This is a genomic window from Colwellia sp. 6_MG-2023, assembly GCF_030547765.1.
In the GTDB taxonomy this organism is placed as follows: Bacteria; Pseudomonadota; Gammaproteobacteria; order Enterobacterales; family Alteromonadaceae; genus Colwellia.
Genome location: NZ_JAUOPP010000009.1, coordinates 1 through 57,671, shown reverse-complemented (window position 1 = coordinate 57,671; position 57,671 = coordinate 1). Strand labels below are relative to the sequence as shown.

The 57,671-nt window shown below is 36.3% G+C and carries 43 protein-coding genes and 4 pseudogenes (1 of these 47 running past the window's edge); 9 read left to right on the top strand and 38 right to left on the bottom strand.

Annotated features, from left to right (window positions below):
• The 4 genes from Q4503_RS07675 to Q4503_RS07660 all read right to left on the bottom strand — a co-directional run.
• Positions 1 to 782: the 5' portion of a TolC family protein gene (locus tag Q4503_RS07675; RefSeq protein ID WP_303601893.1), read on the bottom strand. It extends 634 nt beyond the left edge of the window; 782 of the gene's 1,416 nt are visible here — the first part of the coding sequence; its start codon is at positions 780 to 782; the stop codon falls past the left edge of the window.
• 127 nt (positions 783 to 909) lie between these two features.
• On the bottom strand, positions 910 to 1,593 hold the full coding sequence (locus Q4503_RS07670; RefSeq protein ID WP_303601892.1) for a lactate utilization protein: 684 nt from the start codon (positions 1,591 to 1,593) through the stop codon (positions 910 to 912).
• A 3-nt stretch (positions 1,594 to 1,596) separates the two neighbouring features.
• A complete protein-coding gene (locus Q4503_RS07665) occupies positions 1,597 to 3,021 on the bottom strand; it encodes a lactate utilization protein B (RefSeq protein WP_303601891.1) in 1,425 nt (474 codons plus the stop codon).
• The gene (locus Q4503_RS07660) at positions 3,011 to 3,835 is read right to left on the bottom strand and encodes a (Fe-S)-binding protein (RefSeq protein WP_303601890.1); all 825 of its coding nucleotides are present in this window, start codon (positions 3,833 to 3,835) and stop codon (positions 3,011 to 3,013) included. The genes Q4503_RS07665 and Q4503_RS07660 overlap by 11 nt, the downstream gene beginning before the upstream one ends.
• A 209-nt stretch (positions 3,836 to 4,044) precedes the next feature.
• On the opposite strand from Q4503_RS07660, the gene Q4503_RS07655 reads away from it, so the two are divergent.
• From Q4503_RS07655 to Q4503_RS07645, 3 genes are all read left to right on the top strand, one after another.
• Entirely contained in the window at positions 4,045 to 4,950 is a 906-nt protein-coding gene (locus Q4503_RS07655) for a LysR family transcriptional regulator (RefSeq protein ID WP_303601889.1), read from the top strand.
• Positions 4,951 to 5,171: 221 nt separating this feature from the next.
• Positions 5,172 to 5,363 carry a hypothetical protein gene (locus tag Q4503_RS07650; RefSeq protein ID WP_303601888.1) on the top strand — a complete coding sequence of 64 codons (192 nt, stop codon included), beginning with the start codon at positions 5,172 to 5,174 and terminating at the stop codon, positions 5,361 to 5,363.
• A 254-nt stretch (positions 5,364 to 5,617) separates the two neighbouring features.
• Entirely contained in the window at positions 5,618 to 6,076 is a 459-nt protein-coding gene (locus Q4503_RS07645; protein WP_303601887.1) for an FCD domain-containing protein, read from the top strand.
• 163 nt (positions 6,077 to 6,239) lie between these two features.
• Here the strand turns inward: Q4503_RS07645 and Q4503_RS07640 are convergent, their stop codons facing one another.
• The 14 genes and pseudogenes from Q4503_RS07640 to Q4503_RS07575 form a co-directional block, all read right to left on the bottom strand.
• On the bottom strand, positions 6,240 to 7,088 hold the full coding sequence (locus Q4503_RS07640) for a fumarylacetoacetate hydrolase family protein (RefSeq protein WP_303601886.1): 849 nt from the start codon (positions 7,086 to 7,088) through the stop codon (positions 6,240 to 6,242).
• A gap of 51 nt (positions 7,089 to 7,139) precedes the next feature.
• Positions 7,140 to 7,481 carry an L-rhamnose mutarotase gene (locus Q4503_RS07635; protein ID WP_303601885.1) on the bottom strand — a complete coding sequence of 114 codons (342 nt, stop codon included), beginning with the start codon at positions 7,479 to 7,481 and terminating at the stop codon, positions 7,140 to 7,142.
• Positions 7,482 to 7,492: 11 nt separating this feature from the next.
• Positions 7,493 to 8,875, bottom strand: coding sequence for an L-fucose:H+ symporter permease (fucP, locus tag Q4503_RS07630; RefSeq protein WP_303601884.1), 1,383 nt, complete (start codon positions 8,873 to 8,875; stop codon positions 7,493 to 7,495).
• Between the two features lie 51 nt (positions 8,876 to 8,926).
• Complete coding sequence (locus Q4503_RS07625) at positions 8,927 to 9,703, bottom strand: SDR family NAD(P)-dependent oxidoreductase (RefSeq protein WP_303601883.1); 777 nt, start codon at positions 9,701 to 9,703, stop codon at positions 8,927 to 8,929.
• 24 nt (positions 9,704 to 9,727) lie between these two features.
• The gene (locus tag Q4503_RS07620) at positions 9,728 to 10,555 is read right to left on the bottom strand and encodes an amidohydrolase (protein WP_303601882.1); all 828 of its coding nucleotides are present in this window, start codon (positions 10,553 to 10,555) and stop codon (positions 9,728 to 9,730) included.
• Positions 10,556 to 10,573: 18 nt separating this feature from the next.
• Positions 10,574 to 11,605, bottom strand: coding sequence for an aldo/keto reductase (locus tag Q4503_RS07615; protein ID WP_303601881.1), 1,032 nt, complete (start codon positions 11,603 to 11,605; stop codon positions 10,574 to 10,576).
• Between the two features lie 7 nt (positions 11,606 to 11,612).
• Complete coding sequence (locus Q4503_RS07610) at positions 11,613 to 12,806, bottom strand: UxaA family hydrolase (RefSeq protein ID WP_303601880.1); 1,194 nt, start codon at positions 12,804 to 12,806, stop codon at positions 11,613 to 11,615.
• A complete protein-coding gene (locus tag Q4503_RS07605) occupies positions 12,803 to 13,108 on the bottom strand; it encodes a UxaA family hydrolase (RefSeq protein ID WP_303601879.1) in 306 nt (101 codons plus the stop codon). The genes Q4503_RS07610 and Q4503_RS07605 overlap by 4 nt, the downstream gene beginning before the upstream one ends.
• A gap of 485 nt (positions 13,109 to 13,593) precedes the next feature.
• Positions 13,594 to 14,758 (bottom strand): IS3 family transposase gene (locus tag Q4503_RS07600; protein WP_303601878.1). Its coding sequence is split into 2 segments (ribosomal slippage): positions 13,594 to 14,472 and positions 14,474 to 14,758, totalling 1,164 coding nucleotides; the frame shifts between segments, so codons are not numbered across the junction.
• Between the two features lie 158 nt (positions 14,759 to 14,916).
• Positions 14,917 to 15,752 (bottom strand): annotated as a pseudogene (locus tag Q4503_RS07595) (helix-turn-helix domain-containing protein); the annotation flags it as partial.
• A 36-nt stretch (positions 15,753 to 15,788) separates the two neighbouring features.
• The gene (locus tag Q4503_RS07590; protein ID WP_303601877.1) at positions 15,789 to 18,050 is read right to left on the bottom strand and encodes a right-handed parallel beta-helix repeat-containing protein; all 2,262 of its coding nucleotides are present in this window, start codon (positions 18,048 to 18,050) and stop codon (positions 15,789 to 15,791) included.
• 27 nt (positions 18,051 to 18,077) lie between these two features.
• Positions 18,078 to 19,991: an alpha-L-fucosidase gene (locus Q4503_RS07585; protein WP_303601876.1), complete on the bottom strand. Its 1,914-nt coding sequence runs from the start codon at positions 19,989 to 19,991 to the stop codon at positions 18,078 to 18,080.
• A gap of 17 nt (positions 19,992 to 20,008) precedes the next feature.
• Positions 20,009 to 20,797, bottom strand: coding sequence for an SGNH/GDSL hydrolase family protein (locus Q4503_RS07580; protein ID WP_303601875.1), 789 nt, complete (start codon positions 20,795 to 20,797; stop codon positions 20,009 to 20,011).
• 88 nt (positions 20,798 to 20,885) lie between these two features.
• On the bottom strand, positions 20,886 to 22,364 hold the full coding sequence (locus Q4503_RS07575; protein WP_303601874.1) for a sulfatase-like hydrolase/transferase: 1,479 nt from the start codon (positions 22,362 to 22,364) through the stop codon (positions 20,886 to 20,888).
• A 646-nt stretch (positions 22,365 to 23,010) separates the two neighbouring features.
• Between Q4503_RS07575 and Q4503_RS07570 the strand changes: the two are divergent.
• A pseudogene (locus Q4503_RS07570) lies at positions 23,011 to 23,510 on the top strand (transposase); the annotation flags it as partial.
• A 75-nt stretch (positions 23,511 to 23,585) separates the two neighbouring features.
• Here Q4503_RS07570 and Q4503_RS07565 read toward each other — a convergent pair.
• From Q4503_RS07565 to Q4503_RS07530, 8 genes and pseudogenes are all read right to left on the bottom strand, one after another.
• A pseudogene (locus tag Q4503_RS07565) lies at positions 23,586 to 24,132 on the bottom strand (transposase); the annotation flags it as partial.
• Positions 24,133 to 24,236: 104 nt separating this feature from the next.
• Positions 24,237 to 26,606, bottom strand: coding sequence for a PDZ domain-containing protein (locus Q4503_RS07560; protein ID WP_303601873.1), 2,370 nt, complete (start codon positions 26,604 to 26,606; stop codon positions 24,237 to 24,239).
• A 79-nt stretch (positions 26,607 to 26,685) separates the two neighbouring features.
• Entirely contained in the window at positions 26,686 to 28,074 is a 1,389-nt protein-coding gene (locus Q4503_RS07555; protein WP_303601872.1) for a sulfatase, read from the bottom strand.
• A gap of 18 nt (positions 28,075 to 28,092) precedes the next feature.
• A complete protein-coding gene (locus Q4503_RS07550) occupies positions 28,093 to 29,643 on the bottom strand; it encodes an arylsulfatase (RefSeq protein ID WP_303601871.1) in 1,551 nt (516 codons plus the stop codon).
• 133 nt (positions 29,644 to 29,776) lie between these two features.
• A complete protein-coding gene (locus tag Q4503_RS07545) occupies positions 29,777 to 30,346 on the bottom strand; it encodes a PEP-CTERM sorting domain-containing protein (RefSeq protein WP_303601870.1) in 570 nt (189 codons plus the stop codon).
• 92 nt (positions 30,347 to 30,438) lie between these two features.
• A complete protein-coding gene (locus tag Q4503_RS07540; RefSeq protein ID WP_303601869.1) occupies positions 30,439 to 32,862 on the bottom strand; it encodes a putative Ig domain-containing protein in 2,424 nt (807 codons plus the stop codon).
• 498 nt (positions 32,863 to 33,360) lie between these two features.
• On the bottom strand, positions 33,361 to 34,131 hold the full coding sequence (locus tag Q4503_RS07535) for a ThuA domain-containing protein (RefSeq protein WP_303601868.1): 771 nt from the start codon (positions 34,129 to 34,131) through the stop codon (positions 33,361 to 33,363).
• Positions 34,132 to 34,273: 142 nt separating this feature from the next.
• Positions 34,274 to 37,177 carry a TonB-dependent receptor gene (locus Q4503_RS07530; RefSeq protein WP_303601867.1) on the bottom strand — a complete coding sequence of 968 codons (2,904 nt, stop codon included), beginning with the start codon at positions 37,175 to 37,177 and terminating at the stop codon, positions 34,274 to 34,276.
• A gap of 1,163 nt (positions 37,178 to 38,340) precedes the next feature.
• Between Q4503_RS07530 and Q4503_RS07525 the strand changes: the two genes are divergently transcribed.
• The 3 genes and pseudogenes from Q4503_RS07525 to Q4503_RS07515 all read left to right on the top strand — a co-directional run bounded on the left by Q4503_RS07525 (position 38,341) and on the right by Q4503_RS07515 (position 40,065).
• Positions 38,341 to 38,550 carry a hypothetical protein gene (locus tag Q4503_RS07525; RefSeq protein ID WP_303601866.1) on the top strand — a complete coding sequence of 70 codons (210 nt, stop codon included), beginning with the start codon at positions 38,341 to 38,343 and terminating at the stop codon, positions 38,548 to 38,550.
• 164 nt (positions 38,551 to 38,714) lie between these two features.
• Positions 38,715 to 39,528: pseudogene (locus Q4503_RS07520) on the top strand (IS982 family transposase).
• A 279-nt stretch (positions 39,529 to 39,807) separates the two neighbouring features.
• Positions 39,808 to 40,065: a hypothetical protein gene (locus Q4503_RS07515; protein ID WP_303601865.1), complete on the top strand. Its 258-nt coding sequence runs from the start codon at positions 39,808 to 39,810 to the stop codon at positions 40,063 to 40,065.
• 463 nt (positions 40,066 to 40,528) lie between these two features.
• Here Q4503_RS07515 and Q4503_RS07510 read toward each other — a convergent pair whose 3' ends face one another.
• From Q4503_RS07510 to Q4503_RS07480, 7 genes are all read right to left on the bottom strand, one after another.
• A complete protein-coding gene (locus Q4503_RS07510; protein ID WP_303601864.1) occupies positions 40,529 to 42,346 on the bottom strand; it encodes a sulfatase in 1,818 nt (605 codons plus the stop codon).
• A gap of 321 nt (positions 42,347 to 42,667) precedes the next feature.
• Entirely contained in the window at positions 42,668 to 42,799 is a 132-nt protein-coding gene (locus Q4503_RS07505) for a hypothetical protein (RefSeq protein ID WP_303601863.1), read from the bottom strand.
• The gene (locus Q4503_RS07500; protein WP_303601862.1) at positions 42,783 to 43,283 is read right to left on the bottom strand and encodes a DUF1552 domain-containing protein; all 501 of its coding nucleotides are present in this window, start codon (positions 43,281 to 43,283) and stop codon (positions 42,783 to 42,785) included. Before Q4503_RS07500 ends, Q4503_RS07505 begins: the two co-directional genes overlap by 17 nt.
• Positions 43,284 to 43,317: 34 nt before the next feature.
• Positions 43,318 to 43,536: a DUF1080 domain-containing protein gene (locus tag Q4503_RS07495; RefSeq protein WP_303601935.1), complete on the bottom strand. Its 219-nt coding sequence runs from the start codon at positions 43,534 to 43,536 to the stop codon at positions 43,318 to 43,320.
• A gap of 59 nt (positions 43,537 to 43,595) precedes the next feature.
• Positions 43,596 to 44,039 carry a DUF1080 domain-containing protein gene (locus tag Q4503_RS07490; protein WP_303601861.1) on the bottom strand — a complete coding sequence of 148 codons (444 nt, stop codon included), beginning with the start codon at positions 44,037 to 44,039 and terminating at the stop codon, positions 43,596 to 43,598.
• Positions 44,039 to 46,636 carry a discoidin domain-containing protein gene (locus tag Q4503_RS07485; protein ID WP_303601860.1) on the bottom strand — a complete coding sequence of 866 codons (2,598 nt, stop codon included), beginning with the start codon at positions 46,634 to 46,636 and terminating at the stop codon, positions 44,039 to 44,041. The genes Q4503_RS07490 and Q4503_RS07485 overlap by 1 nt, the downstream gene beginning before the upstream one ends.
• A 55-nt stretch (positions 46,637 to 46,691) precedes the next feature.
• Entirely contained in the window at positions 46,692 to 47,558 is an 867-nt protein-coding gene (locus Q4503_RS07480; RefSeq protein WP_303601859.1) for a DUF1080 domain-containing protein, read from the bottom strand.
• 441 nt (positions 47,559 to 47,999) lie between these two features.
• Here Q4503_RS07480 and Q4503_RS07475 point away from each other — a divergent pair, with 441 nt between their 5' ends.
• Both Q4503_RS07475 and Q4503_RS07470 read left to right on the top strand, forming a co-directional pair.
• On the top strand, positions 48,000 to 48,164 hold the full coding sequence (locus tag Q4503_RS07475; RefSeq protein WP_303601858.1) for a hypothetical protein: 165 nt from the start codon (positions 48,000 to 48,002) through the stop codon (positions 48,162 to 48,164).
• Between the two features lie 456 nt (positions 48,165 to 48,620).
• Positions 48,621 to 48,776 carry a hypothetical protein gene (locus tag Q4503_RS07470; RefSeq protein ID WP_303601857.1) on the top strand — a complete coding sequence of 52 codons (156 nt, stop codon included), beginning with the start codon at positions 48,621 to 48,623 and terminating at the stop codon, positions 48,774 to 48,776.
• Positions 48,777 to 49,080: 304 nt separating this feature from the next.
• On the opposite strand, the gene Q4503_RS07465 is transcribed toward Q4503_RS07470, so the two are convergent.
• From Q4503_RS07465 to Q4503_RS07445, 5 genes are all read right to left on the bottom strand, one after another.
• Complete coding sequence (locus Q4503_RS07465; RefSeq protein ID WP_303601856.1) at positions 49,081 to 49,281, bottom strand: hypothetical protein; 201 nt, start codon at positions 49,279 to 49,281, stop codon at positions 49,081 to 49,083.
• Positions 49,282 to 49,538: 257 nt separating this feature from the next.
• Positions 49,539 to 52,214, bottom strand: coding sequence for a glycoside hydrolase family 95 protein (locus tag Q4503_RS07460; protein ID WP_303601855.1), 2,676 nt, complete (start codon positions 52,212 to 52,214; stop codon positions 49,539 to 49,541).
• A 208-nt stretch (positions 52,215 to 52,422) separates the two neighbouring features.
• Complete coding sequence (locus Q4503_RS07455; RefSeq protein WP_303601854.1) at positions 52,423 to 53,823, bottom strand: efflux transporter outer membrane subunit; 1,401 nt, start codon at positions 53,821 to 53,823, stop codon at positions 52,423 to 52,425.
• Positions 53,824 to 53,898: 75 nt separating this feature from the next.
• Positions 53,899 to 55,887: a MacB family efflux pump subunit gene (locus Q4503_RS07450; RefSeq protein ID WP_303601853.1), complete on the bottom strand. Its 1,989-nt coding sequence runs from the start codon at positions 55,885 to 55,887 to the stop codon at positions 53,899 to 53,901.
• 17 nt (positions 55,888 to 55,904) lie between these two features.
• Positions 55,905 to 57,317 carry an efflux RND transporter periplasmic adaptor subunit gene (locus Q4503_RS07445; protein ID WP_303601852.1) on the bottom strand — a complete coding sequence of 471 codons (1,413 nt, stop codon included), beginning with the start codon at positions 57,315 to 57,317 and terminating at the stop codon, positions 55,905 to 55,907.
• Positions 57,318 to 57,671 lie beyond the last annotated feature (354 nt).

Below are 57,671 nucleotides of genomic sequence, written 5' to 3'. Positions count from 1 at the left end.
GGTAACCCCATCTGTGGGAGTGGCGGAAGTACAGATGAAACATTAATGTGGCTTTTAGTTAATTCATTAGTAGAAATACCTAACCATAGTGCGAGTGTTTGTTTATAAAGATAAATATTGGTTAGATTTGTTGATTGCTGTACTTCGATAGATTTAAGAAGACGCTGTTGCTGCCAAATATTAGTGACAGAATTTTTCCCCATAGCAAAACGTCGAGAAATAACGTTTAAAGCATCTTTAGTCCTACGATGCTGAATAGCCAAAACGAGTTTTTTTTCTTCTTCAGAAACCAGACCAAGCCATGCTGAAGCAATATTTCCAGCGACTAAATTAGCACGAGCTTTATAGAGAGATTCTTGACCTTTATAGTTCCAATAAAAACGGTTTTCGTTGGCTGATATACTTCCCCAAATATCAAGCTCCCAACTTGAAGTTAACCCTAACGATGCAGTATCAATATCAGGAAAGTTGTCAAAGTCAGATGAAGCATTTGCCGTTGAGTTTAAATCAGGATAGTGAGCTGCACCTGCAATTTTGCTACTTATCTCACTGCTTTTTAAACGTAATTTGTTTGCTTGTAGCGATAAATTTTTATCTAGTGCTTGGTTAATAAACTGAGTAAGTTCTTTATTTCCAAAACTATTCCACCAATGAATATCGAACTCACTGCTGCCCTGCTTTATAAATGATTCAGGTAAAGCTGCGCTATCAATATCTATAATATTGTTTTTATGCGCACAGCCGAGTAATAAACTGGTAAGAATAAGAATTATAATTTTCATCAATACTACTTTAGCAACATATTTAATAAGCCCACGGTGTGATAATTGTGATTCAAGAAACATTTAAAATATTCATTTAAGCATTATCACGTAAATCTAATAAATAACTACACTTACCTAAAAAGAGTTATTCATCCTCAACAATAATAATATGTAAAACTTCAGGCCCGTGAGCGCCTTTAACTAATACACCTTCAATATCTGTTGTGCCACTAACGCCTGATATTAAACACATATTTCGTGGCGTTTGTTTGTTCTTAGCCATTTCATTTGCGATAAGCGCGTAGTCATCCATGTAGTGAAGTATTTTTGACTTAGGTATAACGGCAATCAAATACAACGGGAGGAAGTTAAGTAAAATAGGCATTTCAGGACTCGAATGTGCAACAAACGAACCGGATTCAGCAACACCATATTCCGCCCAACATAAACCCACAGTGTTATCGTTTACAATATCGATATCTGTTGTTATACCCTGCCAGTTTAATTTATTTAATGGTTCAACACTCTGGACTTTAAGTTCAGATGGTAAAGCGTTTTTATTAAAAAACTGCTTTACCGAATGAGGTAACATATCAAGGGTCGAAATTTTCTCGCATGTTGTCCCTATAACTAAACCCGCATCAATTCTTAACATTAATGCTTCAGTTGCGTCTTCAGACATTAATTGAGGACGCGCATATTCACTCTCTTTTAAAAGATCAAGTGCTTCATCTTCAATAGTTTTAGCATCGGCAGTGATAGTTGGTTTTGCACTTTTAATAGCATTGAATATTTTTTCTCTGCTCATATCGCTTATGTGTTTATTCATTATTTACGCTCCATCACTTTTAGATTTTTTCATTTTTTTATATTGATGCATAAATGTTGTTGTTTCTGGCTCTATTAAATCACGATTTTTCGTCCATCCAGACGTAAAAGGCATAAACTTGATCCAGCCATTACGACTAAATATTTTCATAAATATAACGCCACATGACGAGAACAACTGAAACAATTGAGGTCTTTTAGCTAATTGGCCAAAAAACTTAACAACAAAACGATTGGTTAGTGGCTCATACTTTTTCTGCCACGATTGCGCGCGCAGCGAGCGTAATAGTTTAGGAAGAGGAATATTAACAGGGCAAACATCTTCACAACGCCCGTTCATGGTACAAGCATGAGTTTGTTTATTGGCGACTTCAAGGCTTTGTAAATGAGGCGTAAGTACCGATCCCATAGGTCCAGGATATACAGAGCCATAAGCATGTCCGCCAATATGTTTATATACCACACAATGATTCATACAAGCTCCACAACGAATACAGCGCAGCATTTCTTCCATGCCTTCAACGAGCATTTTTGTTCGACCGTTATCAACTAAAACAATGTGACATTCTTGGGGTCCATCAGCATCATTCTTTCTTTTGGGACCATTATGAAAAGTTATATATTGCGTGATATCTGCGCCAGTAGCAGAGCGTGTTAACAAACGTAATAAAGGGATTGCATGTGCCATTGATGGTACAAGCTTCTCAATACCTGCAGTAACTATGTGTACTTTAGGTGGAGTAATTGTGAGTTCAGCATTGCCTTCATTGGTTACTGTACAAGAAGAGCCACTGTCGGCAAGTAAGAAATTAGAGCCACTAATGCCAATATCAGATGTTAAAAACTTAGTGCGAAGATCCCTACGTGCACTTCTTACCAGATCAGTAATTTCTTCTGAATAAGTTGGATCGCTATGAAACTCCCTAAAAAGTTTAACAACGTCTTCCCTGCTTCTATGCATAGCAGGCCAAATGATATGCGATGGTGGATCACCCGCCAGTTGAATAATATGTTCGGCAAGATCGGTTTCAATGCGCTCCATATCTGAATTATCAAAAGCGTGTGTTAAGCCTATTTCTTCGCCCAACATAGATTTGCTACGAGTTACTTTTTTAGCTTTGTGTTCACGACAGATATCTAGCACAATTTTTGAAGCTTCTTCAGCAGTACTCGCCCAATGAACAATAGTACCTTGAGCTAAAGCATTTTTTTCAAATTCCGCCAAATAATGATCCATATGCTTAATGGTATGGTCTTTAACTTTTTGACCTTGTGCTCGTGCTTTTTCAAATTCAGGAAAGTTTACAATGGCATCAGTACGTTTTGCTTCAGCTTTGTCGGTTGTACGCCTGATGATCATTTTTAAATCAGGTTGTGCTAAAGCATCAGTAACATTTTGAGTAAAATTTTCAGGTTTATTAGCTTGCATCGTTAGCCCCTATAATCTTTGGTGCTAAACCCGTTAAAACTTCAGCGGTGTGCAATGCAGTAATTTTTTGATTACCTTCTCGATTAAGCTTTCCTGCGATGTTCATTAAACATCCCATATCGCCACCAAGTAAATAATCAGCGTCAGCAGCAACAACATTTTCTACTTTTTCGCTAACAATGGCGTTAGATATGTCTGAATATTTAACACAAAATGTTCCACCAAAACCACAGCATTCAGAATGACCATTCAATGGTTTATGCTCTAAACCTTTAACGGTAGAAAGCATTTCTCTTGGTTGCTCGTAAACATTAAGAGAACGGTAACCAGAGCAACTATCGTGATAAGTGAATGTCCCATCAAGTTCAACACCCTTCGGTTTGAAATTACATACATCAACTAAAAATGAGAGCAGTTCATGAGTTCTGTCAGCTAAATGTTGAGCTCTTGCTTGCCAACCGGGTTGCTCTTTAAATACTTCTATAAAGTTCTTTTTGATCATTGAAGCACATGAACCCGAAGGTAAAACAACATAATCAAATTCTTCAAACTGTTCGATTACTTGATAGGCAATTTGACGAGTACCTTCATCGTCACCTGAATTAAATGCGGGTTGTCCACAGCAAGATTGAGCAGCAGGAACTTCAACAGTACAACCTGCTTGCTCAAGCAAAGTGATGGAAGCAAAACCTACTGAAGGACGCATTGTATTTACCAAACAGGTAACAAATAGTCCGACTCTCTTCTCGGAAATATTCAAACATTCAATCGTGTTAGATTGATTAGCGTCAGTGTAATTATTTTTGTCAGACATTTATCCGCCCTTATTCTACGAAGGTAATTTGGATATAGATTCAATATCCATCTAGTTTAACAATTTAGTATGAAACACAGACAAAAGTATTATTATTTATAATATCCTACATTGTTTCTCCTATATGAGCAATATACTCTGTTGACATTTACCTGTATATTCGCAATAGAAAAATAAACTATTTCCATTTTAAACATAATGAGTTTGATATGAACGGTGCATCTGAGTTAGCAATTTTTGCTGTAGTAGTAGAAGAGAAGTCTTTTAGCCTGGCAGCTCAAAAAACAGGTTTGTCCAAAACCGTTGTTAGTAAAAAAATATCGGCACTAGAAAAACAGTTAAATACACAGCTACTTTATAGAACCACTCGAAAGCTTAGTCTTACTGACGCAGGTAAATTACTTTATAAACATGCCAAAGGTATTAACCAGCAAGCAAATGATGCTTTTACCGCGGTTAACGAGTTATCTAGAGACATTTCTGGTCATATTACAATGTCTGTACCTACCATTTCAGGTGAGTTATTACTGGCAGAATTAGTATCAAGTTTTTGCAAAACCTACCCTAAAATCACCATTGAATTACGACTTGAAAATAAGCTTATCGACTTAGTTGAAGAAGGTGTTGATTTAGCTATAAGAACAGCTGTACTAGAGGATTCTTCCCTTATAGCTGTGCCTTTATTGGAATCTAATTGGATTGTCTGTGCTTCACCCGAGTATTTAAAAGCGAATAAAGCATTAAATACAATTGATGATCTGAAACGCCATAACTGCCTTTGCTACGATCTACAAGCAAATGGTAGTAATGAGTGGCGCTTTGATGACAATGGCGAGCAAAAATCAATATTAGTAAGAGGCTGTATGTCTTCAAATAATGCTTATTCTCTAAAAAAAGCAGCTATGAATGATATTGGGATTATTTATGTGCCTAAATGTAGTGTTTATGAAGAATTACAAGCAGGTTTATTGGTCAATGTGCTGAGCGATTATAAGGCACGTTCGCTAGGGGTTTTTGCTGTTTATCCCTACACGCGATATAAACCTGAAAAACTAACCTTACTTATTGAACATATTAAGCAAGGCTATCAAGATTTGGAGCATTATTTTGAATAACATTCTCCTCAGAAGACTCAGCCCTTTACTGTATCATTTTGTGTAAAGTATTTTAAAAATACAATTTATTGCTATAAAGGATGTTTTTAGACAAAAACAACATATTTTTAGGTTAAATAATGTCTAAAAATCGTGATCTATATAGATCTTTATTAAAGAATAAATATACACTTAACTATAGAGTACAACTAGAAAATCATTTAATGAAAAGGAAGTTAAACTTGAAAACACAAACCTACCTTTTTAAGCAATCAATAAATCGAATGTTACAGCACATTGAAGCTCTTCCAGAGGGACAAAGTGTTATGGCTAATGATATTGAACTTACCAAGTTATTAGGTATAAGCCGTACTACAGTAAGATCTTGTATTGAGCATTTATGTGAAATTGATTTAGTAAACGAGACGGCGTAAATAAAGTTGTACTTCGCAAGCCAGTACCAGATGATTATTTCGATATAAAAGATACTAATTCAACGAAAGATGCACAAATAGAAAAGTATTTTCTTGGACTAATTAATACAGGACAGCTACTTCCAGGTGATCGTTTCTCTGAATTAAGCCTATCTAAAATCTCAGGTTGCACTACTATTACCGTTCGTGAATTTCTAATAAAATTCTCTAACAATGGTTTGATCGAAAAGATCCCTCAAGGTCGGTGGCGAATGGTGAAGTTTGATAAGGATTTTGCTAGAGAATTGGTGTCGTTTAGGGATATGGTAGAAATAAAAGCTATTACTGATTTATTAAAAGTGCCTAAAGAGGATCCTATTTGGAATGAACTTAATGAATTACTTATACGGCATCAAGAAGTAAGAGTTGATATGGAAAATCGTTATTTAGAGTTTCCAGATTTAGATAAAGCCCTACACCATAAAATTAAACAAAGTACGAGAAATCGCTTTACTGATCAGTTTTACGATATTGTTTCATTTGTTTGTCATTATCATTATCATTGGGATAAAACAGGAGAGCTTGAGCGTTTTACTGTCGCTATCGACGAGCATATCGACTTGTTAAATAACTTAGTTACTCACAACACTGCTGGTTCAGTACTTAGTATGGAAAAACATCTAGGTACCGCTGAAGAAACTTTATTACGAAGTGTTCATGGCCTAGATAGCTAAATAGTTAGATAGCTAGTTAAGGTAAACATTGATTTAGGCTGTTTTAAAGTTCAAACAGCCTAATAATTAAAAAGTAAAAGTTACTTACTAAAAACAAAAAAATCCCCTGTGCTTATTAAGCCCAGGGGATTTTTTATAACGCTTACTTTATAGGCTGACTATTTTAAGCTTTGTAACGTTCTACATTTTGTTGTTGCTCGCCTAATCCTGAAATACCTAAACGCATAGTATCGCCTTCTTTTAAGTATTTAGGAGGAGTAAAACCAAGACCAACTCCTGGAGGTGTACCCGTACTAATAATATCACCTGGTTGTAAGCTCATAAATTGGCTGATGTAAGAAATCAAAAATGGTACTTTATATACCATAGTACGTGTATTACCGTTTTGTACACGCTCGCCATTAACTTCTAACCATAAATCTAATTCATTAGAGTCAACAACATCTTCAGGAGTAACTAAGTAAGGACCAATAGGACCAAAAGTGTCACAACCTTTACCTTTACACCACTGACCTTCTTTTTCGATTTGGAATTCACGCTCTGACAAATCGTTAACAACACAGTAACCAGCAACATAATCTTCAGCATCTGCTTCTGAAACATATCTTGCTTCTTTACCAATAACCACACCTAGCTCAACTTCCCAATCTGATTTTTGAGATTGTGGAGGCATAAGAACAGTATCGTTTGGCCCTACAATTGATGAAGTAGCTTTCATAAATAATACAGGCTCAGAAGGAACGTCCATACCTGATTCAGCGGCATGATCTGCATAGTTTAAACCAACACAAATAAACTTACCTACACGCGCAATAGGTTGACCAATGCGAGTATTGCTATCGATAACGGGTAAAGTGCTAAGATCTAGGCTTGCTATTTTTTCAGCATCGCCATTATTAAAAGTGCCACCATCAATATCTGTGATATGAGCAGAAAGATCTCTAATTACGCCATTCTCATCTAATATCGCTGGCTTCTCTTGGCCAACGTTTCCAACTCTCATTAATTTCATTTTATTTTCCTATTACAGTTTTAAATTGAATATATCAGTCACAATCAATGTTTATTTGAGTGTGAAAATTTGTTCCATTAGCATCCATTTCTCATCACCTTTAGCCCAAGGTAATTGTTGTTGAAATGACCACATGAGCTCTTCCCATGCAACCACTTTTGGATTTGTTAAATCGGCTTTTTCTTTTGAGGCAAAAGAGAATTCATTATTCACTTCCATGATCATAAATAAACGATTACCCACAAGGTATATATCTAGGTCTTCTATACCCGAAGACTTAATACTTTCTATAATTTCAGGCCATACATTACCCGCACTATGATGCTTTTTATAAGCTTCTATTAATTGCGGGTCGTCTTTAAGATCTAAGGCAAAACAATGGCGAGTTGTCATAGTTTTAATCCTTATTTAGGTATATGTCGTTGTGAACGTTTACCGTAAATAGCGATTACAACAAAACAGATTAAAGGTAAGATAAATGACGCTTTAGTTGCTGAAAATCCATCAAATACCACTTTCATATCAATAATTGACGCTTGTGCCATAGGTAAGAAAGTACCACCAACAATCGCCATAATAAGTCCGGCTGCACCTAGTTTTGCATCCTCACCGGTACCTGTTAACGCAATACCATAAATTGTTGGAAACATTAAAGACATACATGCTGAAATACCCACAAGTGAATAAACACCAATAACCCCTTCAAGGAAAATAGTACCTGCAGAAAAGAAAATACCACCCGCAGCCAATACCATTAATAATTTACCTGGGTTAATAAACTTTAATAACGCGGTACATACAAAGCGACTTAAACAAAAGATGATCATGGCGTAAATATTTAGCATTTGAGATTTAGCTTCAGCAGCTTGTTCGGCCATTCCCATTTTTACAAATACTTCAGTGCCGTAATGAATGATAAAGGTCCAACACATAATTTGTGCGCCAACATAAAATACTTGAGCAATAACACCTTCTCGGTAGTTTTGATTAGCTAATAAGCGTTTGAATGTACCTCGTATATCTAAGCTTTCAGACTTTTCTTCTGTGCGTGGCATTTTCTTAAACGCGATAACCAAAAGCATGATAAACACAACAATACCAATGGCTAAATAAGGATTACGAATAACCTCAAGGTCGTTAGCTGTTATGGCTGATAACTGTTCTAAAGCGCCATCTGAACCGTCAGCTACTAAAGCTCTGCGCTCTGCGTCTGTTGTAGGGTTTAGCTTTTGAATAATAAATTGTGTTGCCACAAACATACCTAACAAAGAGCCTACAGGGTTAAAAGCTTGTGCTAAATTTAAGCGCTGCGTTGCAGTAGATGCTGGCCCCATAGATAAAATATAAGGGTTTGCACTTGTTTCTAAAAACGATAAGCCACAAGTCATAACAAAGAAGGCAAATAAAAACGGTGCAAATGCTTGTGCACCGGCAGCAGGAATAAATAAGAAGGCTCCAAGTGCGTAGAAGCCTAAACCAACAATTAAACCCGCTTTATAAGAAAACTTCTTAATAAAAAGTGCCGCTGGAATGGCCATAGCCCCATAACCACCATAAAAAGCCACCTGAACCCAAGTACCTTCGGCAACAGACATCTGTAATACTTTTGAAAAAGCATTCACTAATGGATTAGTAATATCATTAGCAAATCCCCATAAAGGGAAACACAAGGTAATTAAGATGAAAGGTATTAAATAGGCTTTAGGTACAAGCTCATCAGCGTTAGATGTAGTGTGTGATTCAACTAACTTTTCATCATTATTAATCGTTACAGCGGGATCATTCATAGTGTGACCTTATTATAATTATGTTATTTTCTTATTTTTATTTTTTTGAATTTAGTTATTTAGCGTGACAAAACCACCATCAATAGGGAAGTTACTACCCGTAATAAAGGCTGCTTCATCAGAACATAAATAAAGAATTAATCCTGATATTTCCTCAACTTTCCCCATACGACCAATCGGCTGAGATTCAGATAGTTTTTCAAACATCTCTTCTTTATCATCTGGATAGTTTTTTTCTAAGAAATTATCGACAAATGGCGTATGAACACGACCAGGTGCGATACAATTACAACGAATACCATCGTTGATATAATCTTTAGCAACTGAGTAAGTCATAGTTAACACTGCACCTTTACTCATTGAATAAGCAAAACGATCCGCTATACCAACAGAAGAAGCAACGGAAGCTAAGTTAATAATGACACCACTTTTGTTTTTCTTCATAGAGTCAATAGTTGCTGACATGAAATTGTATGTTCCTTTTACATTAACGTTATACAATCTGTCTAAATCATCTTCAGAGGTGTTTCCTAAGTTACCCACATGAGCAATACCAGCATTATTGATTAATATATCAATAGTATTCTCTAGCAAAATACCATCAACTATCTCTTTTACTTGTGTATTATTACTTATGTCACATTGAAAAGTACTCGCTTTACCACCAAATATTTCAATCATGTTTTTAGTGTAATTTGCCGCTTCAAGATCTAGATCAACGATTAAAACATGGGCTCCCTCTTTCGCAAGTTTAATTGCTGTACTTTGCCCTATACCACTACCTGCACCAGTTATTAACGCAGTTTTTCCTTCAAAATTATTAGCCATCTTTAAACCCTTTTGAAATTATTTCTATAATTGATAAAAATTTTTAGCATTATCCGCCAAAATTAATTGTTGTTCATTTTTTGATAATGGAGCAATGAGCTCCTCAGCTTGGTTTAACCAAAATTGATAACTTGATGATAAGTTCACTACAGGCCAATCACTTCCCCACATTAAACGTTCTGGACCAAAACAAATTAAAAGATATTCTATATAAGGTGCGATTCGATCAAGATGAGGGTTATGTCCTGCTTCGGTCACTAAACCTGAAAGTTTACAATAAGCTCTTGTTTCAGAAGCTATCAATGACATTTTTTCAAACCATTCTTGTGATAAGCCTTTTTCTATAGGTGGCTTAGCACCATGATCGATGACCACTTTAAGATCTGAATATTTTTTCAATAAAAGATATAAAGCATCAAGATGCTTTGGCAACACTAACGCATCAAAAGTTAAGCCTTTATCTATTAAATATTCAAAAACGGAAGCAAGCTCAGGTTTAAGCATCCAATTCACATCTTCAATATCTTGTAACATAGGTCTTATGCCTTTGAATAAAGGATTTTGACTAAAGCTTTCAAGCTGCGAAATAGCCTTATCACTTTCCATATCTACCCAGCCAACAACACCTAAAATAAAATCAGTGTTGTCAGCTAGTTTTAGCATAAACTCTGTTTCTTCTACTGTTGGTGCTGCTTGCACAAGTATTGTATTGTTCACATCGCATTCTTCTAGTACAGGAGAAAGGTCACTTGGCAAAAAGTCTTTATATAAAAGTGCTAGCTCAGGTGTTAACCAATCATAGTCTCCACGAGATAGCTGCCAAAAATGCTGATGTGAATCAATACGAAACATAACTTAATCCAATGTAATTTAAGGTAATGTGCTAGGCACTGGAACGTCTGGATATAAAATTCCTGCGTCTTGTAATGCTGTCCAAAACTCAGCTGGAATTTTATGTTGCATTTGAGCAACAGTAGTCTCAACACGATCAGCAGAGCTTAAACCAGGAATAACACTAACAACTGCAGAGTGAGCTAATGGAAACTGCAATGCAGCTGCAGCAAGAGGAACATTATATTCACCACAAATGTCTTCAATACGCGCTACTGTGTTAATAATTTCTTTCGAGGCGGGCTCATAATTATAATGAGGAACAACCCCTTCACGACGAACACCAGTAGCTAAAATACCTGAGTTATATGGACCACCAAGTATGATAGAACTATTTTCTTTAATACAACGTGGTAAAAATGTTTGCAGTGATTTTTGCTCTAACAAAGTATATCTGCCTGCTAATAAGAAGCAGTCGAAATGTCCGTGATCCATCGCTTGTTCACAAACTTCGTATTCATTTACACCTAAGCCAATAGCTGAAACCAAACCTTGTGAGCGCAGCTCATCCATTGCTTTATAACCACCTTCCATGGCAATTTTGAATAAACGGTCATGATCATCGCCATGAGTCACTCGACCAATATCATGCATGTATATAATATCGATTTTAGACAAACCTAAACGCTGCATACTGTGTTCGAATGAGCGCATCACACCATCGTATGAATAATCATATTTAGGCTCAAATGGCATAGGCGAGCAAAAACCATATTTATCTTCAGCTTTAGCACAAGGCTCTAATATACGTCCAACTTTAGTAGAAAGAACATAACTACTACTATCATAGCTTCTAAGTGCATCACCGACTCGACGTTCACTTAAGCCAAAACCATAGTAAGGTGCGGTATCAAATTGATTTAATCCTAACTCCATTGCTTTAATAATACTTTCTTTAGCTGCACTATCTGGCATTGGCCGATATAAATTACCAAAGGTAGCAGCACCAAAACCTAACTCGCTAACAATCAGCTTAGTATTTCCTACTTGTCTTTTATTAAACACTGTCATACCTCAACTACCGAATGGTTGGTAAACAAGAAGGTCCAACGCCTTCAAATTTTTTATACGTTAAAACAAATTCTTGATGGCCTAACTCTTCTGATTTAGAGGGATTTCCTTCTGCTACTTCAATAACAAGATCATATATTTCATTACCTACTTCTTGCACAGTCGCATCACCTGAAATTACTTTTCCTGCATTAATATCCATATCACCAGACATATTCTCGTAAGTTTCAGGATTAGCACAAACTTTAATAACGGGTGAAATTGCAGACCCCACAACAGAGCCCCTACCGGTAGTAAATAAAATAATGTGGCAACCAGAAGCAATCATTTCGACAATTTCCGCGCTATCTACAATATTTGGAAAACCAAACATTGGGTCACCATCTGGTACAACATCCATTAAATACAAGCCACCTTGGCTTGGAATGTCACCTGGTTTAATTAAACCATGTATTTTTGAACTGCCTGATTTAGCATACGCACCCATTGACTTTTCTTCTTGGGTAGATAAGCCCCCTTCTGCATTTCCTGGCGCAAAGCTACCGTAGCCCATATGGGTATAATACTGCTCTGCTTTGGCAACAGACTTCATTATCTCTTCACCTAACTCAGGTGTTATCGCTCTTTCTGCCATAATTTGCTCACAACCGATTAATTCACCAGTTTCTTCGAACATACAAATAGCATCTTTTTCGATAAGTCTGTCAAAACAATGACCTACAGCAGGGTTTGCACCAATACCACTTGTGCCATCAGAGCCACCACAAATAGTACCAACGACTAATTCATTTAACCCCATTGGTACAATTTCAAACTTATTAGCAGCAACAAACAACTCGTCTACTCTTTCTAAGCCAGATTCAATAGAAGTTTTAGTACCACCTGACTTTTGAATAACTAATGTTTCAACTGAACGACCACTTTTTTCAATCGTATTAGCCAATTTTTCGCGGTTAAAACCTTCACAACCTAAAGAAACAATAAGTACTCCAGCAACATTTGGATGAGTACAAAGACCTTCCATAATTTTCAAAGAGTATTCATTTGGATAACAACCTGGAAAACCAATAAGTTGAACATTCTCATTGTCACTTTTATTAACAATAACTCTAGCAACATGATGAGCACACTCTACCAAGTATGTTACTAGTACAACATTTCTAATACCTTTACGGCCATCAGGTCTTAAAAAACCTTTCATGATTCTTCCCCTACTTTATTTTGACGGGTATGACTAGAAATATAATCACTTTTCATATTGTGCATATGTACATGCTCCCCAAAAGTGATATTTTGAGTTGCGGAGCCTATTGATACGCCGTACTTCATGATTTTTTCACCTTTAAGAATTCCCTTTCTCGCAATTTTGTGGCCAACAGTAATATCAGCGTTTACAACAACAGCTTTCCCCTCTAAACATAATTCAGTATCTTTTAGTACATTTTCACAGCAAACATAAACATTATCTGCTTGGCTTAATAGTACAAATCGTTTATTCATCATTTGTGCATCCTCTGACCTCTTTATTACGAAGTGAATTTCTGATACTTAAAAAATAATAATAAGATAATAACCGCTATGACTTATCAAGGTCAATGATTTTATGTATTTTTAAATATAAAAACACAACATGTATTTCATATAATGAAAAGTACTACTTATTTAATACTAATATTAATAAAGAATTTAATACTAATATTAATAAAGAACTGACTTAGTATGTATAAAAACATATCAATGAAAACTATTATTACAGTTGTAGGTTTAATGCTATTTGATAATTGAGCTTAGAATAGTGGTTTTTAGCTGCTTATTGGTTTATCTGCTTAGTGTTAAACTAGCTTTTTCAACTCCAATAAATTTTCCATTAAGTAGAGTTTTTAGGGGGGCGTCCACAACACTTTTTACCTTGATGAATTATTTCATTGTTATAGTAATCTATTCATTCGTGTAGATTTTCCATTTCCTACATAGCTAAGTTGTTGTGGTCAACTAATTCCGGACAGTGAATTAAGTTTTTCTTCAGCTACAGCTGGGGCAACCATTTGATTATGGCTATGTGGCCTGCGCCAGTTATAATGATTCATCAAATAATTGCTAATATCTTTTTCAGCCTCTTGGTAATTACTATAACCCAATGAGGGAACCCATTCTGTTTTTAAACTTCTAAATAGGCGCTCCATCGGCGCATTATCCCAACAATTACCTCGGCGGCTCATACTTTGTTTTATTCGGTAACGCCATAGCCTCTGCTGAAACCTCTTTGCGCCGTATTGGCTTCCTTGCTCTGAGTGAAACATCAATTCAGATGGCTTGCCTCGTTGCTCGTAGGCTCTGTCTAATGCTTTAATAACCAATTCAGTATCAGGCTTATCTGACAATGCCCAACCAACTACGCGACGAGCAAACAAGTCGATAATAACAGCCAGATAAGACCATTTATTACCCGTCCAAATATAGGTAATATCCCCACACCAAACTTGGTTTGGGCTATCAACGTCAAACTCACGATTAAGTATGTTTGGAATGTCTGGCCGCTCCACAGTCGCCAACTTATATGAATGAGGTCCAGGTTGTTTACATACCAACTCCATGTCGCGCATAATACGGCGCACCTTAAACACACCTGTCGGTAAGTCAACGTCATTCAGCATCGCTACTAACGTGCGGCTACCTGCTGACTCACGACTGAGTAAAAATAACTCATTAATCGTTGATCTAAGTTGCACCTCTTCAAGCTTTATCGATGTTACACGCTTTTTAAAATCATAAAAGCTCGAACGTAGAACATCAAAGACGCTACAGAGCATTTCCACAGACTCATGCTCACTTAATTGGTCTATCACCGAATATTGTTCATCTCGTCTGACCCTTTGAATTCACCATAGCCTTTTTTAGAATTGTTTTTTCTCTTTCAAGTCGATTAACTTTAGCTTCAAGTTCCTTAATTCTCTGCTGCTCAGGGGTAAGCGCTTTGGAGTTTGGTGTTGTGCCACCACGCTCTTCTTGTAATTGCCTAACCCAACGTCGAAGGGCTGTTTCTCCGACTTCTAGTGAACGAGCAGCTTCTGGAAATGAGTATCCATCATCAAGGACTAATTTTGCTGAATCAAATTGAAACTCTTGAGAAAAAGAGCGACGTTGTTTTGTCATAGAACACCTCTGTTTGAGTGGTAATAATACCACCTAAATTAGTGTCCGGTTTTATTGAATCACAACAGATCGTAGAGCGGACACTTAGTTCAATTTAGTTTGTTCTTATCCCGAGCTAAGGTTAAGTAAATTTTTCTAAATGTTATTCAGTAAAACTAGTTTAATATAGTTTTATGAAATAGTTCACAGATAGCATTCATTTGTGGTGATATCGTTTTGGTTTTCGTGTATCAATATCATTAATCGCCAGAAATAACAGATAACAATAGTGTTATACTCTACCACAACATTCAGTTCCTCTGTCGGTTGAAGTATTTAATATTAGTAACTCGTGAGCTTCAAAATAAGGCAGAACTTTATCATTAAACATATAGCTGTACTGATGTTTAGGTCAAATAGAGCTTAGTAATGGCTATTTTTCTGTATGTATCAACAAAAACCTGTTAGCAAATACGAACAACGTATTTTAAATTACCAACATAGAATCTATCTTGCGAACAGAGATAATCAATGTGGGTTGTCTTAATCCCACCGAAAGCTTCACCATCATGCTTATTCTTTTCCAAGGTTACGACGGGTACGTCACTTGAAATTCTTTCTTTACCGGCAACCTTATTTTCAATAGCTTTAAGACATTTTTTAAAGTTTTCTAGATTATGACGTAACCAAATTGAACCAACATCGCTACCTGAAAAAATACACATAGCCAAAGTAGTTCATTCCGTATTCTGTGTTGAACGTACACTGACTGTTCGATTGCGTAAGCTATTACGGCTATTCTTTTTCTTCATCACCCCGATTTTTAATATTTGGATCACGATTATTATTTTCAATTAATGCATCAATAACGCCTTCTTCGATAAATTCTTGATAACGATAAAAGTATCTCGTAATACACCCGTGACTTACAAACTATTGAGACGTTATTGATTTTTTCACCTAAGTTTTATAAACCAGCTTTGTATTTAATGACTGGATTGTTAGTATGCAACATGAAAGTTGCCTTTTTTAAGTTTTGATTAAAAGTCAGCTAAATCACTAACCCTATATTAGTCATATCAATTGGTTTAAAACCCAATTTCAATGCTGGTGAATTGGAATTCAAACGTAAGTCCCCATTGTTCACATCAACAAAAAGAGGGTTTGTTGCTAAGCTGTTTAAATCAACACCATCCGCTTGCTGCTTAATTAGGAAGTCTTGACCTAACTTTTCATTAACCGAGCAATAATAGATATTATTCTCTGTATCAGCATCTTTTGAGTTAGCCGGCGCACGTCCTCTTCTGTCTTGCGTTTTTTCACCATTCATTTTTTGTTCATTGATAAAGTCACATTCTGCAGTAGAGTACATGATATTATTTTTTAAACTGCCGCCTGTCATCGGGCCTTCACGAAGTGAAAAGAAAGTAACGGGCATGGGCTTACCATTATGATTGGCCTTCAAAATATCAACAATGATGTTATTTTCAGCGCGGTTATTTAGCTTTAATTTTATCCCTTGGCTTCGACATTTATAAATAACATTTTCACTGATTAAGGTATCCATTTGGCCTCCATCAGTACGGATAGCAGCCTGCATAGCCGTATCACCCAGCATATTATGGATATAGTTACGACGAATAACATTGCCAGCCCCTGCGCCTCGAATATAAATAGCATTACCGTCAGCTAATTTTTCCATTACGTGATGAAGTTCATTATTTTCAAGGACATTATTAACACTATGAAGATAAGGACGTACTTCCTCTAAAGTATATTGCCTCCCTTTAGCTTTTGGTATTTCATTTCTGCGGACAGTTCGGCATAACTCTCTACCTTTGGGATTTTTATCAAAGAAGTGGGTCATAAAGCCAGAAATAGTCAGGGCAATATAATCAAGATTATGAATTAAGTTATTGGCAACACGGTTTTCACCACTTTGCCAAAGCAGCACACCTTGCGAGTGGTTATAAATTTCACCAATATGATGGATATGGTTGTTATAAACCACATTATGATGACTAACATTTTTTATACCCGGTCCATAACCTGCGATCAATACACCAGCACCACCTAATTTTTCAATATGGTTATTGTTGATTTGATTATATTGTCCATGCAAATCAACACGAATAGCACCGCTACTACTATCGGTAAAATGACAATGCTCAACCGTACAATATTCAGTACCTCTAAAGCGTACTAAAGCACTTGCTCTATCATGAAAATCCCAATCATGTTGTAGCCCTTTATCATCTTTTTCGACGGTCCAACGTTTACCATGTTTAAACGTAAGGCCATTAAAACGTAGATTTTTAACAGGAATATCTTTTAGCCCCGTTTCATCTATATCACCTTCAACTCGGAATAATTCGATCAATTCAGGAGTAACAATATTGGCATTAAGGTCGGCTGCTTGTGCATTGTTTCGAGGCCATAAATACACTTTACCGGCCTTGGTATCAACTACCCAATTACCTGGTTCATTGAGTTCTTCAATAACATTTTCAATCCACGCATTTTCTGTTGTCGGTAAAAAATGTAACTTATTCATAGCGTAGGTTGAGTCTTGTGTAGTCGTCGCCGTTCGTTTGCTTTTGTTCATCGATTTAACCGGGAGAATATTAACAATCCAAGCATGATGCGGGCGAACTATTACCTCAGCATCATTTGGGTTTACCCAATCAATAAACATTTTTTCAGGGAAACTAATAAGATTTTTCTTACCTTTTTTCTTCGTAACAAACCCATCGGTACGGGTACGAGGCAATCGGCCTATTTCATCATATAAAGTCGTAAAACCATCTTTAATACTTGCTTGCCACACCTGGCCTTTTGCATTAGCAGGTAAACCTGGAGTATTACTCGGTGCTTTTTCCCAACCGGTAATATGACGACCTGAACTGAAAACAGGTTTTTCACCAGGGAAAGCAGCATAAGTGATAGTAAAATTATCGGCTGCCGAATCTTCAACTCCAAAAGTGACTGTTTCATCTAGCTGGTACATACCTCCACGAATAAGTACAACTATATTTTTATTAGGCTGTTTTTTCTTAAGTTCTCGAACCGCATCACGCGCACGCTTTACTGAAGCGAAAGGACCAGTTTTACTATTTGCTCTATGTTCAGCTGTAGTGCCCGTGAAGTCATCATTACCATCAACCGCGACATAAAAGTCAGCTTCCTTCGAGGTCCAACCACCTTTACCCGTAAGCCCTTTTGCAAAACTGATTAAAGGTACACTAAAAGCCGCAACGGCTAAGCCAGAGCCTAATAACTTTAAAAAATGACGTCGTTCTATATTGTTATACATTAGATTATTTCCAATACGTTAAATAATTTACTTAGAAAAAGGCGTTAAATGAATGGCTTTTAAATTTATACCGCCGCCAACAACCTTACCTTTAGGGCTGATTTTAATCGATTGTTTACCCGAATTAAGGTTCACAACCCCTACTTCATTGGTACGATAGCGATATAACGATCTGCCTTTAGGTTGACGTGCTGAATCTTTGCGCTCACCTGTATCGAGTGCTTGTATCATGATTTCATCGTCTTCAAATGAAACTTTCCATTCACTAAAGTCAACAATTTCATCAGCAGAATACTCAACTTCTAAAAAGTACTTGCCCTCTTCAGCCACATCAACTTGCCAAACACCTTCACCGTTATCTTGCCAATTTAATAAGTTGTTAGCATAATTCCAATCACCAAACTTTTGCATCCAGCGAATTTCGGTATTTTTACAACCATTACAAGTTGCAAACGCAGAGTTAAGTGTCGTTCTTATATTAGGGTCGATACCAGGAGTATCATCAACTTTTGGCTCGCCATCTAGTTCAACAACAATAACCGGTACTAAGGTATCAGGTTTATCTTCTGGTAAAGTAAAGCTTGTCCAGCCATTTGGTTGTTTATTCACAGTGACTAAACCTTCATCATCACCAAATAATCCTTCAATAAAGCCAGGTTCTTCACGACTTAATAAACGAGCAGAAACAATATTGTTCGCTAAACCAGACAATTGAATTTCATCATTTTCAGGCCAATCAAAAACATGTAAATAAAGCTTATTACCTTTTACCGTAATATCACCCCATGCTTGTGCGCGGCCCCAAGGTGAACCTTTTGCGCCATAAATTGTTTCACCGTAAGTTTTAAGCCAGTCACCAGCACTAAGTAATCCACTTGCTGCCATTTCAGGAATAACACCTTTTCCTGTTGGACCAACATTCAACATATAATTACCACCACGAGCTACAGTAGAAGTTAGGCGGTGAATTATTTCAGTGCCTGACTTCCAGTTTTTATCATACCAAGCATCCCCCCAGCTATTATTGGTAGTATCAATGGTTTCCCAAAGTCCCGGGTGATTTACTTGTGAAAGACTATGATCTCCAAGTGTTGAAAAGTCCCCCACACCATTACCAATACGACTGTTGATCATAGCTTTGGGTTGTAGATCTCGCACTAAGTTTACTAATTGCATTGACTGTGATTTAGTCATACCGCCTGGCGTATCAAACCATACCGTTTTAATGTCACCATATTCAGTTAATAATTCGGTAACTTGTGGCACAACTTTATCGTTGAAATAGGCGGTAAAATCGCCTTTTTGTTCTTCACTTGTCCAATGCAGACCAGCACCACCTTGTTCATACCAATCTTGCATTTGTGAATAATAAAAGCCTAAGCCAATACCAGCTTCGGCACACGCTTTTGCTAACTCTTTTAGTGGATCAATTTTATAAGGCGTTGCATCTTCAATATCATATTCACTACTCTTAGAGTGATACATAGCAAAACCTTCGTGATGCTTTGCTGTGATAACAATGTTCTTCATGCCAGCGTCAACCGCAAGTTGAACCCAAGCTTTAGCATCAAATGCAATTGGATTAAACTGATCGGCAAGCTGTTTATAATCTTCAACCGAAATATCAGCGACTCTGTTAGACATTAACCATTCAGAAATACCGTAGTAAGTTTTCCCTTTCCATTCACCTGCAGGAATAGAGAATAAGCCCCAATGGATAAACATGGAATATTTATCTTGTGCAAACCAATCACCACGGTCTTCGTTTGCATGTTTAGCTTGATCTAAACCGCTTTCTCCCCAGAGTTCATCCATCGATAACGATTTATCATCAGTGTTTTTTGTAGTACTTTCTGCTGCATATGTCGGCGTCGAAATAACTGCTGAAGCCAGCAACAAATTGACAAACACGGTAGTTATTTTATTTTTATGAAATTTCATGAGTATTCCTAAACGATTTAATTAAATATTTTTTGTGAAAGGATAACGCTAGACACTTGATTTGCTTGAGCCTTCGTTCCTTTGTTGTTGTAATGAACATCACCAGGTTTTGCCCACCAGTTAGTATGGTTAGGCTTAGTCAATTGGTATAAATCATTGATCTGTACTTCTGGGAAGTTTTTCAACACACTTAACGCTGCAGTGTTGTATTTTATAGCATCACCAGCAAACCGACCTTTTTCCCCTTCAGGCACAGGTGTAGTAGTGGCAAAAATTAATGTTGCTTCTGGCGCTAGTTTTTTAAGATAAATAATAATATTGCGAAGATTGGTTTTATATTCGTCAATTGAAGCGGTTAATTTGCCATTAGCTTTATCAAGCTTGCCAGCTTTAACGTATTTAAGATCATGAAGACCAACATTAAAGTGAATAACATCCCAATTAAATGTCCAGCGGTCTTGCAGTGCGACGTTTTGCATCGTTGAATGCATTTTGTCCATTTTGGCAATAAATCCACCTGAATCTGAACCATTACGATATAAACGATAAACGTTTGCTCTATTTTCGATGTTTTCACGTACCTGCTTGGTATAGTGAATAGAAATCGAGTCACCATATATCAATACATTAGGCAAAGAAGGGTTATTTTTAATAAATTTAAATTCAGGTCTGCTAATAAATTTTCCTCCTACTAATTTCCCCCAAGCCTCTTTGGCTGTATTCTCTTCAACTTTAATTTCGTCACTTGCTTTTACGTAAGAATTCGTGAATAACAAGCTAACAAGTATAATAAATATCTTTTTCATAACTATTTCTCTTTGGTTACTATCAATAAACTAAATACAAAAAAAGCTCGCATTGATAGATGATTCACAATGTAAGCGATAACAAAACTTATGCCTTATTTTTACTTTCTTTGTTTTTCTTGTTTTTTTTAGCACGGCTAGGAGATATCGCATTAGCTCGAGGCTGATCAGGTAATGTTGCTTTCCAAGCTAACGCTAATGCTTTCATAGATTTGACCTTTTCGGGATAAAGCTCTGAAATATCTCTTGTTTCACTTCGATCTTGCATCACATTGTATAATTCAACGTTATTATTATTTTGATGAACAAAGAGTTTCCACGGACCATCTCTTACGGCTAGCATCGGCTTTTGACCTGACTCTTTACCATAACGCCATTCCCAAAACATCGGTTTTTCACGCTGAATTGTACCACCCGTCAGTAATGACAATACACTTTGTCCATCAGACTTATAGTCTTTCGGCAATGTTGCTCCTGCAGCTTCTGCAAAAGTTGGTAATAAATCAACCGCTGTAACAATAGTTACTGTGTCTGTACGCCCTGCCGGTACTGCTGCTGGCCATCGGACTAAAAAAGGTACACGCAAGCCACCTTCATAAGTGTCTCGTTTACCACCACGAAGTCCTGCAGAAGAGCCTGTGCTGTAATATTTACCGTAGGGATAAGTACCTTGCATGATGTTTAATTTACCATCACCATGTTTTTTTTCATCGGTTGTGCCTGTATGTTCAGGGCCATTATCACTAGAGAAAACCACTAACGTATTTTCGGTTAACTTTAAATTATCTAAAGCTTTTAACACTTTACCAATACGTTGATCTGCACCATCCACTACAGCAGCATAAATACGATCTTGTTCATTTAAATGCTGATATTTGGCTAGTGACTCTTCGCTTGGGTCATGTGGTGTATGTGTTTCATGGATCCATAAATTGATGAAAAATGGCACATCTTTATTTCTTTCCATAAAATCAATAGCATCATCATAAAGTCTTGCAAATGTTGTTTGTGGCCCGTTACCATTAAATACTTTAGCTTCATCGTATCCATATTCAGTTGGTATTGGTGCACCACCAATGTTACCTAAATGCCATTTGCCAAAATGCGCCGTTTTATAACCCGCTGATTTCATTACTTTAGCCATGTTGACTTCTTCAGGGTCTAACCAATCAGCCATTGAAAAATTTTGATGATGGTCAAATCCTGATAAGTGACGATGGATGCTGCTTCTTGACGGATATAAGCCAGTAATAGCCGCCGCTCGGCTTGGTGAACAAACAGGGTTAGATACTGAAAACTGATAAAATTCTGAGCCTTCTTCTGCCAACCTATCAATGTTAGGCGTACGAATATCTGGGTGACCATGTTTACTGATATCTCCCCAGCCAAAATCATCGGCAAAGATAAAAATAATATTTGGCTTGGTGGGGATGGTTCTAGCCACTTTAGGCACTTTATTTTCAGTTGTGTGCTCAGTAAAATTGTCTTTTGCGAATATATTCACACTGATTAACGATACAATCGCAATCGATAATGTCGCTATTACTTTTTTTCTAATAAAATTCATTTACAAATTCCTTCGAAATATCTGTTATTAAATCATCTACGCTTGATAAAAATAAAACACCATTATTGGATTTTTTAAATATAAATCGATCCCCATACAATTAATATATTAGATAACAAGGGAATCATCAATGTATATTTACATACAATATAACCGCAAGATGAGTTTTATAATATTAACTCAACCAAACTTTACTCAACTTTACACTCACATTACAAAACATTCAAAACAGAAAAAACCCTATTAAAACTAAGATAAAAGCACTAAAGCAAAGTTGACCTCCATAAAGCACCAACATTAACTTTATTGTACCCAATATTTAACAAACAACAAGAACTGCATTTTTACATTTAAAATTACATAAGATCATAATAGGAAGTTAAAAAAGAATTTAAGATGCGCTAATGTAATCAACCTCAGATCGAGTTAAGTCTTAACCATAGCATTTCTCTCTACATCATTAATATTAAGGTTGTACTTATTTTCTTTAAGTGCCTCGTCCTGATATGTGTTTACATATTTAGGACTTATTATGAAGAACTCACTCCCGATTAATGGTAAACGAACAACGAGATTTATCACTAGACTTTAAATTACAGATTGTTGCCGCGGTAGAAAAGGCGACATGACCTATAAACAAGCACAAGAGCAGGTGTTTGTCGGTGACATTACTTAATGTGAAATCTGCTCAAAACGTACATTATTTATCATTAGTCACAGATGCTTATAGCCGCAAAATCATGGGGTATGAACTCAGTGATGAGGTGAAAGCAACGGATGTCGTTAAAGCACTCGATATGACGATGAAATAATCGTCAGCATGAGTACAGTGCTATTCATCACTAGGATAGAGGGTTGCAATATTGCTAAGAGGTATACCAAGACAAATTAGTTTTAAATAATATAATCCCTTCAATGACTGATGGTTATGATTGTTATCAAAATGCACTAGCAGAGCGCACCAATGGTATATTGAAGCAAGAGTTTCTTTTATATAAATGTCAAAACATGAATGAATTAAAGTAACTCGTGGAAGAATCAATATTGATATACAATAAAATGAGACCGCATTTAAGTTTAGGTCTAAAAACACCACCCCAAGTGCACAAAAAAGACCAGAAGCAAAAGCTACTCGCCTTCCATTAAAATCGTCAGTGTATTTCAGGACGAGACAGTTAATTTTTTACTGATATAACCTTTGTCAGCATACAACTTCTTTTAAGCTTTTTAGCTAATACAGGTTTTGTGTCGTGAATATTGCCTGTCGTTAATTTAGCATCAACTATTTCACCTTTAAAGTTCGTGACTAAAGTGGAGTTTGAACCCATAAACCAACCCATTATTCCTTTGCCGCGTGCGGCTATACTGTCAAATGTTTTGTGTCTAAGTATTCTTAAGTTATGACATACTTTAATGCTTGTAGAATCAATAAATTCAATACCTGTCGATTCACCTTTTAGTATCGAAAAATAGCTAGATAGTCGCACTATAGCCTTAGGCATCACTTCTAAAAATCGAGTGTAACTCAATAAGCTTGGAAAATGAGAGCGATAAAATTTAGCGATATTACCTTTATAATAATTCTAAAAGTCGTAATGAGTAGAGGTATGAAAAGCAAATAAGGATAGTGATAACCTCACTCATCGCTATACGGCAGGGGGCGATTTCGTTTAATATTACCATCTGCAATTAATTGTTTTTCCCATTGAAGGATAAATACGCGACAAAAATCATCGATATCACAGAATATTTCAACTAATTTGTTCATGCCCGCTCCTTATTATCTTTCTGTTTTTTTCTTGGTCAAAAGATCGGGTCGTGGAGCGGGCACTTAGTTCAATTTAGTTTGTTCTTATCCCGAGCTGAGGTTAGTTAATCTTCATTATGGGTATTAATGGTTAATGTTTTCATTGATTGATTTCTTGAAATGGTGAGTTTCATTTTTTTACGCCATTTTCCCGTTTGATACGCTTTTAATAAATCTTGTGCGGTAGTTATTTTTTCTTTGCCGTAAATAGTAAATATAACATCGTTAGCTTTTATTCCTTCTCTCTCCATTACGCTTCCTTTTGTTACAGACAGCACCATAACACCTGATATTTCTGGTATACCTAAAGCAGACTGCTCCCCTAGAGTTTCTACCGATTTTACTTTTGCACCTAAAAAGTTATATACCTTTGATGTATCACTGGCTGAGTTTTCTAAAAATAAGTCTGGAAATTTAGGTGTTTCGGCTAATTGTTTTAACGATGGGCTTACTACGCCAAAGTTGTCCATAGGAAAGTTTATAAAGCCTACCATTAATGCTTTAGAGTTTTCTGAAACTCGATAGTCACCCACTTTGGGATTTATGAACATAGGCTCTCCATAAGTTGAGTGTTCGTCTAAACCCAATGTGTGTGCTTTTTCTAAAGCACCTTGAGTGGTAAAGAAGTTATAGTCTATTTCGCTGCCCCAATGATAACTCGAAACAGGTTGATAGCTTACTAGCACAATATTGTGTTTAACTACGTCTTCGCTGTTTTCAAACCATACGTGTGGGTGCAACGAGTTATTGATCATTATGTTATTGTAGGCGTAGCGTCTATAACCTTCTCGTAGCTTTAATCCACCTGCTAACATTACATTATTGTATATGTCGTAATTTGATGAACCATCGTCAAGATCTATGTCCCAACCGTAGTCACTTTGAAATCGGTTATTTCGAATAGTTACCGTAGCAATAGCATCTCTTTTATGAAGCATTGGATGTAATTTATATATTTGTTCCATTTTAGCGCGCTTAGGATGCCAAAATCTGTCTCGTCCCCAGGAGTTAAATGCGCCATGATCGCCTGTTTCTAATACGGTATGAAACACGTCGTTAAATTCTATTAAATGACCGCCCCACGTTCCTTCGCTAACATTAATACCTGCGCGCGGTACTCTGTAAATTGAGTTATGGCTAACGGTAATAGATTTGGACATTGATATTTGTACCCCAGCGACTTGTTTTTCAACACGTCCTATATCGTGAATAAGGTTATTATGAACAGTTGAATTTACTGGATATAAGTTGTTTTTAGGCCCGTCACCAAAATCCATTTCGTCTAATGTTATAAAGTCGTTGTAGTTAAAGCTTGGGGATCTTACGGCTGAAGGGTCGCCAACAAAATTAACGGCTCCTGCGCCTATTTTCGATATGTGATTGCTGTCTATTTCAATATTTTTAGCAAAACGATTAACTGAAACGGCATTGCCACCTAAGTTAACTAAGGTATTACCTTTAACTAAAACATCTTGAGCGTTTTCAATAGTTATTGCCCCACCTCTGTATATAGTCCAGTCGCTTCTCAATAAAGGTTCGCGAGTTTGCATAAAGGTTTGCTTGGTATGGCTAAAGGTTATGTTTTGTATTTTTATGTTTTGTACCGGCTTTTGTTCAGTACCAATAATATCGATTAGGTGATCTAACTGAGGAACTTCGATGGTTTTGATTTGGTTGATAGTTAATTTATCAGGGTAAAAATACAGAGTTTGTGTTTTAGGTTCGAAAAACCATTCTTTAGGAGCGTCTAATTCTTCAAATACGTTTTCTACAAAACGATATTTAGCATGTAATGGCGATGGTCTATTGTTTTGAAAGCCACCCTCTAGGTCCCAATTTCCATCAGATAACTTACCAATAATTTGGTAGTGCATTCCGCCCCATTTACCTTTATGTAAAGCGTGTACATATGCACCTATAGGGTTGTTCCAATGTTTTGTTCGCTCTAGTGATATCGCGTCTGCAGCATAACCGTTAAATACTTTATTGCCCGTTTGATAATTTGGGTATCTTGCTCTTACTTGTTGCTCGCCTGCTATGAAGAGTTGATCAACATTTTTTATATTCAACTTAGCTTTATAAATATGTTCGTTATGCTTTTCCCAGATAAGTGTAAGCCTAGTAGCGCCACTAATCATTGTTTGGCCTAATTCTGACCCCACAATCGACAGCTTATTGCTACTCAAATTAGTAAGCTTTAACGTATTTTCTAAATAATAAGTACCAGGTGATAATCTAATTTCAACGTTATTACCCACATTTACAAGTTGCTGAGCCTGAGCAATGATATTGAATAGGTCATCGCTTTCAGTGCTTTTAACATAAAGTACTTTTTCAGTATTGACGTTAAATTCAGTAATACCAGAACACGACACTATGCTTATACTAACCACTGTCAAAACAGATATAAGTAATAACTTTGTAATTTTTAACATTAGTACTCTCTTAATATTTATTTTTGTTTCTATTCTTTTTATTTAGGTAATTTTTTTTAACTTTTAGAGCAATAAACAATTAGTAAATATATTTACTGTCTTTACCTAGCTCGCCTTTTACTTTGTCTTCCCACCAATGACGAGGTCCTTCGGCTGAGACATTTTGCCAAGTTTTAATTAATAAGCTTTTCATGGATTTTAATTTTTTGGGCATAGTAGCTGCTAGATCATGTGCTTCATTAGCATCTGTTACTACATTAAATAACATAAACTTAGTTAACGTTTCGTCTGCGACAATCTTCCAATCTCCATCACGTACTGCTACTCGACTTTCAGCAGGAGAAACATGTGTACGCCAAAACAGCGGGATTATTCGAGTAAGCTCTTTACCTTGGATTACAGGTAATAGGTTAACGCCATCGATAGTGCGATCTTGTGGAACGTTTAAATGCCCTATACTTAAAAGCGTTGTAAATATATCTGTACCTATAACGGGAATATTACTTTGAGTGTTAGCTGTAATATAACCCGGCCAACGCATTATAAAAGGAACACGAATACCTCCTTCAAAATCGTCTCTTTTATTTCCTCTTAAACCACCGGTATTTCCACCAAATCGTTCAACAGGACCATTATCAGACGTAAACACAACTAAGGTGTTATCAGCTACCCCTTGAGACTCAAGGGTTTTCATTATTTCACCAAGTGCAAAATCCATTTGCGTAACATTGCCAAAATATGCTTTATTTTTTGCAGTTTCATTTGGATAAAGTTCAGAAAACTTTATATCGGTTTTAATAGGTGCATGCGGTTCATGAAACCAAACAGACATTAAGAATGGTTTAGTAGGATCTCGCTTTGTATTTAGCCAACTAATCGCTTCATCTGCTACTAAAGGCGCTGAATAACCTTCTAATTTGCCAACAGGTTTGCCATTACGGACAAAATTAATTGGGTTTCTATGGTTAGGAAATGCATTATTTTGTGTGGCAAACCAATAGTCGTAACCATGATCATCAGGGTGCGGAAATTTTTCATTTTTAAATTGATTGCGTGACAATAAATGCCATTTACCAAAATGACCTGTTTCATAACCTGCTTCTTGAAAAAGTTTTGGGTAAGTAATTTCACTTTTCCGTAAATGTGCTGGAGCAGGATCAGCACCAGAAAGATGACGCCAAACGCCGTTTCTATATGGAGTTCTCCCTGTTAAAATAGCTGAACGCGAAGGTGAACAAACGCCCGCAGCTGAATAACCTTGAGTAAATTTAACACCTTGCTTAGCAAGTTTATCTAAGTTGGGCGTTTTAATAACTTTATTGCCATAAGTTGAAGAGTCTCCCCACCCCATGTCATCAGCAACAATAACGATAATATTAGGTTTCTCTGTTTTAGTACCTTCTTGAGCCACGCTAAAAAAAGGTACTAATAATAAAATTAAGCTAGTTATAATTAATTTGTTTTTCATTTTAGTTTTGCTCAAAATTTAAAGGTTAGGCTTCCAGTTTGGAATGCCCTTTTCTTTTAATTGCTTATTATATTTAAGTGTAAATGGTTGGTTCTCTGCCGTTATTTCAGGTAGTTGTTCGTTAACCAAGTATTGTTTGGTTGAATCCCACCAGCTGTTATAAGCAACCGTTAATTCTTTAATAACTTCTGGATACTGTTTAGCAAGATTTATAGTTTCTGCAGGGTCTTTATTTATATCTGATAAGAAATATTCCACTTCACCTTTATTTAAAGTGTATACAAGTCGCCATTGCTCCGTACGAACAGCTCCATTGTTAAATTTATTTTCTTCACGGGTCATTTTGTTTTTGCGATTGTCGTCCCATCTTCCTTTATGAACATATAGCTTACGATCTGGCCAGGTCGTTTTTTCATTTTCGAGTAACGGTACTAAAGATCGACCTGTTGGTGGTAATTTGCTTTTAGGCATTTTTGCACCCGCTAAATCACTGAATGTTTTATAAAGGTCGATATGGCCTACTAATGATTCAACATCAACATTCTCTTGTAGAACACCTTCCCAATACCAAAATGAAGGTACATGAGTTCCGCCTTCCCAAGGGGTATTTTTACGTCCTTTCATACCGGCATTATATGGCATAATTTTCTCTTCACCTTTTTTAATAGGTGCCATGCTCATACCGTTATCTGTCATGAATATAATTAAGGTATTTTTAAGTGCACCCCATTTTTTAAGGGTTTTCATCATGTCGCCAAGATTATCATCTATGTTTTCAACCATTCCGTAGCGTGCGGCGGTTGACTTGTCTAAGCCTTGTTCAAGAAATCTTCGCTTATAGCTATCTGGCGCATACATTGGACCATGCGGAGCATTTAAAGATACGTAAGCAAAGTATGGTTGTTCGGCATCAATTTGTTGTTTGATCCAAGCTAAACTTGCATCAAAAAATACGTCGGTACAAAATCCTTGGGTTTTTACAATGGTGTCGTTATGTAAAAGTACGTTGTCAAAATATGGGTTATTTAGGTTAGGTTTAAAATCTCCATATTGATATTGCCCAATACCACCACCACCTAACATCAGTACTTCATCAAAACCTCTGTTTTGTGGGAGGAATTCATCTTCGTCACCTAAATGCCATTTACCAAATAAAGCTGTTTTATAGCCTGATCTTTGTAACACTTGCGGAAAAGTAACAACGTCTAACGCCATTCGTTCGCGTTGTAAAATGGTATGGCTCACTCCAACCTCTAAAGGATGACGACCACTCATAATAGCAGCACGCGACGGAGCACATGTTGGACTTACTTGAAAATCATTAAAACGAACTGAATTCTTAGCAAATGAATCTATGTTTGGTGTTTTTACTATAGGGTTCCCTGTTCCTGATAAATCCCCCATTCCTTGATCATCTGTTAATACAAAAATAATATTTGGACGACTATTAGAAAGAGAAGTATCGTTTGCTTGAGCTTTAGAAAAACAACAAAATACAACTAAAGCGAAAAACAATACATTGGTGAACGAGAAACACTGATTAACACTATTTTTTGCTGAGTTGTACATAATAAGAATTTTCCTATACATTTTTACTTTAGCTGTTTAAAAACAAGAGCTAATTAGAAACACATTATGTAAAAAGCACCCATTTTATTTATTGTTAAATAAAATGGGTGCTTTTTTTTAACACTTAATTAAATTACTGTTTTATTCTTCTTGCTACAGCTATACCGAAAGCGCCTAACATCATCAATACAAGTGAAGATGGTTCAGGAACAGTTACATTAAATGAACCGCCAATGCTGCCATCTACAAAATCATCATTGATGAAATCATAAATAAATGCACCACCGCCATTTGCTGCAAATTCCCCGTATGCTGAAATATTTTCAGCACCTTCAGACAGTGCAGTAAAGTGAAGTGTAGCTATTTGTACATTGTCTCCAGCAGGTAAAAACTCAAATGGGTCAGCTAAGCCTCCAACTTCATTAAAATTATCTGCAATTAACCACATTGGAACAGTAAAACCTTCAAAACTTAAATGAGTAAACGTGTTTTCGAAATCAAAACCAAATGTAGTAAGTTCAGTTCCGTCAGCTATATCTAAAAACACATCTACATCGAAAGACTCACCCACAGCAACACCATCAACTGCACTAAACTCAAGTTCGTAATCTGCCATTAACGCCGCAGAAGCAAAACTTGACTGCAATACAAATACAAGTCCTGCAAGCATAGAAAACCAACGTTTATTATTAGAATTTTTCATCATTATTACCTTTGTATTATTCTGTAAGAATATTTTATTAAAATTATTTTTTAAGGCTTATTGAATAATAAGCAACTCAATAAGCCAGTCTATTATTGGTTTCTATATAAACTAAACCATTGATTGTAATCAGAACGAGTAATGACACCATCGTTATCTAAATCTGCACCAGCAACATAAGTATCGTCTCCCACTTCGCTACCCATTGCGGATCTAAATACGGCTATATCAGTTAGATCTAATACACCATCACAATCAAAATCACCTACAACAACTTCTGACTCATCTACGAAATAAGACACAGTAATGTTATTAACCGACCATTTATTTTTAGTTTGGTCGTTAGCTGTTCCAACCGCTAATACAAGATCTGTTATGGCTCCCTCACTACCGTAGGTAACGCTATATTGAGTTGGGTTATCCGCCATTTTTGCACCATCTTCATCATTAACAACACCATTAGAGGTTACTAAAGTACGGTCATGAGTAGACTGGCCATTTACAATTTCAACATAATTAAAGGATAAGTCAGTTATGTTGCTAATATCTGAACAACTGCCATTCCCATTAAAGTTAATAATACGAAGATTACTAATTGACTCGATAGATTCAGCATCGCTACCTTTGAATAGTTTATCTGCACCAACTCCCCAGCTTGTAGCGGTTGAACTACCACTTGAGTCACCACTTTGAATACTAGATCCTGCAGTAGGTGTAACATCAACGGCAATTTGAAAAGTTGTACTGCCAGCTGTTTGTACATCAGATCTTAGAGTGGCAACCGTATTAATACCGTAATCAGTTTCTGGTGTTGCAAAAATTGATGCTAATATCGGCTCTGCTGGCCCTTCAGGTTCTACAGGAATGATAGGCTCAACATATTCTGTCACGGTTAAATTAAACACACGTTCTCTGGTACCTGATTCATCTGCGGCTTGTATAATAAACTCATACGATGTTTCGGTAGTTTCAGTCGTTGTACCTTGTAACAACCATGTGCCTGGGTTTGATACATCTTGAATCAGTTGTAGCCAAGAAGGAGTTCCTTGAGGTAATAAAGTTAAGGTAACGTCATCACCTTCTGGATCCCAGAAATCTTTATCTTCTACTAAAGCATGTGAGTATGCTTCTTCATAAAAAGCATCCGTTAATTCAGTATGAGCGCGAGCCCAATTTGGGGCGCCAGGTTCTTGCAATTGTGCTAAATGAGCATCCATTTCGTTTAATTGTGCTAATGCGCCATCAGTACCTATTAATCTTTCATTATCATTGCTCGATTTACCAACTAATGGTAGACCCCAGCTGATAGCTCCACCGCCTTGTGCTGCCTCTAAGTTCCAAAGATTAAACTCTTCATTGGTCAATGCTAGCGTATTACCTCCATTCCAACTAGTTGTACTCATTGGTGGATCAAAATGACCAATCACTTTATCGTCAAATTCCCAATCGTGTGCATCAGTAGCTGCAGCGACAGAACCAGAATGAACATTACCGTTAGTTGCAGTTATTTTTTGAATGTGTGCGTAGTTACGAGCATACAAGCCATTTTCATGGTTTCCGATAACTCGACCACCGTTATAAGGATGCCCAAACATATAGTCGTCGTAATGTGTAGCTTCCGAGAATGGATTTAGCTCTTCAGTATCTCTTTCAGGGCTATTATTAAACGATACAAGAGCATTTGGATTACCTGCTTGAGAAGCTTTAGCAAAAGCACCATAAAGGGTTTGATCTTCTATTATACCGTTAGTAGCACTATCACCGTTGTTATACATAAAAGAACCAGAATCAAATAACCAACCATCAATTAAATCACCGTAGCGCTCTGAGTACACTTTAAGCACAAATTCAGCATAGGCGAACATGTATTTACGATTTGGGTAAGTTTCAGAAGCATCAACGTATGTTTGTGTTTCAGTGTCCCAAGTTCCAGTATGGTATGGCTGGCTGTTAATAAACGCTTGTGCTTGTGGATCAGTATCAACCCATGCCTTCCAGCGCTCTGTAATATTAGGAATGTAAGCCGGATTAGGTGTAGATTCACTGCGTTGTAACATATTTGAACTGTTAACATACACTTGCGTTTTCATCCCTGCAGCTCTAACTTTTTTCAGCATTTTTAAGAAAGGGTCTACATTGGCTGACGCACGAGGAACTACTAGGTTAATAGGGTTACCAGTCGCATCGGTATCGCCTTGCCAAAAACTTTCTAATAATTCATGCGGCGCAATATGTACTGATGATTTGATAGACGATTCACCTAAATGAACCTGAATATAATCAATGGTTTTAAGATGGCTAATTTGCTCTAAGAAATTGTCAATTTCAAGACCTTCACTTCTGCCATTATACATTTCAACTGGCTTCCAGTTGATCCCCCACGATCCCCTTAACCAATCTCCACGAGATTCAACATTATCTGAAGTTTCTTCTATTACAATATCGTCTACAGCTATAGCACTAGTTGCTAACATACATGCTGCTGCTATTGATGTTATTTTAAAACCTGTTTTCATTAATCTTCCCCTTTATTATACAACTTATTATTGAGGCTAAACTTTCAATCCAAGTCGCCCTTATTGTGTTTTTGTATATAATAATCCACACAGTAGATTATCAACTAATTATAAGCAATTCAACACTGATCAACATAAATACAACAAAACAAAAGGAAACAAATAATAAACAATTAAAAAACAATTAAAAAACAATTAAAAAACAAAGCCTTAAATAAAAGATAATACAATTAAAGATATAATAAAACACACACGCATAAATGATTTTTAAATATAAGAAAACACAGAGTTAATTAATTGAAAAACAACCTAAATTATAAGTAATTACGTCTAAGTTGAGAGACTGTTATCTGTAAATAATAGAGTTTTTTTATGAATAAGTGAGAACTTATCCGGAAATGATATTTGTGAGGTGACGTTAAAAGAAGAGAGTACAAATATTGCTAATTTGTACTCAGTAATGTTTAATAAAAATTAACAACTCTTCAAATAATTTTACTATTTAATTAGCCCTTTTCCCGTTGCCGTCCAATAAATACCGCCATATAAGTGCTCTAAAAACAAGGTGTTGCTATAATGTTCATTCATATGGCCTAAGCCAGTATAGAAAGATCGACCACCATCATAGTTGTGATACCAAGCAACAGGATGAAAACTCCCCATTCCATTGTAGGTTTTTCCTTTTCTTACTACTTTTGCATCATACGTGCCTTCATCTACTGATAATAGGTAGCTTAAATTGTCTACATAAGCATCACTATATTGGTACCATTCTTCAGTCCAGAGGAATTGGTCTGGCATACGAGCTAAACCAGGAAACTTTCTGTTATTAACCTTAAGTACGGCCGTTTGTATTTTTGGGTGAATAACAAAACTTCGCCCTATAAGCTTTTGATACCATGGCCATTCATATTCAGTGTCTGATGCACTGTGAATACCAACAAAGCCTTTACCCGACTGTATAAATCTCTCTAATGCAGCTTGTTGGTCCTGGTTAAGGATATCCCCAGTGGTAGATAGAAAGATAACAACATCAAATTTCTTTAACTGTTTGTCTGTTATACGATCTGCATTAGTTTGCCATTGAAGGTCAAAATAATGTTCTTTTGCCATTTTTTGTAAAGCTGTTACTCCTGCATTAATCGACTCGTGATGCCAACCACTAGTTTTAGTAAAAACTAACGCTTTAAATTGTTCTGCATTAACTGTTTGTATACTTGCCAACAGGATACAAATGATATTAAAAAGCCTTAAAGTAAATTTTTTCATTCGTTTCTCTCATTAATTAAGCAAACCACCCTTTATAGATTTATTTAATATTAATGGCCGTTACTCTTACCATAAAATAAAAAACAGAGCTTAATAGGCTCTGTTTTAATATTTAACATCTAAACTTTATAAAAAATAAAAATTAAAGTTTATATGTAACACCTAATCTAAAGTTACGTCCGTTATGACCTAAGACATAAGTCCTCCACTCAGGCGCATTGCCATCTAAAGCGTTACCTTCACTAAATAATCCATTAGCTTCATCTTCTTGCAAACGAGTAACAAAACTACGGTCATATGTATCAGTTAAGTTAGTAGCTGAAAAGTTAAACGAAAGATTTTTATTTACTTTATAGCTTGTTGAGAAATCGACTGTTGCACGATCATCAGTCCAAATTGCACCATCATAATCATTTGGTGAATCAAGACGTTTAGAACGATAGTTATACGCTAAACGAACAGACAATCCTTCATTTTCCCAGTATAAGCTGCTGTTAAATGTATGCTTTGATGTATTTCTCATCGGAAAGCCTTCTAACAACTCAGCAGTTTCAGACTCTTGAGTTGGATCTACATAATTAGCTTCACTATCTGTATAAGTATAGTTAGTTGTTATGCCTGTATACTTTAACCATCCAGGTAAAAACACGAAGTCTTGTTGATAAATAGTTTCTACACCATAGCTCTTACCGCCTTCACCATTAACAGGTGTGGTAGTCGCAATTTCATCGGCTATTTGCCCACAATGTAAGTCTCTATATTGTTGCTGATCTTCTGGAAATATACTTGCTTCAGGACAAGAATGTAATACACCTTCAATTTTATCATAAGCTAATGACTGGAAATCTTTATAGAAAAAAGCTGTTGAGATCATACCTGTTTCATCAAAATACCATTCCCATGAAAAATCATAAGTAATAGCCTCAACAGGCTCTAAATTAGGATTTCCGCCGACAGCTGTAGGTTCATTAGTACCATTTCGAGACATAATTAGGTAACCGGGTACTAAGTCAGACGCTTTAGGTCTTGCCATAACTTTGGCAACACTAAAACGTAATAGCATATCTTCAGTCAATGTATATCGAGAATTAAAGCTTGGTAATACATTGTTATATTCTATATCACCAAAAGTGCTGTCATCGATATTAAAAGCACCAGCGTTAAAAGCCCCGATTAAATTACCGTCAGCATCTTCGCCGCCTACAGGATCATAATTGGTAAAATTATAACCTGCTCTACCTTTTGCATTAGCTTTTGTTTTAACTACACGTACACCAAAATCACCAAGTAACCTACCACCAAAAAATTCAAAATCTGCCATTACATAACCAGCATACGATTCAAATGTAGTCGTTTCAGGTGCTTCATCCTCAAAAGGAATAATTGATTCAGGATCTGGTAAGAATGAACCATAAATTGCATCAAAATCAGGAACTGGCCAGCCATTACTTTCTGTACCAATAACTCGTGTTAAAAAGTCATCAACAGGAAATTCTAAAGCATAATCGGTTAATGTAATAGTATTAAGACTCACTCCATCAGCATTTATGCCATCACCAACTGCTTGATAAATAACTGAGTTATTGGTTTTTTCTCGATCGACAACCTTAACACCCATAGCAACATTAACAATAGGACCAAAATCAACATCACCTTCTAAATCTACTTGAAAACTGTAAGCATCGTCTGTGTTATCACGTGTTAAGTAAGTTACTGCCGATGGGCGTAAATTATCTGTAGTAAGGTAACCACGTTCTTCGTCTCCAAATGAAAAGTTTGGTGACAATAAAATGTTACCATTTTCATCAATCCATGATAATTCTCCAGCTTCAGTTCTAGCATTAGAATTAAAAATTATACGGCGGTTATTAATTGGATTATATGATGTTGAACCACTCCAACCTAACTTAGCATCTATCGTCCAAGCTCCATCTGCAAAGACTTGTTGATAATTCAATCCAAGAGTAGTTGTTGAACTTTCATTGGGTTGTTCATATGTTACCGAGTTAGATCTAGAGGCTGATGAGCCTGAAACCACAGCACTGTGTGCTTCTTCATCAATAACTGCATACTCCCTAGTATTAAGAATACGGTTATTATATTGAAGTTTAGTTTTATCTTTCTCTGAATGCGTTGCATCAAGCCAAATAGTGGTATCGTCATCAAAGCTATACTGAAAAGATGCTGAAGCACTAAGACGTTCTGTTTCTATTAAAGATAAATTTCTCTCATTACCTAAAGGTTCAAAAGAGCGAGTATTCCCATCAGGGTCTAATATTTCACCTGTTTGCAAGCTAGTTGCATCAGCTATATTACGATATTCCCAGCGATAATTAGTTAATCTGTCCTGACGAGTATTGGTTTTATCGTAATTAAGAGAGCCCGTCATCCCAAAATTATCACTAAAGTTTTTACCAAAAGACAAACCAAATTGAAGATCTGTTTCATCTGATAAATCGTTATATTTTGTTTTAGCCGAAAATATTGTTTTTGGTTCTTTAATATCTAGTGGTTTCCAAGTATTTAACTTAACTGTACCACCTAAGCTACCTTCATCGTGATTTGCGCTTGGGGTTTTTATAACTTCAATTGACTTCAACATATCAGCTGACATGCTAGAAAAATCAATTTCGTTATCATCACCACTGTTTGTCATCGTCACGCCATTCATCTGAACATTGTTAAGACCACCTTCTACACCACGGATTGTGATACTGGTGCCTTCACCATCCACTCGGTCAATACCTATACCAGTAATACGTTGCATTGCTTCAGCTATATTTGCATCTGGCATTTTACCAATATCTTCGGCGAAAATACTATCTGAAACATTTTTACCAAAACGTTTGTTATTTAATTGTTTAGTGGTACTTGATCTAAAACCACTTACCTCAATAACTTCAATTTCTTGTGTTTTATCCGCATCAGTCTCTGCTACTTTTTCCACTGCGTATGCTGTTTGATTCGCAGTAAAAATAAGTGGTATTAGTGCAATAGACACACCTAATGAAAGCTTGTTTTTTACTAAGCTTTTACTTTTATTCATTATATTCCCCTAACCGACTTTACTAATATGATTGATTTAATTATATATAATATACAGTATTGATATTGGTTTTATATGTATACTTACATATAATATGCACCATTGAAGGGTGATTGTCTATAAAAAGATAAATAATTCTGACAAACATTATAACCAAACAAAAAATCACTATAAAACAGTATATTGATAAATAATCCATTATAATAATATAGAAAATAATAAATAAATAATTGTTAATATAGTAGTTAAAATCATTATAATAGAAATTATTTTGAATAATCACACAACAAACAAAGAAACCATCACATGTATAAATAACTATAAAAACATTTTTATTATCTTGAAATTAACTTACCTCATGATATGTATTCTGCTCTCTTTGATGTTTGAATTTATCACTTTATTGAAGCTTAATTTTGAATAGAGATATATGTATAACTTAAAACCAATAAACATGATTAAAAATCGCCTTAAATATTCTACAGATTTAGTTGACCATTACAGTTATTACTGTAATCTTTTAGAAAAAAAAGGTGTGTTGCTAATTCAAGCAGCTTTAGGTAGTTCGCAAGGCAATAAAGTTTACCTAGCTACAGCGTGCTTAGATAATGATCAAACAATAGCCTGACAAGATTATAGCCTTTGATATCAATTATATAAAAGCCAATAAATTTTTAATTACTTAGCAACAACTTTTTAAACTTTATAGGTTGTAGCTACCAACATAGTATTTTTGTTTACATATAATCTAATTTTAACAGTCAATAATTTCAAGTATTTATCAAATTAAAGAAATCCCACGATGCATATATATCACCTTTAAAATCTTGGCGTTATTACACTTTTCATGTTAATAGATGGTTACGCTCCTACTTCAACCTTATAGTCCTATAATTGGTATCAGGTAGCTGATCCTAAGAGTAATAATGTTGTAGACGGCGAGGCTCCAACTAACTTTAGCGTAGCTCATAATAAAAATATTTTTTTGGCGTACCGACATACCCAATACCGGCCAAGCTACTGTTATCACCAAAATGATAAGGTGTTTATTATGTCGCATACACCGATAACACAACAGCTCTATCTGTTACGTCAGATACACTTGTTGCATCTGTAAATGCTGGTGGTCAAATAGCCGTATTTTCTCACGATGGTAACGAACAGTGGGTCGTTATTGGGTTCGTTTTGGCCGTAACGGCAATAAACAACAAGAACCATTATTAGTAGACTATAAACTTATTGTATACAAAACATTACGAGATAATTTATTAGCAGAAGACTCACTTACAAATAGTGCTGAATCTTTAGGTAATGGAAAAGACATATGTTCTCATCTGCATGCATTTAATATAAAAGCTGATAATATTGGATAGCCCTATTACGAAACAATATGTAATGCTGTTATTAAATTTCACCGCAACCGCCCTATTACTTAACCTCAGCTCGGGATAAAAACAAACTAAATTGAACTAAGTGCCCGTTCCACGATCCGCTCTTTCGACCAAGAAAAAAAACAGAAAGATAATAAGGAGTGGGCATGAACAAATTAGTTGAAATATTCTGTGATGTCGATGATTTTTGTCGCGTATTTATCCCTCAATGGGAAAAACAATTAATTACAGATGGTAATATAAAACGAAATCGCCCCCTGCCGTATGGCGATGAGTGAGGTTATCACTATCCTTATTTGCTTTTCATACCTCTACTCATTACGACTTTTAGAATTATTATAAAGGTAATATCGCTAAATTTTATCGCTCTCATTTTCCAAGCTTATTGAGTTACACTCGATTTTTAGAAGTGATGCCTAAGGCTATAGTGCGACTATCTAGCTATTTTTCGATACTAAAAGGTGAATCGACAGGTATTGAATTTATTAATTCTACAAGCATTAAAGTATGTCATAACTTAAGAATACCTAGACACAAAACATTTGACGGTATAGCCGCACGCGGCAAAGGAATAATGGGTTGGTTTATGGGTTCAAACTCGACTTTAGTCACGAACTTTAAAGGTGAAATAGTTGATGCTAAATTAACGACAGGCAATATTCACGACACAAAACCTGTATTAGCTAAAAAGCTTAAAGGAAGTTGTATGCTGACAAAGGTTATATCAGTAAAAATTAACAGCCGATTTAAAAGAAAAAGGTGCAGATTTAATAACGACAGTACGTAGTAATATGAAAGCCAGAGCAATGCCATTATGGGATGGAGCCATGTTATCTAGACGGTATATTATCGAAATGTTTGATTAAAGAATATATCTCAAATAGAACATTCTCGTCATCGCAGTCCTAATGGGTTTATGTTGAATTTACTTCAGGATTAGTCACTTATTGTCTTAAATAAAATAAGCCAACCCTTAATATTAATGATGTCGAGAAGAATGCTATGGTTAAGGCTTAACCCGATCTGAGGTTAGTTATCAAACAAATATTATTGTAGGTAATTGTCACTATTTTAGACCTTATCCAGCTGGATATATTGGCCGCGTTAATTTGACCACCCAAGAAGTTGAATTATTACAAGTACCCGTTCAAATAGTACCTCAACCAAATCAAGCAGACGAAACCCGTTAGGATGAAACACTGCCTATTAAATTAGTAAATAACGATGGTTTTATAGCTAATGCTGACAATAAATTATCAGAAAATGGCTGGAGCATATTTCAAGCCCAAACCCCATTCAGTTGCTAACAAAATTTATTTCTCCACAGTAACAGACATGGTTTATGTAATTGATGCAGCCGTAAAGGTGTTTGATGAAAACGCACTACTTGCCATCAATGATCTACGCCCAGCTGAAGAGACTTGGACTTTTTCAAGCTTGTCGTACGATAATGACCAATTATATACTCGTAACTTATTTATTACGTTTACCGATTGAATTTACAGCGCATGGCTGCCGTTGATGCATTATATAGAAGTATTAGCTATTATCACATTTAATCTACCTTTATCGCTATAGTCCCCTAAAATAAGATAAGATATTGAATTTAAATAATTTACCGCTCTTAAAATCATTTAATTAAATGCTATTGAATTATCTGTATATCAAACAAAAATGCGTAATATATATATAATTTATTACGCATATTATATTCAATTTTTATTAACAAGCCCCTTTAATATAGAAATTAGTGCAATTGCATAAATTTAAATAACTTCGTGAGCAAGTTACATAAATATTCCACAAATTAATACAAGAAATGATTAGTAAGGAAACTCAGTTTTTTATCTACAACTCGTGATATAGTTCCAGTCCAATGTAGTCTTCTTCTTAATTTTTAAATCATTTGAACTTTGGTCAACTAAATAGTATTAACTAGCCGTGTACAATTAGCTTTGAACTACTTTACTTTAAAAAGTTCGCTTTTAATCATAAAGTTATTATTGTCGATAAGTACGAACATATATTCAACAACTTCTTTTGGTAGTTTAGCGGTTACTGAAGTTTGTGTATTTTCTTTGGCTTCAATATTAGCGCTTAATTTCACATATCGTTTATCTTTTTTCCCTTTAACTAATACATATGCATGGTGAAGCGGAGTTTTGTTATCGGCTAGTTGAATAGTAGCGATATGTTTTTTAGCGTTATAAACATGATTTTCAATAACTGGTAGTACTTTTTTGTCAGATTCACTAAGGCCTTTATACTGAGGGTTTTTACTCGGGAATTCGGCATTGTTCTGTGTCAAAAGTTCTTCTAGCTTACTTGAAAGCTTAGCAACAATCGTCTCGTAGCCTTTTACACTTGCTAGATCATTTTGCTCCCCAATATCATCCATTTTCCCATTTTTATATAATCTAAATAATGAGTAGCTGTTATCTTTATAATTTTTGTAGAGCTTAAAATCGCCCTCACGTATTGCTGATTGCATTTGTGAGTCTGAGTTGTGTGGAAAGTGCCAAAATAGAAATTCTCTAGGTTTACCCTTTGAATCTGTAACAACTTTGCTCTTGCCATTAAGTACTGGAGTAATATCTAGTCCATTAAGTTTTGACTGTTGCTCTGGTGTTATAGAAGTACCCGTTAAGTCCATAATGGTAGGGAAGTAATCTAACTGACTAACCATTCCATCGAACTGTGAGCCAGATTTAATAGATGGTCCGCTTATTATCATAGGTACACGAACGCCACCTTCTTGCGCATATTTTTTACCTTTATCAAGCGGTGCATTGTCAGTAATAATTTCAGTGCGACGGTCTTCAGCACCTCCGTTATCTGAGGTCATAAAGATATAGGTGGTTTCAATTAATTTTTTACCGAGGTTACGCGGATCATCGGTAGCCTTTAGTAAATCAATCACTCGGCCTAAGCTCCAATCTACAGTAGTTACCATAGCACCGTAATACGGGTTAGTTTGTCCTGGCGTTGTTATATCTGATTTGTCTTTCGGGAAATCAATGCCTAACTTATCAGTATAATATTCCAATAAGTTACGGTTACGGGTAATAATTGGGTAGTGAACCATCCAGTGAGCTAAATACAAGAAGAATGGTTTTTTCTCATTGTTACTGTCGATAACAAACTTTAATGCTTGTTCTGTTACTGGCTGATAAGGATATGGTATACCGTTAGGGTGTTTTTTACTTGTTGGTGGATACAGTTCTTTACCTAACGGAAATTTTTCATCTACACCATAGCCAGAAAAGTCTTTAGAGCGATCATCTAATTGGCTGTGTGCTCCTCGTTTTGTATAAGCAACATCGAAACCTTTTTTAGCACCATGAATATGCCATTTACCTACCTGCGCTGTGCGGTATCCATTCTGCTGTAGTGCTTCGCTAAGGATTATTTCTCCTTCTCCATCTGGCAATGTATTAATAAAGAATGGTGAAATCATTTTCTGAGCTTTGCTCGACTCTGGAAGCCTATTGCCATTAACATGAGTAAAGTGGGTTCTAGCTGGATATTGTCCTGTTAATAAACCTGCACGTGATGGGCCACATGTTGGTGCAGGAGAATAGCCTTGTGTAAACAGCATTCCTGAGTTTGCTAATGCATCCATGTTAGGTGTTTCCCATGGGCTAGGCTTATCTATATTATATATATTAGTATCCTGCCAACCTAAGTCGTCCACGTAAAAAATAATAATATTAGGTTTAAATTCAGCTCTAACCACGCAGCTGAACAGTACACCAATTAATACACTTAATAATTTCATTAATTTAACCTTTCTCTTTCATTTATTAAAAATAGTAACGATTAATACTTTAAAATTTAAATATTCTCTCGCCCCCTAATTTATTAACTAAAACTATCGCGTATTACTTGTATAGCCTATTTATATTCACGATTAATTTATGTAATTCGTTGCACTGGTGTTGCTGGTTTATACTAAAAAGTTAAACCAGCATGTCTGAAACTATATTTTGACTGTTTCCAAAACTATCTGTTTTGACCCCAACACGTTGTAAAATGGTAAGCAGTAAATCATTACACGGTCGTTCTTCTTCAAACTTATGAAAAGCTCCGTGTTTAATTCCTAGGTTTTACCGCCAGCCAAAATTAAAGGATAATTTTTACCTATATGGATTTTACTTGTACCACTTCCATACAACACAATAGTATTATCTAACAAGCTTCCTTCTGCGATTGGATCAGGTGTTTCTGCCATTTTTTGTTAAAAACTCTGATAAACGTTCAGCCATGTATTGATCAAATTTAGCCCTACGCTCCCAACCAACCTCGTCGCGAGCGGCACTGTGTGATTGTTGGTGATGCTGTAATGACAGACCAGCTGCATAAGGTAGTTGATTACCTCTACCTGAACCACCATCAATAGATGTTTGGTACGTTACCACTCGTGTAGAATCTGTAACCAAAGCCATATGAATAAGAATAGGTAACCCTAAAGCAGACCAACGAGACCATGACTTAGAAGAAAACATTAATAGCTCTAAGCTTAAAGCAAGCACAAGTAAGGTAATTGGAAAATGTAAAACTAGTGGGTGAAAACGACCAAAAAAGCGTAATACTCCATCGCCAGATACACCGTTTAGAGGTGAATATATTGTAGCTACTGCAAGCACACTCGCAGCAAGAATTACGCTAAGTAAACCTGTTATAAATAAAAACAACTTTACTGGTTTAGTTTTCATGATGTTTACGAACGCCCTATATGTAACTGAAATTTTATTTTTTATTCAATTCACGAACACGAATATTTTTATAAGCAACCTGCATAACAGTACCGTCGTGTAATTGAAAGCCTATATTACCTTCACGCGACGCTTTAAGCCCTTCATCGATATAGTCCATCACTTTAATACCATTGATCCAATACTCTATGCGCTTACCACCTGCTCGAATGGTCATACGATTCCATTCTTGTGGTGTATAGGTATTTGATATTAAATTTTGGTCAGCAAATATTCGTAACTTTTACGAGAAAACCAATCACCTAGCGTCCCTCAGTAATTACGCTTTTCTGGGGTATGTCTTGCTAAATCAAATTCATAACCAGAAGGTGCTTCGAAAGACTTACTACCGCGAGCACTTTTAAATAAAAACGTATTTACTCTGAAATAAATACCTGAATTACGACGATCGTCACCCGTAAGCTTAACTTCGCAAGTAAATTCAAAATCTTTAAATCGTTGTTCGGTATATAACCACTCAGATGTTGATAGTTTTTTATTACCTGTACTACCAATAATTGCATTGTCTATAACAGACCAATTGGCTGAAGGTACTTTCCAACCACTAAAGTTATTAGCGGTTAAAAGCTCGATAGTATCTTTACCATCGACGGTTGGTTCAGTTGCATCATTACTTTGAAAAGCAAAGTTGACATTAGACAAAAGCAATAAACAAAGCATGAATACGTTAGTTGATACCTTAACAAAACATTTCATTATAAATAGCTACCAAACATGCTAACTTCATGTATACGCCAAGGTTTATTCCCTTTAACTTGGTTGATGATTCTAATAAATTTAGCTTTATGCCCTAAGGTTTGTTCTCTATTCACTTCACCTGCAGTGCGATTAGTAACAACGGTTTTCCATTGATTTCCATCTTCTGAGAATTCAATAGTGTAATGTCGAGAATAAAAAGCAGTCAGTAAAGTAGAGTCAATCACAACCTCTGAAATAATCGCCAATTTAGGCAACTCTATCGTTATAGTATTACCCTTTTGCCTTTTACCTTTTGAACTGAAAAATGGTCGTTCAAATTTATTATCTGTTAATTTTTCAAGATTTAAGTTTGGATGAACGCCAAAATTGGTGGCAACTTTCCATTGTGGTTTATCGGTTAATTCTTTAGCAAATTTATTCTCTAACTCGGCTTGAGTCCACATGCCTGTAGGTGCGTAATTCAACTTTTTAACTGCTGCAACGTCATCTGGCGTTACTATGCTCGCTTCATTACCAAATTCATTACGAATATAAGTTAAAACATTAGCCACGTATTCACTGCCATTTGAGCTAATAGAAGGCATCATGCCGCCTGTATAAGTAACACCATCAATTTCGCCTTGTAAACCATGAGTAACGAGGTTAATAAGTGATGCGGTATTACCGATAACTCTTGGGTTATTATGAAAAGATGGAGCAATTAAATCATTACCCGCATGAGTGCCTTTACCGTCATCACCGTGACAGGTATAACACAAACCTTTGTAAGCTTTTTCGCCTGCTATTACGGCAGCTGCAAGTTTTTGATCGCCTTCAGCGAGTTTTCGACGCTTCTCATTATGAGCAATAAGTTTAGCCATAGACTGCTCTATAGCGATAATGCCTTTTTTATTAGGGTGTGCTTGTTTAGCCGCACTTAATATCGCTGTATGGTTACGACTATTTACATAGTAAGCAGATAAAATAGCTTGTTGAGACACCTCAATGTCTTTATCGCTAGCCAGGGCAAGCCATTTGTCAGCTATGGTGTTATCGCCAGCATAAACTAATTCTTCTGAAATTCGAATGGCTGTAACGCGTACGTCACTGTTTTTACTGTTAAAAAGATCTATTAAAAGGTTTTTGTCGAGTGCACCTAAACCTTCAAGGGTCCATAGGGCATGAATTTGAGCTAAAGGGTTATTATTATTTTGTGCCACTTTTTTAAGTGCTGGCACCAGTTTTTCATCACCACTTAATACCATTAACTTTTGCGCTTCAAGTCGCCACCAATGGTTTTTATGATTTAGGTATTGAACAAGTTGATCTGGCTTTTTAATTAACATTTCAGGTAGTTTACCTAAACTAACGCCATTTTTTTTCACTCGATATAAACGCCCTCGCCCAATCACTTTGTCGAAACCATAATTGTCGATAACACCACGTAAATATGACCCTTCTTGTGTCCAATTACCTTCTTGGATAATGCCTCGGTACATATCTAAAATCATTAACGATCCGTCAGGGGCTGTTGCTGTCCAAACAGGTCTAAAGTTAGCGTCTGTAGACGCGATAAATTCTTTACGCTGACTTTGATACTTATTACTTAGAACGGTGTAACCATCTTCACGAGTTACTTTTGAACGACGTATTAAATTGCCTACTGGCTCTGCAATAATATAATCACCTTGCATGTCATCAAAAGCCCCCCCCATATATACAGACTGCCCACCTCCTCCAGTAAAATGATTTAAGGTATTGTCTGAACGCAGCATTTTTAAGCCACCTTGCACATCGGGGGTCTTATCAAGTGGGAAAACTTCTCTAAAACCTTTTGCTTGTTCTCCTTCAACAGTTACTTGGCTATAAACGCTAGGAGCTTGAAAGGTGAAGGCTGGATCTTGTCCACCAGCAGTTGAATAATATAATCGACCGAGGTGATCTTGTGCTAAGCCCCACTGCCCACCTCCGTATGGAATTTCTTGTGCAATAACGTTACCGTCAACAAATTTATAACGTTTGTTGGTATAGGTGACATATAGCCAGTTATCTAAACCATAAATAAGACCACTGGGTTGGTGCTCTAAATTCCCCCCTCGTTTACCGCCTTGATATATAGTTTCTCTTAAATCAGCAACACCATCACCATTTGTATCTGTTAATAGTAATAGATCTAAGGTATTGGTTTCACGAACAATAATACGGCCATCGTCTAATGTTAAAATCATACGTGGTAAAAGTAGTTTATCGGCAAAAACGGTAAAGCTTTCAAAAAGGCCATCGCCATCTTTATCTTCTAAACGTTTAATTTGGCTAATTGAGTTAAACGTACCGCTGCCATCAACGTCTAACATATAAGTAAGCATCTCGGCTACGTAGATGCGTCCATTACCATCAAAGGCCATAGTTACAGGCTCTTCAATTAATGGTTCAGCAGCAACAATCTCCATGGAGTAACCATCTTGAACAACCATGGTTTTAAGGCTTTCTTCTGGTGACATTGGTAGAATGGTTTCATGCAATTTAGGATCATAATCCTTAGCTGATACCCCTAAACAAAAAAAGCTAGATGTTAGTATTAAAGCAACTAAAGTCTCTGATGATTTAAAAAACATGATTTACCTTTTAATTATTTTAATTTTAGCACTTACAACATGGATATCGAAAAAATTATTTCAAAAAAGTTTCAAGCAGAATGCTATGTTCAAATTCTTTAATTTCTATATCGCGATAAAATATTTCGGCTGTTTCTGACTGAAAACCAATAATACCTTCGCTTGGTTTTAAGTGAGTAGCCATGTTAACAATATCGCCATTAAGCTTATGGATAGTGTATTCATCACCCATAACGATAATTTCAACCTTATTCCATTTATCGTTTAAACCATTAAAGTTTTTGGTGTCTGCTGCTAAATGAAACCAACCTTCAACTTTAGTTTCTTTACCACCTTTATTAGGATGTAAAAACGATTCTCCATGCCCTTTACCTTTAGGCTTTTTATTTTTTAATGTATTTTTGCCATCAGGAAACCATAAATAATCGATACTTTTTGGACGAATTAAATCCCCTGAATGATTACGACCCGTTAAATGGTTATATCTAAGTTGATATTCTATGCCTAGAGGAAATACATCGTCTTTAGTAACATGATAATAAACACCAGCATCGTATTGCCATTGCTTAAAGTTATTGGCAATTCGGCTTCCCCATTTATATTCAAACCTTAGAATATACTTACTGTATTTCTTCTTAGTAAAGAATAAGCCATGCGTATCATTTTCACCGGTGTCTACTTTATATTCTTGTGGAAATTCATCATTAAAAACATGGATCATTTCATCTTCAATAGCAAAAACTTTTTTTGCCATTTCTTCGTCACCACTGCGTATTTTTAAATAAAGTCCGTCAAAGTTTTCACCATTAAATAGTGGTTTAAAACCATCATCATTTGTAGAAGAAGTAGTTTCAGATTCCGCAAGTGGTGCCATTGGTAAACTCAAAATGACACCAATAATGTAACCTATATAATTTTTCACAAATATTCACTCTTAGTTCAAGTAATTGTAAAAACACAAAGTCGGCTATTTATCTATTAGAATCACCAATAAAACAATTGTTTTTTATATTTAAAATGACACTTTATAATAAAAATATGAAAAACACCATATATAATCAACAAAAAAGAAAATATTAACTGACCGCTAACATTTTTAATAACTAAATATAAAAGCTAAACAAAGCAACATATCATAAAAATCTATCTATAAATCAAATTTATAGTAATTAATAACTAGGTATTTATAGCATCTTACAAAATTAACAAAATACAAGTATTTAAATACCCTAGAGGTTAAATTGCTCATGAAGCTTATGTCACTTTTGCTGGGCAGCAGTCAAACACTACGACCGACAAAAATGGTAACTGGCAACTAAAATTACTGCCGAAAAAAGCAAGCTTCACACCACGGACTATGACGGTGCCATCAAACACCGAGCAACAAATCGTATTAGATGATATTTTGCTTGGTGAAGTTTGGATTCATGCTGGTCAGTCGAATATCGCGTTTAAAGTTAATGCCATTCTTGAAGTACGATCATTATTGCCCTTTGCAAAGAATATTCGAAGTTTTCAGGTTGGCTGAACCGTTAGTTTTAAAGAATAATATGAAATAGGAGGTACGTAGTAAAGTAAAGCCCCAACCAGTGTTGTTGCGTTCTCGTTTGCATTTTTATGAAAGCGCTGAGTGAAACACCTGTAGGCATAATACATACCTCTTGAGAAAACTATTCAATCGAAGCTTGGATTCCCAGAAACATGACAACTACCTAACCTTATTTTAATAAGATAATACAGGCATTCGATGAAGATATTGCAACCCAAAATTGTATTTCTGAAATTTTAGCCAAAGAAAATGGCTAGTCGAGAAAAGATGATATATTCCTGTGACTTCAGCTTATTATTTTTATACAACGCTATGATGAAACCATTAGCACCTTTCACAGTACGAGGCTTGGTGTGCGCAATTCTCGTTACTTGGCTGGTGTACCAACAGTCACTAGTGAAAATTAGTTTCATCACGTCGCAGTAATACGGTAAAGTGTTAACTGAATGGGTCCTTCGCTCCCCTAAAGAGTGGCAAAATGACGCAATGAATTTTATAGCGGTAATGTTACCGAGTTATGGCAAAGGTACCGTTAAACAAGTCCAAGTAGATCCAAAAAGCTCAACACCCGAATATTTTACATGGATATAAGATTTACAATTAAAAATCCTGAAAATTCCTCATATTAATGTAGTGAATACTATCGATCTCGGTGATATAGGTACTAAGATAAATTACCTATTGGTCAAAGATTGGCACTACGAGCGACCAAATTTACACTATAAGAGGATATTGTAGCAGAAGAACCATTTATGAAGAAATTTGAAATTAAAAGTGATATTATTGTGGTCTATTTTAACAATGCTAACGGTTTAAGAACGAGCTATTTAAAAGTACCTAGCTCCTTATGATTATCATAAAAGCCGGGAGAATGGAAACCTGCAGAAGCAATAATTCAAGGATAAATAGTCATAATACGTTTCTCGAGATTAGCCAGTCGCCGGCGGATGTCCAATATCCTATTTAAAGGTTGAATGCCAAGTATTTTATCTTCTTCTGAGCGATTCCATAGCCCTAACTTTACTTTTATAAAAAGCTCAATGTCGAACTTAGCATCGATATCACCACCACGATTTTGTGAATCATTATCATCCAAAGTTAGCTTTCCTTGCTTAGTTAGCATTGTTTGAACGACTAAATCATTTGCGGTTATCTAACTAATATAAAAACAAAAGCTAACTATATCGATAAAAATCAAGCGAGGAAAATGATAATAGAATCTTATTTTGAGATATCCGTAAATTTAAAAAGTCATCTATTAAATTTATTAGATGCTATTTTTAATAGTATCTCGAATAGTAACCTTTATAGATTTATTTTAAATAACCAAGACTTACGTTAGCTTCTTATGTTTTATGGCAATAACCAAACAGCCGTAGTACCAGCACGACTTTCTCGCCCATCGGCTCTTACCGCTGTTACTTTGAGTGTTACTTGTTTAGCTTGTATTAGATCAGACGGCTTATAGTCAAAACCGACTCCTTTAACATCTGAGGCAATCAACTGGTAATCAGGAGCATTACCAACGGCACGATAAACATTATAAGTCTGAGCATCAGCACTGGCAGTCCAAGCAAGAGCAACTTGTTCTCTTTTACTCGCTTGCGTGACCTTAAGTTCTGATGGTGCGCTAACCTGCGTAAATGAAGGAATATTCGTTACAACATAAGTTTGACCTTTAGTTGAGTTAATACTTAGCTTATCGGTGCCTTTAGCAGTAAAGTTTACTTTTTTCCCATCTAGCGTTTTAATTACCGCTTTTGCAACATTTGGGTATCTTATTTCTAATAATCCCCCTGCTTTAGAAACAACGTTTAGGTGGTTTAGCTGGCTATTCGCCCACTTGGCAGAAACTTCAAAATTACCTCGAGCAAGCAAGCCATTGTAGCTACCTGTCGCCCATGCTGCTGGTATTGCAACTAATGGAGAGATCACATGGTCTTGGCTTTGTAATAACATTTCAGCAACGCCTGCAGTAACACCATAGTTACCATCTGCTTGGAATAGTGGGTCACCACGGTGATCATTAAACAAGTTATGCATTAAATTCCCACCAAGGAAATCCTTGTAATAAGCATAAGCTTCTTCACCGTCGTGAATTCGCGCTAACATAGCGATACGCTCAGCACGTGCCCAGCCAATATTTGATACGCGAGTACGTTTGGTAAGGCTTACTTGTGCTGCATCTAGCCAAGCGGGTGTTTTATCATTCACTAACTGACCAGGATATAAACCAAGCACCATTGAGGCATGTCTGTGATGCGGATCATAATTATCTATATCACCGTAAAACTCTTCTTGACGAAACTCTTTAATGTGGCCTGATTTACCGATTTGAATAGGGGTTAACAGTGGTAATTGATGTTCATAAAGTGCTAATCGACTGTCTGAGCGACCAAGTAATTCTGCGGCTGTTAAGGTATTGTGATGATTTTCATAAAACATCTGTTGGTCGAAAGTAGTACCGATGGTATTACGAATTTTTTGCTCTGGTGACGAAGAAGGTTTCGCTAATAAAGCACCATCAATATCTTGTACAAAGCGTGAGGTAAAGTTAGCTTGTTGATACATAATTGGATAAACAGTTTCCGCTAAAAGTTGCTCGTCTCGGGTAAAGTCGTAATAATCCCAAAACATTTGCGCTATCCAAGCACCAGTACCAAAACCAGCTACTTTTGATTTACCAGGAACTGAATAAGGATTTGTCCAGAAAGGACCTGACCAACCATTATCACCGTTTGCATCAAGTTGCGATGGATTAAACTCTTTAATGTACTGGTTAGCGTATAACGCTTGTCTTGGCATATAAGACTTAAAGTATTCTACGTAAGACTCAAACAACTCTGGCATGTTCGCTGAAAATACTGGTGCATAGGCCATTTGTACGTTGGTATCATGTAAGTACTGAGATGACCATGGTGGCTTATCATATACGTTCCAAATACCCTGAAGATGAGGTGGAAGTGTGCCCGCTCGTGAAGAGCAAATTAACATATAACGGCCAAATTGAAAGGCAAGTTCCTCAAGATAAAGGCTTGATTTACCCTCTGGGTAAGCATCCACTAACTTGTCTGTCGTAACCGTAGGTAAGATAGCTCCAAAGTCGACATTAACACGATTGAACAAAGCTAAATAATCCGCTTGATGATTAGCTAATAATTGCTCGTAAGACTTGGCAGCCGCGTCAGCGATATAACCGGTTACTTTATCGTGAGGATGGGCAAAACCATCAAGTTTTTTACTATCATTTTCAGTTAAAAACACTTGAGAATCGAATTGGTAATTGGTTCCAACCGCGATCAAGATAACTGCACTGTCAGCATTTGAGACCGAAATACTGCCTTGTGATTTACTAGTAGCGGCTTTCATTGTGCCACCCACAGGAATGACCTTGAATTGACCTTCAAACTGAATATTGTAGTGCTTCATTACACCCGTAAGTGTAACTGAGTCGTCCTTAGCTGAAACCTCGCCTGATTTCCCTTTATTTAAAAATGGAATAGTCGGACGCAGGGTAAACGACAAAGCACCCGCTTTAGATGAGCTTAAACGGATAGCCATCACCTTATCAGGGTAACTAGTGAAATATTCTCTTGAGTACTTAACACCGTCATGCTGATAATTTACGTATGAGGTACCGGCATTAAGGTTTAGTCCACGTTCGTAGTTGCTGGTTTTATCATGACCAAAGTCAAGATAAACTTCGGCAAAATTGTTCAATCCTGTACGGCGCAGCCCTTTAGGACCAACGGCTTCATACAGGCTGTTTTCAGTGATTTGAATTCTTTCAGTTTTAGCCCCCCCGAATAAATTAATGCCCATATAGCCATTACCCATCGGAATAGAGTTATTCACCCAGCCTTGATTGTTGTCTGGCGCTGCTTCGTCATACCAAAGCTTCAGCGGCTTAGACAATGCTTTCGAAGCGACAACAGACTTAACTTCTGTCGCTGACGCCTCAGTTATAAAGTACATGCTCGCCAGTGCTGTCACAACCAAAGCAGTTGACATTAAATTTCGTATGAACATTATTTCTCCAAAAAATACTTTCAGGCCAATAGGCCAAAGCGTTACGATATTTAGTTAACTATGATTTAAGTAAGCTTAACTCTTTAAAGACTACTATACATAAAAAGTAATAGAAAGTTTTTTATATATAAAAACGCATCTTGTAATGTAAGAAATTAGACATTGTGAATCTTTATGGATTGGATTTTGTAGTGCCTGATAACTCAAGCTATTCAACCATTAGTAATTCTTTTTCCCAACCACCGCCTAAGGTTTGATAAAAAGCCACCATAGCATTTAAGCGTGAGAGTTTATTCCTTAAACGATTGTCTCTTGCTGTATACAATGCTTGTTGAGTCGTCAATAACGTCTGAAAATTTTGGACTCCTTCTCGATACATAACTTCTGAAATACGAAAAGCCTCCGTGGCATGCTCCAAATCTTTTTTAGCGGTTTCGGCTTGCGAATCTAGTAACCTAATATTGCCCAAAGCAACATCTACATCATTAAATGCTTTTAAAACGACTTTACGATAAGTTAATAAATTATTTTCGAGTGTTAAACGACTATTTTCTTCATTTCTAAAACGGGATCCGTTATCAAATATTGTTTGAATTAAATTAGCCGTAATTGATATAGGATTAGGATTCTTTAAAAGGTTTGTTAATGAACTATCCGCTGAGTTACTACTGGCTGTTAAAGAGATTGAAGGTAAAAAAGCCAATCTGGCTAAATCAACATTCGCTTTAGCACTACGTAGATTAGCTTCAGCTTCTACTATATCAGGTCGCCTCACTAAAAGTTCGGAAGGTATACCTGGCTGAACTTTAGGAACCACAATATCTTGCAATGTTGTGGCTTTAAGATCAAAATTTTGTACTGTTCGCCCTAATAGCAAAGCTAATGAAGACTTTGAAGCAAGCTCACTTTGTTTTAAGTTTTCAATCGTATTAATACGCTGTTGAACAGCAAGCTTTTGCTGTAAAGCATCAACAGCAGTTGTTACTCCCTCATTAACTTTAGATTGAGTAATACGTGCGATTTTTTGAGCACTTGCTAAGTTTTGTTCAGCTGTTTTTATTTGATCACGAATAAACATTAATTGAAAATAAGTATTAGTCGCTGTACTTAACGTACTTAAAACAGTATCAGCAGCGGAAGCTTGAGCAGAATCATAATTAGCTAAAGCGAATTGATGCTCTGAATACTTATTTAAAATGTTTGTGTAAGTAAGTGAACCATTAAGTGTAAAGCTATTACTACTATTAGTGGTTCCTGAACCAATTCCAGTTATAGAGCCATTATTACCAATATTTAGACTTGGGGTTGGCCAAAGATCAAAACCTGCATCGATCATTGTTAATTGAGCTCGGCGTAGGTTATTAGAATTTATCGCTAAATCTAGGTTACTTTTTTCAATCTTACCCACTAAATCGATCAGCTCTTCGCTTTCAAATTGTACCCACCAATTACGCTCTGGCCATACTGAAGATCCTTCAGAAATTGGACTCTGCCAATTTGTAGGAATATCAGTATCGGGTAATTTAGTATTCAACGGTGCGCAAGCAGCGATAGTTGTTAAGCTAAATACTAAAACTATAATTTTATTAATTGTTGCAAACTGCTGCATATTATTATTCCTATCAATCGACTATATTACTGGAGCGATTATTTATTAATTTTTTACTTACTAAGTATTCAATTTTTAGTCACTAGCAAGTGCAACAACAGGATCTAGTTTTGCAGCTTTACGAGCTGGAGCATAACCAAAAATTAATCCTGTAGCCGCAGCACAACTAAAAGCAAGAATCATCGGCTCTGCTGTAAATTTAACCGTTGTCCCTAACAAACTAATAAGCTGGCCAGCACCAATACCCAATGCAACACCTAACATGCCACCAATAGCAGTAACGACAATCGCCTCAGCTAAAAATTGCTGGAGTATATCTCGCTGCCTAGCTCCTGTGGCCATACGAACACCTATTTCTCGTGTTCGTTCGGTTACCGACACCAGCATAATATTCATTACACCAATACCACCAACTAATAGTGAAATAGCGGCAACAGAGCCTAACAAAATAGTAAAGGTTTTCTGTGATTCTGAAACATTTTCAATTAACTCTGCGCTATTAAAAACACGAAAATCTTCGGTGCCATGTCGTTCGATTAAAAACGCGGTTAATTCAGCTTCGGTATTACTAATTAAATTAGTATCTTCTACTGCGACTGTCATGGAAGATAAATAGGTTTGTCCAGACAAACGTAATCCAACAGTTTTTAACGGCGCATAAATAATGTCATCTTGATCTCGTCCACCAAAGCCAGAAGACCCCTTTGATGTCAGTACACCAATCACTTGAAAAGGGATGCTTTTTATTAAAATATATTCACCAATAATATTGCCGCCATCAGGTAATAGATTTTCGACAACGGTTTGCCCCAAAACCGCAACTGGTGCGTACTCTTCACTATCTGCTTCTGTAAAAAAGACCCCTTCAGCTAAAGGCCATCCCCTTGCTTCAGGTAAGTTTTCGCCCGTACCAGTAACCGTTGTTTGATAGTCAAGATTACCAAAACGTACTGTTCCATTAGAACGAATTTCTGGTAAAACGTATTGCACATTACTAATACTATCAGGCACTAATTTAGCATCCTCAATACTTAAAGTAGCTGAAGCTCCTCCTCGCCGTCCCGATCGACCTCTGTTCTGCGGACTAATTGTTAACATGTTAACTCCAAGGGAACTGATGCGGTCAAGAACATCTTGCTGCGCGCCTTCACCAATAGCTAACATTGCTACAACAGAAGCAACACCAATAACAATACCTAACAAGGTTAGTACAGTACGAAATACATTAGCCTTTAATGAGCGTAAGCCCATTAACAATGCTTCAGTAAAACCTGAGATTAAACCTTTTGAGCTATTACCCTCATTCATTTTATTTAAATCGACTTGGCTATTGATATTCGCTTTAACATCGTTTGGTTTATAGCCAGTATCACTAAGCACTTCTCCATCACGAAATTCAATAACACGGTCAGCATGAGCCGCAACATTAGCATCATGAGTAATTAAGATGACGGTATGACCAAGGCGAGCTAACTCTTCCAATAGCTCCATAACTTCTTTTCCACTCTGGCTATCAAGCGCACCTGTGGGTTCATCGGCAAGAATAACTTTACCGCCATTCATTAATGCCCGCGCTATAGAAACTCGCTGTTGCTGCCCACCAGAAAGCTGACTAGGACGATGATCCATACGATCACCCAACCCTAATTTTGTTAATAACTCACTGGCGCGCTCTTTACGGTCTATATGCGATAAACCTGCATAAATAGCTGGCACTTCTACATTTTCTTCTGCGGTTGCTGTAGATAACAAATTGTATTGTTGAAAAACAAAACCAAATGCTTCTCGTCGTAGCCAAGCTAAACCATCAGCATCAAAAGATTTAATGTCTTTTCCTGAAAAACGATAACTACCTGATGTTGGACGATCTAAACAACCTAATACATTCATCAACGTTGATTTACCGGATCCTGACTGACCTATAATCGCTAAAAACTCACCAGGATAAATAGAAAAGGACACCCCTCTCAAAGCATGAACTTCAACACCACCACCCGTAACAAAGGTACGTTGAATATTTTCAAGCTCTATTAAAGGCTGTTCTAAATTTTCAGTATTTTGCATAGCATTCACCGTGTAGATCAAATACCGCGAGGGATACGTTGATTATTTTTTCTTTCGTCTTTAGCTCCACTAGGAGAGTTATGCTGGATAATCCCTGAAACAACGCGATCGCCTTCACTTAATCCTGATATCACTTCTGCTGAAACACGACTTACGACACCGATTTTTACTTCAACCGTTTCATAAACACCTTCAGAGACTTCACGCTGAACAGTAGCACGTCGTGGTTTAGAACCATCAAAAACTGCGGGGTTATCAGTACTTTCTCCTTTACGACCTCGGCCTTTTCCATCTTTCTTCCCGCCTCCTTTACCGCTAGATCGCGCGGCTCTCATTTCTGCACGTTGTTCATCGGTCATATTAGCTCTTCGATCTTTAGCTGAATCCCCTCCTGCAATTTTTGGTTTATTAGGGCTGCTTCCATCATTAACATAAGTTAAGGCTCCAACAGGAACGGATATGACATTACGAGCAGAAGAAGTCACAAAGAATACTTGTGCTGTCATCTGCGATAAAAGCGCATTATCGCTGTTATCAATATCAAACAGAACAGTGTAAAGGACTACGTTATTAGAGATAGTTGGGGTTGGTAAAATTTGTCTTATATGGCTTTTCCAACGACGTTTTCCACCACCCAAGGTAGAAAAATATACAGGCATATTCTTTTTAAGTTTACCAATGTCAGCTTCTGACACTTCTGCTTCTACTGTCATTACTGTTAAGTCGGCAATGGTTAAAATAGTTGGCGCTTGCTGATTAGCATTTAACGTTTGCCCTTCTTTAGCTGCAATAGTTACCACAGTACCATTCATAGGTGCATAGATTTTTGTATAACCTAACTCAGCTTCCTGGCTACTTAAACCAGCTTCGCTCTGAGCAATTTGAGATTTTAACTGTAGTAACGAAGATTGTGCTTCTATCAAAGCATTTTGTGCATTGTCGTAATCTTGCTCGCTGGTTGCTTTTTCTTTAATCATACGACCCTGTCTGTCGGCCGTTAGCTTGGCTAACTTAAGTTTTGATTCTCGGCTCGACTGTTGAGATTCTAAAGCATTAAGGCTAGCTCGTGAGGCGTTAACTTGAGCAAGTTGTACCGTTGCATCAATTTCTGCAAGTAACAGTCCTTTTGTGACAAGGTCACCAATTTCAACTGCTATTGTATCTAACTGCCCTGAAACCTGAGCGCCGATATCAACCCAATCTTTAGACGTTAAGCTACCCGCTGCGGTAACCGTGTTTTCAATATCACCGCGAGTAACTACACTTAACCTCGGCTCAGAGGTCACTTTGTTGCTTGTTGTAGGTATCAAAAAGTAATATGTCACAGCAACGATGAGCAATAATAAAACTCCCCACCAACGAAGACGAACAAAAAACGCAGTTAGCGCAGCAAATGAAGATTTAGATTTGGTTGGTGCTGTGTTGGCCATATACTAATTTCCAGAAAATTAAAATGATAAATAACACGATTTATTTATATAAACTTATACATCAAATAAACTGTATTACAAATACAGTGATTATTCTTTATTCTTTACATAACTTTATAAAACTATTTTAATCAAGATGATATGAGTAACACAAAAAATAATTAACGACACTATTTTCACTCATAAAACTCTATCGAAATCATGAGGTTTTTAATTGCTCTGACTTAAGTAGTAATTAATACTTATTAGTCATTGTTCGGGTGTGTATTTACTAATAAACCTCAGATCGGGTTAAGCCCTAACCATAGCATTCTTCTCTACGTCATTAATATTAAGGGTTGGCTTATTTTCTTT

Bases quoted from the DNA above. Each gene is read 5' to 3' on its own strand.
- Q4503_RS07450 (WP_303601853.1), bottom strand. From the start codon at position 55,887: ATGCAAAATACTGAAAATTTAGAACAGCCTTTAATAGAGCTTGAAAAT.
- Q4503_RS07445 (WP_303601852.1), bottom strand. From the start codon at position 57,317: ATGGCCAACACAGCACCAACCAAATCTAAATCTTCATTTGCTGCGCTA.
- Q4503_RS07615 (WP_303601881.1), bottom strand. From the start codon at position 11,605: ATGACAGTGTTTAATAAAAGACAAGTAGGAAATACTAAGCTGATTGTT.
- Q4503_RS07490 (WP_303601861.1), bottom strand. From the start codon at position 44,039: ATGAAATGTTTTGTTAAGGTATCAACTAACGTATTCATGCTTTGTTTA.
- Q4503_RS07635 (WP_303601885.1), bottom strand. From the start codon at position 7,481: ATGACAACTCGCCATTGTTTTGCCTTAGATCTTAAAGACGACCCGCAA.
- Q4503_RS07560 (WP_303601873.1), bottom strand. From the start codon at position 26,606: ATGTTAAAAATTACAAAGTTATTACTTATATCTGTTTTGACAGTGGTT.
- Q4503_RS07455 (WP_303601854.1), bottom strand. From the start codon at position 53,823: ATGCAGCAGTTTGCAACAATTAATAAAATTATAGTTTTAGTATTTAGC.
- Q4503_RS07535 (WP_303601868.1), bottom strand. From the start codon at position 34,131: ATGAAAAAATTTACTTTAAGGCTTTTTAATATCATTTGTATCCTGTTG.
- Q4503_RS07585 (WP_303601876.1), bottom strand. From the start codon at position 19,991: ATGAAATTTCATAAAAATAAAATAACTACCGTGTTTGTCAATTTGTTG.
- Q4503_RS07580 (WP_303601875.1), bottom strand. From the start codon at position 20,797: ATGAAAAAGATATTTATTATACTTGTTAGCTTGTTATTCACGAATTCT.
- Q4503_RS07620 (WP_303601882.1), bottom strand. From the start codon at position 10,555: ATGTTTCGTATTGATTCACATCAGCATTTTTGGCAGCTATCTCGTGGA.
- Q4503_RS07505 (WP_303601863.1), bottom strand. From the start codon at position 42,799: ATGGCAGAAACACCTGATCCAATCGCAGAAGGAAGCTTGTTAGATAAT.
- Q4503_RS07510 (WP_303601864.1), bottom strand. From the start codon at position 42,346: ATGAAATTATTAAGTGTATTAATTGGTGTACTGTTCAGCTGCGTGGTT.
- Q4503_RS07515 (WP_303601865.1), top strand. From the start codon at position 39,808: ATGCTGACAATAAATTATCAGAAAATGGCTGGAGCATATTTCAAGCCC.
- Q4503_RS07530 (WP_303601867.1), bottom strand. From the start codon at position 37,177: ATGAATAAAAGTAAAAGCTTAGTAAAAAACAAGCTTTCATTAGGTGTG.
- Q4503_RS07605 (WP_303601879.1), bottom strand. From the start codon at position 13,108: ATGATGAATAAACGATTTGTACTATTAAGCCAAGCAGATAATGTTTAT.
- Q4503_RS07625 (WP_303601883.1), bottom strand. From the start codon at position 9,703: ATGGCTAATAATTTTGAAGGAAAAACTGCGTTAATAACTGGTGCAGGT.
- Q4503_RS07610 (WP_303601880.1), bottom strand. From the start codon at position 12,806: ATGAAAGGTTTTTTAAGACCTGATGGCCGTAAAGGTATTAGAAATGTT.
- Q4503_RS07500 (WP_303601862.1), bottom strand. From the start codon at position 43,283: ATGAAAACTAAACCAGTAAAGTTGTTTTTATTTATAACAGGTTTACTT.
- Q4503_RS07575 (WP_303601874.1), bottom strand. From the start codon at position 22,364: ATGAATTTTATTAGAAAAAAAGTAATAGCGACATTATCGATTGCGATT.
- fucP (WP_303601884.1), bottom strand. From the start codon at position 8,875: ATGAATGATCCCGCTGTAACGATTAATAATGATGAAAAGTTAGTTGAA.
- Q4503_RS07460 (WP_303601855.1), bottom strand. From the start codon at position 52,214: ATGTTCATACGAAATTTAATGTCAACTGCTTTGGTTGTGACAGCACTG.
- Q4503_RS07655 (WP_303601889.1), top strand. From the start codon at position 4,045: ATGAACGGTGCATCTGAGTTAGCAATTTTTGCTGTAGTAGTAGAAGAG.
- Q4503_RS07670 (WP_303601892.1), bottom strand. From the start codon at position 1,593: ATGAATAAACACATAAGCGATATGAGCAGAGAAAAAATATTCAATGCT.
- Q4503_RS07550 (WP_303601871.1), bottom strand. From the start codon at position 29,643: ATGTACAACTCAGCAAAAAATAGTGTTAATCAGTGTTTCTCGTTCACC.
- Q4503_RS07540 (WP_303601869.1), bottom strand. From the start codon at position 32,862: ATGAAAACAGGTTTTAAAATAACATCAATAGCAGCAGCATGTATGTTA.
- Q4503_RS07590 (WP_303601877.1), bottom strand. From the start codon at position 18,050: ATGTATAACAATATAGAACGACGTCATTTTTTAAAGTTATTAGGCTCT.
- Q4503_RS07485 (WP_303601860.1), bottom strand. From the start codon at position 46,636: ATGTTTTTTAAATCATCAGAGACTTTAGTTGCTTTAATACTAACATCT.
- Q4503_RS07640 (WP_303601886.1), bottom strand. From the start codon at position 7,088: ATGAAATTAATGAGAGTTGGAAACGTTGGCCAAGAGAAGCCAGCGATA.
- Q4503_RS07545 (WP_303601870.1), bottom strand. From the start codon at position 30,346: ATGAAAAATTCTAATAATAAACGTTGGTTTTCTATGCTTGCAGGACTT.
- Q4503_RS07665 (WP_303601891.1), bottom strand. From the start codon at position 3,021: ATGCAAGCTAATAAACCTGAAAATTTTACTCAAAATGTTACTGATGCT.
- Q4503_RS07555 (WP_303601872.1), bottom strand. From the start codon at position 28,074: ATGAAAAACAAATTAATTATAACTAGCTTAATTTTATTATTAGTACCT.
- Q4503_RS07660 (WP_303601890.1), bottom strand. From the start codon at position 3,835: ATGTCTGACAAAAATAATTACACTGACGCTAATCAATCTAACACGATT.